This window comes from Zoogloea sp. GW822-FHT05C07 (assembly GCF_058800215.1).
Genome location: NZ_CM179510.1, coordinates 1,519,649 through 1,576,147, shown reverse-complemented (window position 1 = coordinate 1,576,147; position 56,499 = coordinate 1,519,649). Strand labels below are relative to the sequence as shown.

General features: G+C 65.9%; 52 protein-coding genes and 1 tRNA gene (2 of these 53 only partly in view). 42 read left to right on the top strand and 11 right to left on the bottom strand.

Features of this window, described 5'->3' with window-relative positions; translation table 11 throughout:
* Positions 1-1,081: the 5' portion of an ABC transporter permease gene (locus tag AC3QL2_RS07490; RefSeq protein ID WP_493235310.1), read on the bottom strand. Its footprint begins 134 nt before the window's first position; only the first 1,081 of its 1,215 coding nucleotides appear in the window; the start codon lies at positions 1,079-1,081; the stop codon falls past the left edge of the window.
* A 15-nt stretch (positions 1,082-1,096) separates the two neighbouring features.
* Positions 1,097-2,332, bottom strand: a complete 1,236-nt coding sequence (locus AC3QL2_RS07485) for an ABC transporter permease (RefSeq protein WP_493235309.1) — start codon at positions 2,330-2,332, stop codon at positions 1,097-1,099.
* A 288-nt stretch (positions 2,333-2,620) separates the two neighbouring features.
* Between AC3QL2_RS07485 and AC3QL2_RS07480 the strand changes: the two genes are divergently transcribed.
* A complete protein-coding gene (locus AC3QL2_RS07480) occupies positions 2,621-3,571 on the top strand; it encodes a PEP-CTERM sorting domain-containing protein (RefSeq protein WP_493235308.1) in 951 nt (316 codons plus the stop codon).
* A gap of 140 nt (positions 3,572-3,711) precedes the next feature.
* On the opposite strand, the gene AC3QL2_RS07475 is transcribed toward AC3QL2_RS07480, so the two are convergent.
* The 7 genes from AC3QL2_RS07475 to AC3QL2_RS07445 all read right to left on the bottom strand — a co-directional run bounded on the left by AC3QL2_RS07475 (position 3,712) and on the right by AC3QL2_RS07445 (position 12,929).
* Complete coding sequence (locus AC3QL2_RS07475; protein WP_493235307.1) at positions 3,712-4,845, bottom strand: NAD-dependent epimerase/dehydratase family protein; 1,134 nt, start codon at positions 4,843-4,845, stop codon at positions 3,712-3,714.
* A 75-nt stretch (positions 4,846-4,920) separates the two neighbouring features.
* Positions 4,921-6,135, bottom strand: a complete 1,215-nt coding sequence (locus tag AC3QL2_RS07470; RefSeq protein ID WP_493235306.1) for a glycosyltransferase — start codon at positions 6,133-6,135, stop codon at positions 4,921-4,923.
* 55 nt (positions 6,136-6,190) lie between these two features.
* Complete coding sequence (locus AC3QL2_RS07465) at positions 6,191-6,793, bottom strand: hypothetical protein (protein ID WP_493235305.1); 603 nt, start codon at positions 6,791-6,793, stop codon at positions 6,191-6,193.
* The gene (locus AC3QL2_RS07460; RefSeq protein WP_493235304.1) at positions 6,790-8,295 is read right to left on the bottom strand and encodes a hypothetical protein; all 1,506 of its coding nucleotides are present in this window, start codon (positions 8,293-8,295) and stop codon (positions 6,790-6,792) included. Before AC3QL2_RS07460 ends, AC3QL2_RS07465 begins: the two co-directional genes overlap by 4 nt.
* 2 nt (positions 8,296-8,297) lie before the next feature.
* Positions 8,298-9,503, bottom strand: coding sequence for a type II secretion system F family protein (locus AC3QL2_RS07455; protein WP_493235303.1), 1,206 nt, complete (start codon positions 9,501-9,503; stop codon positions 8,298-8,300).
* Complete coding sequence (locus AC3QL2_RS07450; protein ID WP_493235302.1) at positions 9,500-11,209, bottom strand: GspE/PulE family protein; 1,710 nt, start codon at positions 11,207-11,209, stop codon at positions 9,500-9,502. Before AC3QL2_RS07450 ends, AC3QL2_RS07455 begins: the two co-directional genes overlap by 4 nt.
* A gap of 10 nt (positions 11,210-11,219) precedes the next feature.
* Positions 11,220-12,929 (bottom strand): type II secretion system protein GspD, encoded by a 1,710-nt coding sequence (locus AC3QL2_RS07445; protein WP_493235301.1) that lies wholly within the window; start codon positions 12,927-12,929, stop codon positions 11,220-11,222.
* 424 nt (positions 12,930-13,353) lie between these two features.
* Between AC3QL2_RS07445 and acs the strand changes: the two genes are divergently transcribed.
* The 10 genes from acs (at position 13,354) to AC3QL2_RS07395 (ending at position 25,801) form a co-directional block, all read left to right on the top strand.
* Complete coding sequence (gene acs / locus AC3QL2_RS07440; RefSeq protein ID WP_493235300.1) at positions 13,354-15,312, top strand: acetate--CoA ligase; 1,959 nt, start codon at positions 13,354-13,356, stop codon at positions 15,310-15,312.
* Positions 15,313-15,656: 344 nt separating this feature from the next.
* A complete protein-coding gene (locus AC3QL2_RS07435) occupies positions 15,657-15,848 on the top strand; it encodes a hypothetical protein (protein WP_493235299.1) in 192 nt (63 codons plus the stop codon).
* Positions 15,849-15,900: 52 nt separating this feature from the next.
* Positions 15,901-18,654, top strand: coding sequence for an ATP-binding protein (locus tag AC3QL2_RS07430; RefSeq protein ID WP_493235298.1), 2,754 nt, complete (start codon positions 15,901-15,903; stop codon positions 18,652-18,654).
* A gap of 74 nt (positions 18,655-18,728) precedes the next feature.
* Positions 18,729-19,103 carry a response regulator transcription factor gene (locus tag AC3QL2_RS07425; protein WP_493235297.1) on the top strand — a complete coding sequence of 125 codons (375 nt, stop codon included), beginning with the start codon at positions 18,729-18,731 and terminating at the stop codon, positions 19,101-19,103.
* Positions 19,104-19,147: 44 nt separating this feature from the next.
* Positions 19,148-21,313 (top strand): 3'-5' exonuclease, encoded by a 2,166-nt coding sequence (locus tag AC3QL2_RS07420; protein ID WP_493235296.1) that lies wholly within the window; start codon positions 19,148-19,150, stop codon positions 21,311-21,313.
* Positions 21,314-21,344: 31 nt separating this feature from the next.
* A complete protein-coding gene (locus AC3QL2_RS07415; protein ID WP_493235295.1) occupies positions 21,345-22,745 on the top strand; it encodes a DUF294 nucleotidyltransferase-like domain-containing protein in 1,401 nt (466 codons plus the stop codon).
* Between the two features lie 78 nt (positions 22,746-22,823).
* On the top strand, positions 22,824-23,087 hold the full coding sequence (locus tag AC3QL2_RS07410; RefSeq protein WP_493235294.1) for a DUF4212 domain-containing protein: 264 nt from the start codon (positions 22,824-22,826) through the stop codon (positions 23,085-23,087).
* Between the two features lie 12 nt (positions 23,088-23,099).
* Positions 23,100-25,127: a sodium:solute symporter family protein gene (locus AC3QL2_RS07405; protein WP_493235293.1), complete on the top strand. Its 2,028-nt coding sequence runs from the start codon at positions 23,100-23,102 to the stop codon at positions 25,125-25,127.
* A 65-nt stretch (positions 25,128-25,192) separates the two neighbouring features.
* Positions 25,193-25,283: transfer RNA gene (locus tag AC3QL2_RS07400), tRNA-Ser, on the top strand.
* A gap of 65 nt (positions 25,284-25,348) precedes the next feature.
* The gene (locus tag AC3QL2_RS07395) at positions 25,349-25,801 is read left to right on the top strand and encodes a flagellar basal body-associated FliL family protein (protein ID WP_493235292.1); all 453 of its coding nucleotides are present in this window, start codon (positions 25,349-25,351) and stop codon (positions 25,799-25,801) included.
* 6 nt (positions 25,802-25,807) lie between these two features.
* Here the strand turns inward: AC3QL2_RS07395 and AC3QL2_RS07390 are convergent, their stop codons facing one another.
* Positions 25,808-26,704, bottom strand: coding sequence for a LysR family transcriptional regulator (locus AC3QL2_RS07390; protein WP_493235291.1), 897 nt, complete (start codon positions 26,702-26,704; stop codon positions 25,808-25,810).
* Positions 26,705-26,906: 202 nt separating this feature from the next.
* Between AC3QL2_RS07390 and AC3QL2_RS07385 the strand changes: the two genes are divergently transcribed.
* The 7 genes from AC3QL2_RS07385 (at position 26,907) to AC3QL2_RS07355 (ending at position 37,954) form a co-directional block, all read left to right on the top strand.
* Positions 26,907-28,595: a DUF1302 domain-containing protein gene (locus tag AC3QL2_RS07385; RefSeq protein ID WP_493235290.1), complete on the top strand. Its 1,689-nt coding sequence runs from the start codon at positions 26,907-26,909 to the stop codon at positions 28,593-28,595.
* Positions 28,596-28,622: 27 nt separating this feature from the next.
* On the top strand, positions 28,623-29,975 hold the full coding sequence (locus tag AC3QL2_RS07380; RefSeq protein ID WP_493235289.1) for a DUF1329 domain-containing protein: 1,353 nt from the start codon (positions 28,623-28,625) through the stop codon (positions 29,973-29,975).
* 148 nt (positions 29,976-30,123) lie between these two features.
* Entirely contained in the window at positions 30,124-31,236 is a 1,113-nt protein-coding gene (locus tag AC3QL2_RS07375) for a WD40/YVTN/BNR-like repeat-containing protein (RefSeq protein WP_493235288.1), read from the top strand.
* Positions 31,233-33,632 (top strand): efflux RND transporter permease subunit, encoded by a 2,400-nt coding sequence (locus AC3QL2_RS07370; protein ID WP_493235287.1) that lies wholly within the window; start codon positions 31,233-31,235, stop codon positions 33,630-33,632. Before AC3QL2_RS07375 ends, AC3QL2_RS07370 begins: the two co-directional genes overlap by 4 nt.
* A 10-nt stretch (positions 33,633-33,642) precedes the next feature.
* Positions 33,643-34,674 carry a universal stress protein gene (locus AC3QL2_RS07365; protein ID WP_493235286.1) on the top strand — a complete coding sequence of 344 codons (1,032 nt, stop codon included), beginning with the start codon at positions 33,643-33,645 and terminating at the stop codon, positions 34,672-34,674.
* Between the two features lie 113 nt (positions 34,675-34,787).
* On the top strand, positions 34,788-36,212 hold the full coding sequence (locus AC3QL2_RS07360; protein WP_493235285.1) for a methyl-accepting chemotaxis protein: 1,425 nt from the start codon (positions 34,788-34,790) through the stop codon (positions 36,210-36,212).
* A gap of 62 nt (positions 36,213-36,274) precedes the next feature.
* Positions 36,275-37,954 carry a sigma 54-interacting transcriptional regulator gene (locus tag AC3QL2_RS07355; RefSeq protein ID WP_493235284.1) on the top strand — a complete coding sequence of 560 codons (1,680 nt, stop codon included), beginning with the start codon at positions 36,275-36,277 and terminating at the stop codon, positions 37,952-37,954.
* 16 nt (positions 37,955-37,970) lie between these two features.
* Here AC3QL2_RS07355 and AC3QL2_RS07350 read toward each other — a convergent pair whose 3' ends face one another.
* Complete coding sequence (locus tag AC3QL2_RS07350; RefSeq protein WP_493235283.1) at positions 37,971-39,092, bottom strand: sensor domain-containing diguanylate cyclase; 1,122 nt, start codon at positions 39,090-39,092, stop codon at positions 37,971-37,973.
* Between AC3QL2_RS07350 and AC3QL2_RS07345 the strand changes: the two genes are divergently transcribed.
* From AC3QL2_RS07345 to dnaB, 24 genes are all read left to right on the top strand, one after another.
* Entirely contained in the window at positions 39,091-39,429 is a 339-nt protein-coding gene (locus AC3QL2_RS07345; protein ID WP_493235282.1) for a hypothetical protein, read from the top strand. The genes AC3QL2_RS07350 and AC3QL2_RS07345 overlap by 2 nt on opposite strands.
* Before the next feature lie 77 nt (positions 39,430-39,506).
* Positions 39,507-39,833: a 2Fe-2S iron-sulfur cluster binding domain-containing protein gene (locus AC3QL2_RS07340; protein ID WP_493235281.1), complete on the top strand. Its 327-nt coding sequence runs from the start codon at positions 39,507-39,509 to the stop codon at positions 39,831-39,833.
* A gap of 40 nt (positions 39,834-39,873) precedes the next feature.
* Entirely contained in the window at positions 39,874-40,803 is a 930-nt protein-coding gene (locus AC3QL2_RS07335) for a catechol 2,3-dioxygenase (RefSeq protein WP_493235280.1), read from the top strand.
* A 9-nt stretch (positions 40,804-40,812) separates the two neighbouring features.
* The gene (locus AC3QL2_RS07330) at positions 40,813-41,070 is read left to right on the top strand and encodes a phenol hydroxylase subunit (RefSeq protein ID WP_493235279.1); all 258 of its coding nucleotides are present in this window, start codon (positions 40,813-40,815) and stop codon (positions 41,068-41,070) included.
* A gap of 24 nt (positions 41,071-41,094) precedes the next feature.
* Entirely contained in the window at positions 41,095-42,087 is a 993-nt protein-coding gene (locus AC3QL2_RS07325) for an aromatic/alkene monooxygenase hydroxylase subunit beta (RefSeq protein ID WP_493235278.1), read from the top strand.
* Between the two features lie 9 nt (positions 42,088-42,096).
* A complete protein-coding gene (locus AC3QL2_RS07320; protein WP_374482627.1) occupies positions 42,097-42,366 on the top strand; it encodes an MmoB/DmpM family protein in 270 nt (89 codons plus the stop codon).
* Positions 42,367-42,380: 14 nt separating this feature from the next.
* Complete coding sequence (locus AC3QL2_RS07315; protein ID WP_493235277.1) at positions 42,381-43,901, top strand: aromatic/alkene/methane monooxygenase hydroxylase/oxygenase subunit alpha; 1,521 nt, start codon at positions 42,381-42,383, stop codon at positions 43,899-43,901.
* 55 nt (positions 43,902-43,956) lie between these two features.
* Complete coding sequence (locus AC3QL2_RS07310) at positions 43,957-44,313, top strand: phenol hydroxylase subunit P4 (protein ID WP_493235276.1); 357 nt, start codon at positions 43,957-43,959, stop codon at positions 44,311-44,313.
* Between the two features lie 10 nt (positions 44,314-44,323).
* Positions 44,324-45,379 (top strand): NADH:ubiquinone reductase (Na(+)-transporting) subunit F, encoded by a 1,056-nt coding sequence (locus AC3QL2_RS07305; protein ID WP_493235275.1) that lies wholly within the window; start codon positions 44,324-44,326, stop codon positions 45,377-45,379.
* 162 nt (positions 45,380-45,541) lie between these two features.
* Positions 45,542-47,002, top strand: a complete 1,461-nt coding sequence (locus tag AC3QL2_RS07300) for a 2-hydroxymuconic semialdehyde dehydrogenase (RefSeq protein WP_493235274.1) — start codon at positions 45,542-45,544, stop codon at positions 47,000-47,002.
* Positions 47,003-47,025: 23 nt separating this feature from the next.
* Entirely contained in the window at positions 47,026-47,823 is a 798-nt protein-coding gene (gene dmpE, locus AC3QL2_RS07295; RefSeq protein WP_493235273.1) for a 2-oxopent-4-enoate hydratase, read from the top strand.
* The gene (gene dmpH, locus AC3QL2_RS07290; protein ID WP_493235272.1) at positions 47,820-48,623 is read left to right on the top strand and encodes a 2-oxo-3-hexenedioate decarboxylase; all 804 of its coding nucleotides are present in this window, start codon (positions 47,820-47,822) and stop codon (positions 48,621-48,623) included. The genes dmpE and dmpH overlap by 4 nt, the downstream gene beginning before the upstream one ends.
* Positions 48,624-48,639: 16 nt before the next feature.
* Positions 48,640-48,858 (top strand): tautomerase family protein, encoded by a 219-nt coding sequence (locus AC3QL2_RS07285; RefSeq protein ID WP_481119668.1) that lies wholly within the window; start codon positions 48,640-48,642, stop codon positions 48,856-48,858.
* Complete coding sequence (locus tag AC3QL2_RS07280; protein WP_493235271.1) at positions 48,855-49,781, top strand: acetaldehyde dehydrogenase (acetylating); 927 nt, start codon at positions 48,855-48,857, stop codon at positions 49,779-49,781. The genes AC3QL2_RS07285 and AC3QL2_RS07280 overlap by 4 nt, the downstream gene beginning before the upstream one ends.
* Complete coding sequence (dmpG, locus tag AC3QL2_RS07275; protein ID WP_493235270.1) at positions 49,781-50,833, top strand: 4-hydroxy-2-oxovalerate aldolase; 1,053 nt, start codon at positions 49,781-49,783, stop codon at positions 50,831-50,833. The genes AC3QL2_RS07280 and dmpG overlap by 1 nt, the downstream gene beginning before the upstream one ends.
* Positions 50,834-50,900: 67 nt before the next feature.
* A complete protein-coding gene (locus AC3QL2_RS07270; RefSeq protein ID WP_481115808.1) occupies positions 50,901-51,836 on the top strand; it encodes a catechol 2,3-dioxygenase in 936 nt (311 codons plus the stop codon).
* A 14-nt stretch (positions 51,837-51,850) separates the two neighbouring features.
* Positions 51,851-52,606: an SDR family oxidoreductase gene (locus AC3QL2_RS07265; protein ID WP_493235269.1), complete on the top strand. Its 756-nt coding sequence runs from the start codon at positions 51,851-51,853 to the stop codon at positions 52,604-52,606.
* 10 nt (positions 52,607-52,616) lie between these two features.
* Complete coding sequence (locus AC3QL2_RS07260) at positions 52,617-53,048, top strand: tautomerase family protein (protein WP_493235268.1); 432 nt, start codon at positions 52,617-52,619, stop codon at positions 53,046-53,048.
* A gap of 253 nt (positions 53,049-53,301) precedes the next feature.
* Positions 53,302-54,099 carry an aldolase/citrate lyase family protein gene (locus AC3QL2_RS07255; RefSeq protein ID WP_493235267.1) on the top strand — a complete coding sequence of 266 codons (798 nt, stop codon included), beginning with the start codon at positions 53,302-53,304 and terminating at the stop codon, positions 54,097-54,099.
* Between the two features lie 156 nt (positions 54,100-54,255).
* The gene (gene rpsF / locus AC3QL2_RS07250; RefSeq protein WP_481115804.1) at positions 54,256-54,639 is read left to right on the top strand and encodes a 30S ribosomal protein S6; all 384 of its coding nucleotides are present in this window, start codon (positions 54,256-54,258) and stop codon (positions 54,637-54,639) included.
* 1 nt (position 54,640) lies between these two features.
* A complete protein-coding gene (gene priB, locus AC3QL2_RS07245; protein WP_493235266.1) occupies positions 54,641-54,985 on the top strand; it encodes a primosomal replication protein N in 345 nt (114 codons plus the stop codon).
* Positions 54,957-55,226 (top strand): 30S ribosomal protein S18, encoded by a 270-nt coding sequence (gene rpsR, locus AC3QL2_RS07240; protein ID WP_153162030.1) that lies wholly within the window; start codon positions 54,957-54,959, stop codon positions 55,224-55,226. Before priB ends, rpsR begins: the two co-directional genes overlap by 29 nt.
* Positions 55,227-55,241: 15 nt before the next feature.
* A complete protein-coding gene (gene rplI / locus AC3QL2_RS07235; protein ID WP_493235265.1) occupies positions 55,242-55,691 on the top strand; it encodes a 50S ribosomal protein L9 in 450 nt (149 codons plus the stop codon).
* 99 nt (positions 55,692-55,790) lie between these two features.
* Positions 55,791-56,499, top strand: partial view of a replicative DNA helicase gene (gene dnaB, locus AC3QL2_RS07230; RefSeq protein ID WP_493235264.1) — the 5' portion only. It continues 695 nt past the right edge of the window; only the first 709 of its 1,404 coding nucleotides appear in the window; the start codon lies at positions 55,791-55,793; its stop codon lies off the right edge, out of view.

The following is a 56,499-nucleotide window of genomic DNA, read 5'->3' as shown; positions in this document are numbered from 1 at the left end:
AGGCGGTGTAGCCGACGTTGGCATTGGGCGGCGGCGGCATTGGGATGCCAATGGCCGAAATGGCGAGGGCGGCCGCCACCCCGAGCAGCACGCCGATCACGGCGCCGGCGACGCCCAGGATCGCTCCTTCGACGATGATCAGCTTCACGATGTCCCGCGAGCGGTTGCCGAGCGCCTGCATCGTGCCGAACTCACCCTGGCGTTCGAAGACGCTCATATTGACGCTGTTGGTGACCGACAGCAGCACCATCAGCAGGATGATCAGCTGCAGTACGCCGAACTGGCGGTCGTAGAGCTGCACGGTCTTGTCGTAGAAGTCGGACAGGCTCTTCCAGCTGCGCACGTCGTAAGGGCTGCCCTGCAGTTCGGTGCCCAGTTCCGCCAGCACCCGGTCGGTGTCCTCGGTCTTGTGCAGGGACACCACGAGCATGTTGGCGCCCTTCGTGAACATCAGTTCCTGGGCTGCTGCCAGCGGGATGCGGACGGCGCGGGCGTCAAAGTCCTTCGAGAAGCTCTGGAACACGCCGATGACCTCGAAGTCCTGGGTGTTCATCGCCCCCTCCGCCGCCGACAGCACCAGGGTCACCCGGTCGCCGGGCTTGAGGCCGAGGGTCTTGGCAACGCCCTGTCCGATCAGGATCCCCTCCCGGTCGGTATCCTTCAGGTGGCGGCCCTCGGCGATCATGATGAAGCTGCCGAGCTTGGTTTCCTTGTCCGGCTCGACGCCCTCGCCAATGATGGAAAGGTCGCGCTTGCCGTTGTTCAGGAGGCCGGAGAAATAGATGCGCCCCATCACCTGGTCGACGCCGGCGTGTTTCTGGACCGTGGCCGCCAGCGTGCCTGGCGAGTCGATGAGATAGCGTTCCGGCGAGCGGGTGCCCTTCTCCATGAAGTCCTTCTTGAAGATCTGCAGATGGCCGGTCTGCGAGTGGATGATCACCTCGCCGAGCTGGATGAAGGTGTCCTGGACGAAGCCCCCGGCCAGGATGAGGCCGATGACGCCGAAGATGATGGCCGCGAGCGTCATCCCGCTGCGGATCTTCTGGCGCAGGACGTTGCGGAGTGCGAGCTTGAACAGCATGGGTGTGGGATCCCTTCAGCGCTGGTGACGCAGGGCGTCGACAATGACCATCCGCGAGGCCTTCCAGGCGGGGAAGATGCTTGCCAGCACCGTGGTGGTTATCGCCAGGGCCAGGGCCTCCAGGGCCAGTCCGGCGGTGATGTTGATCTGTCCGGTGAAGCCGTGGGCCATGCCCGGGGGCGGCGGCATCGGAATGCCGATATAGGAAATGATGGACGCGAGGACGCTGCCGGTGATCACGCCGAGGGTGCCGCCAATGATGCCCAGCATCAGTCCTTCAAGGATGAACATGCGCAGCACGCCCTTGGCCGGCAGGCCGATCGCCATGACAGTACCGATCTCGCCGGTGCGCTCGATGACCGACATCGACAGCGTGTTGCTGATCGACAGCACGATGATGAAGGCGATCAGCAGTTCCACACCGCCGATCTGTCGGGACATCAGCACGACGGTTTTCTTGTAGAAATCTGCCAGTTCATGCCAGGGCACGAACTGGATGTCCTGCCGGCCGGCCTGGCTGCGCATGGTGGCCACGAAGCGGTCCGTGTCGGCCGTGCTGTCGAGCAGGGTCACCCAGCTGGTGGCGCCGGTGGTACGCGTCAATTGATGGGCGACCGACAGGGGCGCGCGCAGGAAGGCATCGTCATAGGCCTTGGTGGCGGTCATGAACAGCCCGCGGACCCGGCATTCCACCGCGTTGAGGCTGCCTTTGCGGGTCGCGCTGAGCAGGACGATCTTGTCGTTGGTCTTGATGCCGAGGTTGGCGGCCAGACCTTCGCCGACCACGATGCCGTTGGGCTCGTCGGGCGACAGGGGCTGGCCGTCCACGATATGCAGATCCCGGCTCAGTTCCGCTTCCCGGGCCGGATCCACGCCTTCTCCCGAGAACGCGATGCTCGACTCGTCATGGCTGATGAGGCCGGTGAAGACGAGACGCGGGGTGATCGTCCTGACGCCGGGCGCCTGGGCGATGGTCTGGATCAGGGGATCATCCTTGGGCAGCAGGTAGGAGTAAGGATCGGCCAGGCCCTTGTCGAAAAAACCGGGCCGCACGATCTGCACATGGCCGAGCTGGGCGTGGATGGTCGACTCCCGCATGTTGTCGAAGATCCACTGCGTGAAGCCGCCGGCAAGCATCATCGCGATCACACCTCCGACGATGATCGCCAGTGCGAAAAGGGAGCGCCGCCGCTGGCGTACCACGTTACGAAGGGCGATCGTGATATCGCGTCGGTATGAATCTAGATACATAAGCGGACGTCCATTGCGTGCGTGCAGTTAGGATACAGCAAGGCCCTGGTGTAGGAACGGATGGGCCGGAGGGCGCGGCGCAACGGCAGCTCGGGTAAAGAGCGATGGCGTGGCTGTCGGTTTTTTTTACAAAACAGGCATTGGCTCCGGGCGGGGAACGTCCTGCGATTCTTAGATTGTTGAAATAAAGCGTTTTTTTATTGCTGGCACAGGGGTTGCTTATAAGAGTGCGTAATAGAAAGCTTACACACAATAAGTGTTCTGCAACTAGTTTTAGGAGAATTCCAAATGTTCAAGAAAACTCTTGTCGCCGCCTCCCTGGCTCTGGCCGCCCTCAGCGCGCAAGCTAGCGTTGCGATCAACATCGACTTCGACGGCGCCGGTGGCCTGGAAAGCTCGACCGCCATCCGCTCCCTGGACTGGGCTCCCAACTCCATCCTGATCACCAGCACCGTGGTGGGCCAGAACGCCGCTGCGCCGAATATTGGCGACGTCGTTCAAACCTACGCGCAGGCTACCCTGGGTTCCGCCATCGACGGCGCCGGCAACCTGTACAGCCCGCTGGGCCTGAACTCCAGCAGCGCTGCAGGTTACGAATGGACCTTCGTGGCCGGCTTCCGTGAAGTCATCACCGGCTTCCAGGGCGTTCCGGGCAACGGTACCGTCACCCTGCAGACCGCGTCTGGCGGCATCAACTTCTTCGAAGTCTATGTCAGCAAGAAGGACTCCAACGCCTTGGCCGGTACCGGTTACAGCAACGGCACCAAGATCCTGAGCGGCACCATCGATGCCTACAATGCATCGACCGACGTGGGCAAGAGCTCCTTCACCACGACCTCCGGCACCACGGTGCTGCCGCTGGACGGCTCCAACGGCGACAACTACCCGACCATCAAGTCCGTTACCGGTAGCGGCACGGGTGACCTGAGCGCCACCGTTGGCTACGTCGACAAGAACTACTTCACCGACCTCAACGTGAATGACCTGGTGAACCTGTTCCTGCAGACCAACCTGGGCCTGCCGTTCGGCCAGGTCGATCCGTCCGCTCTCGTGGCTGGCGTCCCGGGTGCGACCCTGGGCTCCATCGGCCCGGTGAACGGCATCACCGGCCCGAACCTGCTGCTGCAGAGCGATGCTGCCAGCAACTTCACCCGCAAGGTTCCGGAGCCCGCCACCCTGGTGCTGGCTGGTGCGGCCCTGTTCGGTTTGAATCTGAGCCGCCGCCGTTCTTCCAAGTAAGCCTCTAAGCTACTTGTAAGCACTGCAAGCAATTGAAAAAGCCGTCCAGTTCAGACTGGACGGCTTTTTCTTTTGTTACGGCCTGTTGTTGCGATTGCCGGGCAAGCGTCGGGGCGGGTGATATCTCCGGTGGAAGTAGTTCAGCGCATCAGTCCGCGCGCTCTCAGTTCCTGGTTGGCTTGGTCGAGCTTGTCTTCGGGTAGTGGCTCGGACAGCACCCATGCCGCAAAACGGGATAGACCTTCGTCCAGCGTAACCTGCGGGACGAAGCCGAGCGACTGCTCGATTTGCCGTGTGTCGGCGTAGCAGTGCCGGATGTCGCCGACGCGGAATTCGCCGGTGACATGGGGGGCGACCGTGCCCTTGAATTTCTCCACCAGCAGGGTTGCGAGTTCCATGACCGAGGTGGGTATTCCGGATCCCACGTTGAAGATGCTGCCGCTGCTGACCTCGGCTTCGAGGGCGCGCTGCAGCGCCCCAGCCACGTCGGAGACGTGGACGAAATCCCGCGATTCCCGGCCGTCCTCAAAGATCGGCAGGCTCAGGCCGCGCCGGATTCGTGTCGAGAAGATGGACAGGATGCCGGTGTAGGGATTGTTCAGCGACTGCCCTTCACCGTAGACATTCTGGAACCGGAGGATCACCGATTCCAGGCCGAGGGCCTCGCATCCAATGCGGACCAGATCCTCCTGGGCATACTTGGTGGCAGCGTAGATCGAGGCCGGGCGGACCAGTGCGCTTTCCGGTGTGGGGGCGATCCGGCCCGCCTGTCCGCACAACGGGCAGCGAGGCTCCCAGAACTGGGCCTGCAGATCGGCGAGCGTTCTCGCGGGCGGATAGACCAGCCCATTGTGGCTGGGGGCGCAGTCGCACGCATAGGCGCCTTCCCCATAAACGCTGCGGCTCGAGCCGAGCACGACCCGTTTCACCTGGCCCTTGCCGCGGGAGAGGGCTTCGAACAATAGCGCCGTACCCTGGGAATTGACCGCGTTGTAGTGGGCGATCTGGTACATCGATTGTGCGGTGCCGGTTTCGGCGGCCAGGTGGACGACCGCATCCATGCCCGCGAGGGCCCGGAGCCAGTCGTCCAGTCGCGTGACGTCGCCGCGCATGAATTCGGCGTCGCTCAGGCTGGCGGGGTAGTGTGTCGGCAGCGGGCCGTGAATCTGGGCGCTGAGGTTGTCGAGCACGCGGACTTCATGTCCGGAGCGGGCGAGCAATCCGGCAAGCGTGGAGCCGATGAAGCCGGCGCCACCGGTGACGAGTACTTTCATGGGGGTCTCCTGACGGGGCGGGTGTCCTGCTGATCAAGGAACAAGTCCGGATGGTACAGGGCAGGATGGGTAGGTTCAGGCCGATGCTGCGAGCGCCGCCGTCAAAGCGGCGGGAAACAGCGTGCGCGGGTGGTGGATCTGGAAGTCCGCCTGCAAGGCTTGGGCACGTGCTGCATAGGCGGGGGTATTGAGGATCCGGTGCAGGGCTTGCTGCAGGCGCTGGGGGGACGCTTCGCTGGCGCGCATGAATTCGCCGGCGCCCGCCTCGGCGACGGTTTCCATCGTCAGCACCTGATCGAGGTTGGAGCAGATGCCGAGCACGGGCCGCCCTTCCGACAAGGCCTGGTGGATCGTGGCGCTGCCGCCGTTGCCGATGACCAGCCTGGATGCGCGGGCGGCGAGGTCGCCGGGCAGGAAGGGGACCGCGTACACCGCTGGCGGCGTGGCGGGAAAGTTGCCGCGCGCCGCTGTCGCCACGACGGCGCAGGCGTTCTCCGCCTGGCAGGCGGCGACGATGGTGGGCAGCAGGTCCACTTTGCCGGTGGAGCCGAAGGTGATGTACACCGGGCGCGGTTCCTGGGGAAGGTCTTTCCACCAGTCGGGTACATCGAGTGCCGGAGACCACACGATGGGGCCGATGTAACGATGGCTGGCGGGCGCACCGGGGGTCGGGATCAGCGTCGGGCTGTCCGCGTAGAGCGTGATATCGGCATCGCAATACAAGTCGCCGATAGTGGCGTAGGCGGGCAGACCATATTCCTTGCGCACCGTGTTGGCCGCGCGGATATGGAACTTCGACGCAAGAGGCCAGATGGCATTGAACAGCGGATCGATGATGCGGTGGCTGGCGAACGCAGATATCGGCAGGTCCGGCGCGGGCATCGGACGGGGCTGCCGGTAGGGGCTCCAGTGTGCGTTGCAGACAGCCAGGTAGCGGATGTCCAGCTTGCGCGCGGAGATGCCGAGGGACAGGCGGAAGTCGCCGATCACCACGTCGGGTTTCACGGCTTCGAGCAGGGCCAGGTCGTTGCGCACATACGTCCGCCATTCATCGGTCGAATAGACGGGTTTGCCGGAGGCCAGCCGCCCAAGAAACAGGGCCGGGGAAATGCTCTCCAGCGTGTGCCGGGTCCACGTGCGTTCCCGCTGGCAGAAGTCGAATTGCCCGCTGCTTGCGAAATGGATGTCGAAGGATTCTGCATCGAGCGTGCTGGCCAGCACGCTCAGGCGCGCGACGTGTGCAAGGGAAACCGCTTCGGAGACAAACAGGATTCGTGGTCTTATGCCCATGACTGGCGGCCTGCGATAAGTTGATTGCAGCTTAGCACGCATCCGGCAGGCGGCTTCATGGTGGCATGTCGATATGCAGGACGGTCAAGTCGCAACGCATGAGAAGGCCCGGCGGCGGTGGCGCGCCGTCATGGCTTTCATCCGTTGCGCGCTTGAGGCTGCAGTGCTGCAGGGTATTGAGCCCGATCTGTTGCACGCGGGAGAGCAGGCTGAGGAAATGCCCTTCGTGGGCCACCCGGGCGGTGACATGCAGTGCTGTTTCCCGCAGCCCCGCCAGCCTTTCGGGCTGTGCGGGTGAGGTGACCGGGCGTTCGGGTTCGAGGCCGAAATCCAGCTCGCTGACATGCAGGCCGGGATCGGCACGCATGCGCTCCAGGGCTTCGATCCAGACCGCACGGGCGGGCGCATTCGACAAGCCGCCGGCCTGCAATTGCTGCCACGCCGAGAGGGTGGCGCGAGTGCGCTGCAGGGCCGCTTCGGCTTGCTGGAGCGTGGCTTCGACCTGCCTGAGTTGCGTGTATGCGTCGCGCTCGGCCTGCTGTGCTTCGCCGAGTTGGTAGTGGCTCAGGCCGGCTGCCGTGGCGCCGGCGATGGCCAGGGCTGCGGCGATCAGCAGAGGGCGGGCGAGGGGATGAGTCCTGCTGGAACGACGCTTCATGGTTGCATGGGGAACTGGACACGGATGCCGAGCACGGCGGCTTCGCGCGCCGCATGCAGTTCGGTGGCGCGCAGGGTAAGGCTGGGATCCAGCTCGGCGGGCAGGCGTTCGATGACGACCTGGGCGCCTGGCATTCCGTGCAAGGCGGCGGGAATGTGCGTGCTGAGGGCGGCCCTGTCGTGCAGATGCGCCGCGCCGTCGGGAAGGCTGAATTCGACGCGCAATGTCTGGACGTTGCTGTCGGTCGGGGATGGCGTACCTGCCGCGGGGCTGGCGCTCCAGTCGATGCGCTGGATGTCGAATGCCGGCAGTGGTGCGAGGGCGCGGGTCAGCGACTGCAGGGCGGGCTCGGGGCCGGCGGTCGGCTGCCGCGTGGAAAGGTGTTCGACGAGCGCCTGAAGGCTGTCCGGTGGTTGCGGCTGGTCCTTTAGCGCGGCCTGCCGCAGGGCGAGTTCTGCGGCCGTTCGCTGCTGCCGGGTGACGTTCTGCAGGCTGCGGAGCTGGGCTTCTTCAATCTCGCCGAACTCGAAGAGCGCGATTGTGAGGCCCGCGCACAGGCATGCGACGCCCAGGCCGAGGACGGCGTTGCCGATGCTGCGCAGGCGGTAGCGACGGAAGGTGCTGGCCGGACCGCAGCGTGGCAGGCGGCGGAGCGGTTTGGCGGCCACGGACAGGAGGAGCGGAAGGCTGTCGTGATCGCCCTGCGAGAGGTGGATTCCGCTCTGACGGGCGAGTTGGCGGATATCGATGTGGGTGATCTTCAGGCCGTCGTTTTCGCCGGATGCCGGGGCTGGCGGTGGTGCCTCGGCCGCTTCACCGATGATGAAGGACGGGCAGGGCGAGCCGTGTGCCAGCGTCCGCTGGCCGAGCAGGTATTGGTGGACGCGGGATAACTCCGCTGCGGCGGACGTGTCGGGCCCCGTCGATGGACCAGGCGACAGGCGGCTGAACAGCAGCCGTGGGCCGTCGATGCACGAAACCCGTAGTCCGGCCGGCGTTTGCAGTGCGACGAGAGCCGGGCCGGCGGGAAGGGGGAGTCGTTGCGCCGGCACAGCCGACAGTGTCGAGACAGGCAGCAGTCGTCTGACAGCGTGTCCCGCCGCGTCGATGGCATCGAGCCAGGGGCTGATGGCCGCCGGCCGCGTCAAGGCCATGAGCAGGACGCGCTCGTCCTGCCGCCCTGAGCGCTCCCGCTCCAGGTACTGGTGCGTGATGAACGGGGTGTCGGGAAAGACCTGCGCCTGTCTGCGTTCCCGCACGTGTTTGCGGTCGGGGCCGCGGACGTGGGGAAGGGGCTCGATCCGGAAGCGCTCGTCGGGCAGGTCGATCAGGATCGTGAAGGTGGTGTGGCGCGCCAGCCCCGCCAGCCACTGGGCGAAGGCCTGTTGGCCGGCCGGCTCGGGGGCGAAATGTTCCCTGAGCACGGTCGTGCGGCTGCGCTTGTCCCTGCTGTAGCTGTGCAGGCCGTCCGGCGCGAGGTAGAGGAAGACGTGGCGGCCCATGGTCAGAGCGGCATGTGGGTGATGATGTCGTACACCGGCATCAGGATTGCGCTCATCACGCCCAGCAGGAGCGTCCCGAGGATCAGCGTCAGCACCGGCTCGATACTGGCCTGCAGGCGTTCGATCGCCTCGCGGACGTCCCGATCGTAGAAATAGCTGACATTGGCGAGGGCGGTGTCGAGCGCGCCGGTGCTTTCGCCAACCCGCAGCATGCGGGTGACCAGTGGGGGAAACAGGTCGACGGCGAGGAAGGCCTCGGAGACCTGCCGGCCGTCCTGGATAGCTTGCCCGACCTGCTGCAGGCCGCGCTGCAGCGCGCTGTTGCCGACCACGTCTTCGGCTGTTTTCAGGGCGTCGATGATCGTGATGCCGGAGGCGTACATCATCGCAAACAGACCGGTGAAGCGGGCCAGGATGATCTTGGTGAGGATTGCACCGATGATGGGCAGGCGGAGCAGGGCGGCATCGAAGCGCAGGCGCAGCCCGGCGTGGCCGAGCAGCGCCAGACGGGCGCCGAAGGCGCTGGTGAACACGGTTGCGGCGAGCAGCCAGCCGTGATCGGCCAGTAGTCCGGACAGGACGATCAGCTGGCGGGTCTGCCAGGGCAGCGGCCGGCCGGTGCTGTGGAACAGGCGGGCGAGTTCGGGTACCACGTGGAGCAGCGCAACGCCGAGCGCGGCGAGGATGACGGTGATGACGATGGCGGGATAAATCGCAAGGCGGCGCGAATGGGAGGCGAGTTCGTCCTCGCGCTTGAGGGCGTCGGAGAGGGTGCAGAGGATTTCCGGCAGGCGGCCTGACAGTTCGCCGGCGCGGATCAGGTTGCAGAACACCGGATCGAAGACCCGCGGGTGGCGCGCCAGCGCTTCGGACAGGGTGAGGCCGCCTTCGATGCCCTGGACGGTGTCGGCGATGACCTGCCTGAAGGGCGGATGGTGGATCGCGTCGCGCAGGTCGCACAGGCTCTCGATGATCGGCACGCCGGCGCGCAGGAACTGCTCCAGGTGAAAGCACAGCTTGATCAGCTCCCGCCGGGAGACGGGGCGTTGCCAGCGGGCCCAGGGTGAGGCCGTGACGGGCTGGCCATGCAGCAGGTCGAGATCGAGCCGGCGCAGGCGTAGTTCGAGGTCGGCGAGGTCGATGGCTTGCAGGCGCCCGCGCACCCGGCGGCCGTTGGCGTCCATGGCCCGGTAGGCAAAATCGGTCATTGCCGCGCGTAGTCGCTCAGGTCGATCACCCGGGCCAGTTCATCGAGCGTCGTGCTGCCTTCGAGGACCCGGCGGGCACCGTCCTCGGCGAGGCTGGCGAAGCCGTGCTCCCGCGCCACGTGGAGGATTTCGCGGGCGGAGGCGCGACGGGCGATCAGCTCGTCCAGGCTGGTGTTCAGGCGCAGCAGTTCGATGATCGCCAGCCGCCCGCGATAGCCCTGGAAGTCACATCGGGCGCAACCCGTGGCGCGGTACAGGAGCGCTTGTGGCTGGCTGGCGCCGAGGCCGAGCAGCTGCAGTTCGTGGGCGCTGGCCGGATAGGCTTCGCGGCACGCCGGGCACAGGCCCCGCACCAGCCGCTGGGCGACGATGCCGATCAGGTTGCCGGCCAGGATGTCCGGCTGGATGCCGATGTCCAGCAGGCGCGGGATCGCGCCGATGGCCGAGTTGGTGTGCAGCGTCGAATAGACCTGGTGGCCGGTCATCGCCGCCTGCAGGGCCATGCGGGCGGTGTCGGTGTCGCGGATCTCGCCGACCAGGATCACGTCCGGATCCTGACGCAGCATCGAGCGCACGCCATTGGCGAAGTCGAGCCGAGCGGCGTCGGCAACGGCGGTCTGGCGGATCATCGCCAGCGGGTACTCGACCGGATCCTCGAGCGTCATGATGTTGACGTGCTCGGTGTTGAGGTGATTGAGGATCGAGTACAGCGTGGTCGTCTTGCCGCTCCCCGTCGGCCCGGTAACGAGGATGAGCCCCTCGGGGCGCGATATCATCTGTTTCAGGTGCTCGAACGTGGCGGGAGCGAGGCCCAGTTCGCCCAGGCTGACGATGCCCTTGTGGCGGTCGAGTACCCGCAGCACGATGTTCTCGCCGTGAATCGTCGGCTGGGTGGCGACCCGGAAATCCACCGGCCGTCCGCTGACCTGCAGGGAAATGCGCCCGTCCTGGGGCGCGCGGATCTCGGCGATGTTGAGACCCGCCATCACCTTCAGGCGGACGGTCATCGCCGGCCAGTGGGACTTGTGCAGCACGCGGATCTGCCGCAGCAGGCCGTCCAGGCGGTAGCGGATGCGCAGGAAGCCGGCTTCGGGTTCGAAATGGATGTCCGAGGCGCCGCGTTTGACGGCGTCGGCCAGCAGGGAGTCGATCAGCCGGACCACCGGCTGCGCGTATTCCCCCCGCGGCGTGCCCCGGCTGCCGCCGTCCCGGGTACCGGTTTCGATCTCGTGCAGGATGCCGTCGATGGACAGGGTGTGGCCGTAGAACTGGTCGATGGCGCGGGCCACTTCCGATTCGCCGGCGAGGCGCGTCTCGATGTGGGTGCCGGCCGGGAGGATGCCGAGCAGCTGGTCGCTGGCGTCGATGTCGTGGCTGTTGCCGGTGGCGATAATCAGGTGGTGACGGGCCGAGTCGTAGCTGAGGGGGATCAGCTTGAGGCGGCTGGCCAGCTCAAGGGGGATCAGGGCCAGGGCCTCGCCGTCCGGGATCTGCGTGCCCAGGTCCACACTGGTCTGTTCGAGCGCATGGGCCAGCGCGTCGCGCAGCACCGCCTCGGACAGGAAGCCGAGGCGCACCAGCTGCTGGCCGAGCAGGCCGCCGCCACGGCGCTGCTCGTGCAGCGCGATGTCGAGCTGATCCTTGCTGATCAGGCCGAGCTGCAGGAACGTGGCACCGATGGGGCGCGGGACAGCGTCCATTTTCATGACGGAATGCTCACGGTTGGGCCGGCGTGTCGGCCGGTGCGGCGGGAAAGTTGCGCTCGCCGGGGTGGGGGGACTCCCTGAAGAAGCTCTCACCGGGGAGCAGGCGCCGCAGGTGGGTGGTATCGGCCAGCGTCATACCGCCGTGCAGCACGATGGGGCGCAGGAAGATCACCAGTTCGGTTTTCTGGATGCCGTTGTCGCGGTTGGTGAACAACTCGCCCAGCAGCGGAACGCCGCTGGCCAGCGGGACCCGGCCGGTCTTGTAGTCGATGCGGTCCTCCATCAGGCCGCCAAGAATGGCCGTTTCGCCATTGGCGATGCGCAGGACGGACTCGATCTCCCGGGTGCGGATCTGCGGGACCAGGTTGGCGATGCCAGCCGGGATGTTGGGGTTCGGGTCGCGGCGGAAGTCGGAGATGCTGGAAATGGTCGGCCTTACGTTGAGGATGACCTCGCCGGTTTCGCCGACCTGGGCCGTGACCGTCATCACGAGGCCCACGGAGACCGCCTGGGGCGTCGTGCTGACGGTGGTCAGCGCGCCGGCGTTGGCCGTCTGCATGGTGTCGGCCTTGACGTTGAAATAGACGTATTCCTCGACGACCTTCAGCGCCGCGGTCTGGTTGTTCAGCACCGACAACTTGGGGCTGGACAGCACCTTGACGGTCCCGAAGCCTTCGAGGAGCTTGACCGTCGCGTCGACGCCGCCGGCACTCGCGAAAGTGGCGCTGAAGGGCGTCACCGCATTGCCGGCGCCGCTGCCCAGGCTGGGGCCGGTGAGGCCGAAGCGGGTGCCGCTGGCCAGCACCCGGCTCCATTCGATGCCCTGCCGGAAGGTGTCCGACAGGCTCACTTCGAGGATGGTGGCCTCGATCAGGACCTGCCGGCGTGCGGCGGCCGTCACCTGGTCGATGAACTCGCGGACCTTCTCGTGCTGGCGTCCGGTGGCCCGCACGCTGAGGACGCCGCTTTCCCGGTGGGCAACCACCGAGGCGGCCTCGCGGAAGGTGGATTTATGGACCAGGGTTGTGCTGCTGTTCTGCGTGGCGGCGGGCACGATGGCGTTGCCGCTGCGGGCGTTGTTGCGTGACGACGCCTGCTGGGGGGTCCGGTTGCGGTTGCCGGCCGTGCTGGCGGTTGGGATCGATGAGCCGCCGCTGGAACTGCTCGTTTCGGTGCTCTCGATCAGCGTGTCGCTCGAACCTTGCGGCAGAATCTTGTCGGTCTCGTGCAGGAGGTCGCGGATGTTCTTTTCGACCGACTCCCAGAACTGGTTGCGGGAAGTGTTCTCGATGCGCGTTGTGGAGATGTTGCCGCCGCTGACGGGGACCGCGCCGGCCGCCGCGCCGCCGCCGGCCTGGGATATGCCGGTGGCGCTGGTGGCGATCTGGGTGTTGGTGGACACCGTGCCGGATACCGTACGGCTGAGGTTGACGTAGTCGAGGCGGTAGTGATGCAGGTAAGGGGTGTCGGGCATCACCAGCAGGGTCTGGTCGTCGAGTTCGAACCGCATGTCCACCTGTTTGGCGATGCGGGCCAGGAGTTGCGGCAGGGTCTGGTCGATGGCGTTGAGGGTGACCGTGCCGCTCAATCCTGGGTGGATGTCGATGTTGATGCGGGCGTCCCGGGCGAGGGCGAACAGCAGGTCCTGCACGCGCACGTTGGTGACGACGATCGAATACGTTGCCAGTGGCCCCTGTCGCGGCGGCTGCGTGGGCGGCATCGTCTCCCGTGGTGGTGCCGTTCTGGGGGGAGGTGCCGTGATGCTTGCACTGCCAAGGTGCGTGCCCGTGTCCAGCGCCGGTGGCACGGAGGTGCAGGCTGCGAGGAGCAGGGCGAACACCAGGAGCGGGCTGGAACGAGGCTGCATGACAGGGATGGCAGTAGGGTTATGTCATCCGAGTTTATGACAAAAGTATTTCGTTGGAAATGGGCATGTATCGGAGGCGCCCAACCCCGTCGGGCGGGCAGTTCCGGGTGTAAGTCATGTGTAAGATTGATAACTTCTAATGGCGCCCGGAACAAGGATCGGCCCGCCAGAAAAAGCCACTAGAAGCAGGCGCGCCCCAAAGGTCTTGCTCCCCACCCAGCCAAGGTTTTATCGCAAGCTAAGTTGCACACTCAATAACACGAGGAGAGGTGAAAAAATGACGAGCGAAACCACCCAGAAGTTCTACTATCCGTCCGAAGAGGTGGTCAAGAACGCTGCCGTGTCGGGCATGGAAGCGTACAAGGCGCTGTGCGCCGAGGCCGAGCAGGACTACGAGGGTTTCTGGGGCAAGCGCGCCAAGGAGCTGATCGACTGGCAGACTCCCTTCACCCAGGTTCTCGACGAGAGCCAGGCTCCGTTCTTCAAGTGGTTTGCCGATGGCAAGCTGAACGTCTCCTACAACTGCCTGGACCGCCAGGTCAAGAACGGTCTCGGCGACAAGGTCGCGCTGATTTTCGAAGGCGACAAGGGCGACATCACCAAGGTCACCTACTCCGACCTGCTGGGCCGCGTCAGCAAGTTCGCCAATGCGCTGAAGAGCCAGGGCGTCAAGAAGGGTGACCGCGTCGTCATCTACCTGCCGATGTCCATCGAGGGCGTTGTCGCGATGCAGGCTTGTGCCCGTATCGGCGCCACCCACTCCATCGTCTTCGGCGGCTTCTCCGCCCAGTCGCTGGCCGACCGCATCAACGATGCTGGCGCCGTGCTGCTGATCACCTCCGACGGCCAGAACCGCGGTGGCAAGGCCCTCCCGCTCAAGTCCATCGCCGACGAAGCGCTGGCCAGCGGCTGCCCGACCATCAAGAGCGTTCTCGTCGTGAAGCGAACCGGCGGCGAAACCGCCATGGTCGCCGGTCGCGACATCTGGGCCGATGACCTGCTCGCCCAGCAGTCCGACGTTTGCGAACCGGAATGGGTCGAAGCCGAACACCCGCTGTTCCTGCTCTACACCTCCGGCTCCACCGGCAAGCCGAAGGGCGTCCAGCACTCCACCGGCGGCTACCTGCTGCACGCCATCCTGACCATGAAGTACACCTTCGACATCAAGCCTGATGATGTCTTCTGGTGCACGGCGGATATCGGCTGGGTCACCGGCCACACCTACATCACCTACGGCCCGCTGGCCTGCGGCGCGACCGAAGTCGTCTTCGAAGGCGTGCCCACCTATCCGGACGCCGGCCGCTTCTGGAAGATGATCCAGGACCACAAGGTCAACATCTTCTACACCGCGCCGACCGCCATCCGCTCCCTGATCAAGGCTGCGGACAACACCCCGGCCGTGCATCCCAAGAACTACGACCTGTCCAGCCTGCGCCTCCTGGGTTCCGTTGGCGAGCCGATCAACCCCGCCGCCTGGGAGTGGTACTACGAGAACGTCGGCGGTAGCCGCTGCCCGATCGTCGATACCTTCTGGCAGACCGAAACCGGTGGTCACATGATCACCCCGCTGCCCGGCGCCACCCCGCTGATCCCCGGTTCCTGCACTCTGCCCTTCCCGGGCATCCAGGCCGCGGTGGTCGACGAGACCGGTACCGAAGTGCCCTGGGGCCAGGGCGGCATCCTGGTCGTCAAGCGTCCGTGGCCGTCCATGATCCGCACCATCTGGGGCGATCCGGACCGTTTCGTGAAGTCCTACTACCCGGCCGACTTCCAGGGCAAGCTGTACCTGGCGGGCGACGGTGCGATCCGTGACAAGGATACCGGCTACTTCACCATCACCGGCCGTATCGACGACGTGCTGAACGTCTCCGGTCACCGCATGGGCACGATGGAAATCGAATCCGCCCTGGTGGCCCACGAAAAGGTTGCCGAAGCTGCGGTGGTCGGCCGTCCGGACGATCTGACCGGCGAAGCCATCGTGGCCTTCGTTGTGCTCAAGGGTGCCCGCCCGACCGGCGACGAAGCCGCCAAGGTGGTCAAGGAGCTGCAGAACTGGGTTGGCCAGGAAATCGGCCCGATCGCCAAGCCGAAGGACATCCGCTTCGGTGAGAACCTGCCGAAGACCCGCTCCGGCAAGATCATGCGCCGTCTGCTCCGTCAGCTGGCCAAGGGCGAGGAAATCACCCAGGACACCTCGACGCTGGAAAACCCGGCGATCCTCGAGCAACTCAAGTAATTTCAGGCCCGGCAAATTGCCGGGCGCGACATCCCCGGCCGAGAGGCCGGGCAGTCCGCAGCAGGTGGCCCACGGGCTGCCACAAAACTAAATACATAGAGACCGCGGACTGGTCGAGGAAAAACAGGGGAGGAACCCGGTGCTGTTCGACCGGGGGTTGAGGGGGAGAAAAAGGCGCGTTCATCGCGCCTTTTTTTCGTCCAGCGTTTCCGTGCGCAAGGGGCTGTGCGGGCATCTGCCGGCGCGCTTGCGTCCGCTGCCGAGGTGGCCCGAAACGCTCGCCAAGCCTGGTGTTTCGGTTTATAAAACAACCACAAACACAACAGCGGCATCGGGGAGGGAAGATGATCAAGGCGACGTTGACCGGGCAGCGCCTGGTGGCGCTATTCCTGTTCGGCTGCGTGGTGGTGAATTACCCGGTGCTGGCCATTTTCGATGTGCAGGCCAGTGTGGCGGGCATTCCCGTGCTTTACCTCTACGTGTTCGGGGTCTGGGCCGTGCTCATCGCGCTGATGGCCTGGATCATCGAGCGCTAGGCGGTCGTGCGTCGATGAACGCGCCGCGCTCGTCCACCACAGGGAATGCGCCATGACCGGCACCATCGTTGTCGTCGTCTCCTTCCTGTACCTGCTGCTGCTGTTCGCGGTGGCCTACGCGGGCGACAAGCGCGCCGACGCAGGGCGCTCGATCATCGCCAATCCGTCCATCTACGCCTTGTCCCTGGCGGTGTACTGCACGACCTGGACCTATTACGGCAGCGTCGGGCGGGCCGCCTCGTCGGGGCTCGGCTTCGTGCCGATCTTCCTCGGGCCGACGCTGGTCGTCGGACTGTGGTGGTTCGTGATGCTGAAGATGGTGCGGATCAGCAAGACATTGCGGATCACGTCCATCGCGGACTTCGTCGCGTCCCGCTACGGCAAGAGCCCGCTGCTCGGCGGGCTGGTGACGATCATCGCGGTGCTCGGTGTGATTCCCTACATCGCGCTGCAGTTGAAGGCGGTGTCGACCAGCTTTGCGATCCTCATCCAGTATCCGGCGATCGTCATGCCGGCGAAGGTGGCCAACCTGCCGTGGCTGACCGACACGACGCTGTACATTGCGCTGATCATGGCCGCCTTCACGATCCTCTTCGGCACCCGTCACCTGGACGCCACCGAGCGTCACGAGGGGATGGTGGCCGCTGTGGCCTTCGAGTCCCTGGTCAAGCTGCTGATCTTCCTGGCCGTCGGGGCCTACGTCACCTTCGGGGTGTTCGACGGTTTCGGGGATCTGTTCTCCCGTGCAGCCGAACGTCCCGAGCTGCGGCGGCTGATGGTGCTGGAGGCCGGCGGCAACAGCTACGGCAACTGGTTTGCGATGACGCTGCTGTCCATGCTGGCGCTGATGTTCCTGCCGCGGCAGTTTCAGGTGGGGGTGGTGGAGAACGTCAACGAGAACCACCTGCGCCGGGCCATCTGGCAGTTTCCGCTGTACCTGCTGCTGATCAACATCTTCGTGTTGCCCATCGCCTTGGGCGGATTGATGCATTTTGCGGGGCAGGATGTCGATGCCGACACCTTCGTGCTGACCCTGCCGATGTCCTTCGGCGACGGCTGGCTGGCGCTGCTGGTCTTCATCGGTGGCCTGTCGGCGGCGACCGGCATGGTGATCGTCGAAACCATCGCCTTGTCGACGATGGTCTGCAACGACCTGGTGATGCCCTTCTTGCTGCGCTACCGCTGGCTGGCGATGCACGGCGAGGAGGATCTGTCCGGCTTTCTGCTGGGCATCCGGCGCCTGGCGATCGTGCTGATCCTGCTGCTTGGCTACCTGTATTTCCGCTTTGCCGGCGAGGCCCATGCGCTGGTCAGCATCGGCCTGATCAGCTTTGCCGCGGTGGCCCAGTTCGCGCCGCCGATGCTGGGCGGCATGTACTGGCGCGGGGCGACCCGGGACGGGGCGCTGGCGGGGCTGTCCTGCGGTTTCGCGGTGTGGCTGTACACGCTGCTGCTGCCGTCCTTTGCCAAATCGGGCTGGCTGCCGGCCGATTTCCTGCACACCGGACTGTTCGGCATCGAGAGCCTGCGCCCGCAGGAACTGTTCGGCTTGCAGGGCATCGATCCGATCGCCCACAGCCTGTACTGGAGCCTGCTCGCGAATATCGGTGCCTATGTCGGGGTCTCCCTGTGGCGGCTTCCGAATGCGGTGGAGGCTGGGCAGGCCACGCTGTTCGTCGATGTCTTCAAGCAGACGCGGCCCGCCGGCGATGCCTTCTGGCGCGGTAGCGCCCGGATGGGCGACCTGCTGCCGCTGATCGGTCGTTTCATCGGGCGGGAACGGGCCTACAAGGTCTTTGCGGAGTATGCGCAGAGCCGTGGCGTGGCGGGTGTGGAGGCGCTGCAGGCCGATGCGGGGCTGGTGCACTTTGCCGAAACCACGCTGGCGGGGGCCATTGGCAGCGCATCGGCTCGGGTCATGGTGGCGTCGGTCGTGCAGGAGGAGCCCCTGGGGATCGATGAGGTGCTGGACATCCTCGACGAAGCATCCCAGGTACGGGCCTACTCCCATCGCCTGGAGCAGAAGTCGCAGGAGCTCGAGGCGGCCACCCGCGGATTGAGTGCCGCCAACGAGCGCCTCAAGGAGCTAGACCGCCTGAAGGACGACTTCATGTCGTCGGTGACCCACGAGTTGCGCACGCCGCTGACCTCGATCCGGGCCTTTTCCGAGATGCTGCTCGAGGATCCGGAGATCGGCGTGGCCGACCGCAGTCGCTTCCTGGGCATCATCGTCAGCGAGGCGGAGCGCCTGACCCGCCTGGTGAACGAAGTCCTCGACATGGCCAAGCTGGAGTCGGGCCATGCCGAATGGCACAACATGGAGGTCAATCTGGCCGAAGTCGTCGAGCAGGCCGTGGCGGCCACCAGCCAGCTGTTCAAGGACAAGAAGGTCGAACTCGACGTACAGTTGCCCGCCCAGGTGCCGCTCCTGCTGGCGGACCGGGATCGTCTCGTGCAGGTCGTGCTCAACCTGCTGTCCAACGCGGTGAAGTTCGTGGCGCGGGGCAAAGGGAGGGTGGCGGTCGTACTGCTCGAAACGGGGGCGGGCCTGCGGGTCGATGTGCGCGACAATGGGCCGGGTCTGAGCATCGCCGAGCAATCCATCGTCTTCGAGAAGTTCCGCCAGGGCGGCGACGGGATGACCGACAAACCCCAGGGCACTGGTCTTGGTCTGCCGATCAGCCGTGAGATCGTCGAACATTACGGTGGCCGGCTGTGGGTGGAGAGCGCGGCGGGAGCGGGGGCGTGTTTCTCGTTTGTGTTGCCTTGCGGCAAATCAACAGAAACGAAAGATGAGGCAAGATAAACTATAAATTCTCGCGTCTGGCCGGAGCAGCGCGTCTGCGCTTCCGTCCGGGATGACGAAGGGGGAGGGGATAGATGACTAAAAAAATACTGATTGCGGATGACGAGCAAAACATCGTCATTTCCTTGGAGTTCCTGATGAAGCGTGAGGGCTTCACGGTGTGCATCGCCAGCGACGGGCAGGAGGCCCTCGATCTGGTGCGCCGCGAAGCACCCGACCTGGTGCTGCTCGACGTGATGATGCCGCGCAAGAACGGCTATGAGGTGTGCCAGGAAATCCGCGCCGAGCCTGCACTGCAAGGCACGCGCATCCTGATGCTGACCGCCAAGGGGCGCGAAACCGAGGTGGCCAAGGGGGTGGCGATGGGCGCCGATGCCTATATGACCAAGCCCTTCTCGACGCGGGAACTGGTGGCCAAGGTCAAAGCGCTGCTGGAGCTCCCGGCTTGAACCCCGTCGATGGGGACAAGGCGCGCCGTTCGGGAGGTTTCCTCGTGAGTGTCAAATCCAGGCAGGGGCTGGTGATCCTGGCCGCCTGCGCCTTGGTCGTGGGCGTTCTCGCGCTGGCCTGCGTCGCCCTGTGGCGCGATCTGGCGCCCGCCGAGCGCGAGGTGTTGGAGCCCATCCTCAACCCCCGCATCGGCCTGCTGATCATGATCGGCCTGGTGGGGGCCGGGGCGGCTGCGGCGCTGATGAAGCCCTTCGCCGAGGCGGCCTTTGCGGCGCCGGCCCAGCTGGCCGACGAGGTCGGGCTGATCGTCGGTACCGATCCGGCCCGCCGCCTCAAGTCGATGGGTTCGCTGGAGCTGCAGCGCATTGCCGAGTCGGTCAATCAGCTGGCGGACCAGCGGCGCAGCCTGCAGGAGGACGTGGAAGCGCGCATCGTCGAGGCCCGCCGCTCGGTGGAGGAGGAGCGCAACCGGCTGGCGGCGCTGATGTCCGAGCTCAATCAGAGCGTCGTCGTCTGCAATCTCGACGGCCGCATCCTGCTCTACAACAACCGTGCCCGCCTGCAGTTCAAGGCCATGTCGGACACCCCGACGGCGGCGGGCGGCGGGGAGATCATCGGGCTCGGCCGCTCGATCTACATGGTCTTCGAGCGCAGCCTCATCGCCCATGCCCTTGAAAGCGTGCAGGAGCGCATCCGCCAGCGCAGCGCCCAGCCGGTGGCGAATTTCGTGACCACCACCCGCGCCGGCCAGCTGCTGCGCGTGCAGATGGCACCGGTGCTGAGTAGCGGGGAGGCGGAGGGCGAGCCGACCGTTTCGGGCTTCGTGCTGATGCTCGACAACATCACGCGCAACTTCGAGGTGGAAACCCGCCGCGACCAGATGCTGCATACCCTCACCGAGGGCAGTCGCTCGGCGCTGGCCAACCTGCGGGCAGCGGCGGAGATGCTGGAATACCCGGACCTCGATGCCGAACTGAAGGACCGCTTCCTGAAGGTGATCCGCGACGAGGTGCAGGGCATGAGCACGCGCCTCGACGACACGGCCAACGCCTTCGCCGATTCCCTCAAGACCCGCTGGCCCCTCGACGAGATGCTGGGGGCCGATCTGATTGCCGCGGCCCAGCGGCGCATCGAGAAGAAGTTGGGCTTGCCCACCAAGCTGGAGGATGTGGACCCGCAGGTATGGGTGAAGGTGGACAGCTTTTCGCTGCTGCAGGCCATCGGCTACCTGGCCAGCCGCCTGTCTGACGAGTTCGAGGTGCGCGAGGTGCGTTTCCGCCTGAGTGCCGCCGGGCGCCTGGCCCACCTGGACCTGATCTGGTCCGGCCAGGCCATGAGCACAGAGACGGTAATGGCCTGGGAACTGGAGCCCATGACCTTCGCCGGCGAGAACTCGCCGTTGACGGTACGCGACGTGATTGAGCGCCACGACGGCGAGATCTGGCTGCAGCGGGAGAAGACCCAGCATCGCGCGTTCTTCCGCCTGCTGCTGCCATCGGCGATCCCGCAGGAGCAGCTCGAGGCAGCGGCCTACCTGAAGGGCGACAGCCGGCCCGAATACTACGATTTCGACCTGTTCAAGCAGACACCGGCGAGCCACGAACTGGATGACTGCCCGCTGTCTGAGCTGACCTTCACGGTCTTCGACACGGAGACCACCGGGCTCAATCCGTCGGAAGGCGACGAGATCATCCAGATCGGCGCGACCCGCATCGTCAATGGCAAGCTGCGCAAGTCCGAGTCCTTCGACCAGTTGGTGGATCCGCAGCGTATGTTGCCGGAGGCGTCGACCCGGATCCACGGCATCACGCCGGATATGCTTGCCGGCCAGCCGACGATGGGCAAGGTGCTGCCGGCCTTCCATGCCTTTGCGGAAGACACGGTGCTGGTGGCCCACAACGCGGCCTTCGACATGCGTTTCCTGCAGCTGAAGGAGGCCAGCACCGGCATCCGCTTTGCGCAGCCGGTGCTCGATACGCTGCTGTTGTCGGCGGTGCTGCACCCGTCCCAGGAGTCCCACCGCCTCGAGGCGATCAGTGAGCGCATGGGGGTCAGCGTGCTGGGGCGGCATACCGCGCTGGGCGACGCGATCGTCACCGGCGAGGTGTTCCTGCGCATGATCCCGCTGCTGGCGGAAATGGGCATCCGGACCCTCGGCGAAGCCCGCCGCGCATCAGAGAAGACCTATTACGCACGAGTCAGGTACTGAGGCCATGGAAATGTCGGGGGCTGTGACGGGAATGCGTACCGACAGCCTGGCGGCCCTTCTGCGCCGTGTGCCGGTGGCGGTATCGCCCGAGACCAGCGTCCGCGACGCCCTTGGCCGCATGTGCGTGGAGCGCGTCGGCACGGTGGTGGTGACCGATCCGCTGCGCGGCCTGCCGCTGGGCATCCTGACCCAGCGCGACGCGCTGCAGCGGGTGGCGCTGCCTGCCGGCAACCTCGATGAAGCGGTGGCCGGCGTCATGACCGGCGGTGTGGTGGCGCTGCCGCTCGACGCCAGCGTGCATCAGGCCCGGCTGACCCTCGCGCGCCATGGCCTGCGGCACCTGGTGGTGGTGGATGACGAGGGACGTTTTGCCGGCGTGCTGTGCAGTGGCGACCTCTACGCGCGCGGACGCCTGGTAACCGATGACCTGATCGAGACGATCCATGCCGTTGACGGCCCCGAGGCCCTCGCGGCGGTGGCCCAGCGCCTGCGCGCGGAGGCCGCCGGGCGCATCGATGGGGGCGAGGGTGCGCAACAGTTGGGAGAATGGATTTCCATCCTCAACGACCTGATCGTGCAAAAGGCCATCGAGCTGACCGAGGGCGAGTTCGAGCTACCGCTCGTGCGCTGGTGCTGGCTGGGTTTCGGTTCGGAAGGGCGCCTCGAGCAGACCCTGGCCACGGACCAGGACAACGGCCTGGTCTTCCTGCCGGAACGGTGTGATGACACCGATGCGCTGCGTTCCCGCTTCCTGCCTTTCGCGCAACGGGTCAATGCGCTGCTCGATGCCTGTGGTTATCCTTTGTGCCGTGGCGAGGTCATGGCCGGCAACCCGCGCTGGTGCTTGTCCATGGACGAATGGCGGGGACAGTTCGCCGAGTGGATGCGTGCGGCCAGTCCGGACAACCTGCTTAACGGAACGATCTTCTTCGATCTGCGCGCGCTGGCCGGCGACGCCGCGCTGGCGTCCGGCCTGATGCACTGGCTGCTTGAGGCCACCGCCGACAATGGACTGTTCCTGCGCTTCATGGCCACCAACGCCTTGAATGGCGGGCTACCTCTCGGCCGTTTCCGGGATTTTGTCGTCGATCGCCGCAGCGGCCTGCTCGACCTGAAGCGCGACGGCAGCCGGCCCTTCGTCGATGCGGCGCGCATTCTTGCGCTGTCCATGCGGATCGGCGACACCTCGACGGTCGGGCGTCTACGCGCCACGGGGGGCGCACTCGGCTGGGCGCCGCGGGACGTGGAGGCCTTCGTGGAAGCCTTCGATTTCATCCAACTGTTGCGCCTGCGCCGCCAGCGGGCGGCAACCCGTCCGCCGAACCAGGTGGCGCCGGCCGAGCTCAACGAGATGGAACGGGCCCGCCTGAAGGAATCCTTCCGCCAGGGGCGCCGCCTGCAGCAGCTACTTGCGCTGCGCTACCAACTATAAGTCATATGGCCGGACGCTATACTCGGGCCTTGTCCGGGCCCGCCAGTCAGACGCCGTCGCCGTACAGGGGAGTGATGCATGAGTGATACCGACACGAGAAGGCAGGTCTACTGGAGGGCCACGCTGCGCCTCACCGGCGCCTTGCTGCTGCTGTGGGCCGTGGTCAGTTTCCTGCCGGCCTGGTTCGCCGGTGAGCTGAATACCGTCGATTTCATGGGCTGGCCGCTTGGTTTCTACATGGCTGCCCAGGGGGCGTTGCTGGTGTTCCTGGCGATCGTCTGGTTCTATGCGCAGTGGATGGACCGGCTCGACCGCCGGTTTGGCGTGCGCGGCGATCGCTGAGGCCTCTGCCGGATGACTTCCATTGCCGCGTTCTCCCGCCGTCTGCGCCGTTATTACCTGCTCTATTCCATCGGTTTCGTGGCCTTCGTCGGCCTGCTCGCGGTCGGGGAGCGCTTCGGGCTGACACCCCACTGGATCGGGCAGATCTTCCTGTTTGCGACGATCGCCATCTACGCGTCGATCGGCGTGATGAGCCGCACCTCCGACGTGTCCGAATACTACGTGGCAGGCCGCCGCGTCCCGGCGGTCTTCAACGGCATGGCCACCGCGGCGGACTGGATGAGCGCCGCGTCTTTCATCGGCCTGGCGGGCACCCTGTACTACGCCGGCTTCGAGGGCCTGGCCTTCGTGATCGGATGGACCGGCGGCTATGTGCTGGTGGCGATCCTGCTGGCGCCATACCTGCGCAAGTTCGGCCAGTTCACCATCCCTGACTTCCTCGGTGCACGCTACGAAGGGCATTTCGCGCGGGTCGTCGGGGTGTTCGCCGGCGTGCTGGCCAGCTTCGTGTATGTCGTCGCGCAGATCTACGGCGTCGGCCTGATCACCAGCCGCTTCATCGGCATCGAGTTCGAAATCGGCGTGTTCGTCGGCCTGGCTGGCGTGCTGGTGTGCTCCTTCCTCGGCGGCATGAGGGCGGTGACCTGGACTCAGGTTGCCCAGTACGTGATCCTGATCGTCGCCTACCTGGTGCCGGTGACCATCCTGTCCTACAAGATCACTGGCGTGCCGGTGCCTCAGGCGGTGTACGGCCGGGTGCTGCAGGAGCTGGGCGTCAAGGAGCTCGAGTTGTTCTCCGAGCCGCGGGAGAACGCCGTGCATGCCCAGTACCGGGCACGGGCCGATGAGTACGCACGCAAGATCGCCGACTTGCCGGAGTCGCTGGCGACCGAGCGCATCGCCCAGGTCCACCGCGTGAATGAGCTGCGCACCACCGGCGGGTCGGCGCGGGAAATCGCCGTCGCCGAGAGGGCCCTGCGCGATCTGCCGCACTCGCCCGACGAGGCGCGCCTGAAGTGGGAAAAGGTCCGCCAGGACAGCCTCGCGAGATCGGTCAATCCGGCGGCCCATGCGGAGGCCTTTCCCGGCAACGATGCACAAAGCAAGGCCAGCGCGCGCAACAACTTCCTGGCGCTGAGTTTCGTGCTGATGGTGGGTACCGCGGCGCTGCCGCACATCCTGACCCGCTACTACACCACGCCGACGGTCCGCGAGGCGCGCCACTCGGTGTTCTGGTCGTTGTTCTTCATCTCTCTGCTGTACCTGACGGCTCCGGCCTACGCGGTCCTGGCGAAGTGGGAGGTGTACAGCAATCTGGTCGGCTCCAGCATTGCGACGCTGCCCCATTGGGTGGCGTCGTGGGCACGCACGGGCCTGGTGCGGGTGGAGGACATCAACGGCGACGGCATCCTGCAACTGGCCGAGCTATCGATCAACAGCGACGCGATCCTGCTGTTGGTGCCCGAAATCGCCGGCCTGCCCTATGTAGTGTCGGGCCTGGTGGCGGCCGGCGGGCTTGCCGCGGCGCTGTCCACGGCGGACGGGTTGCTGCTGACAATCTCCCATGCCCTGTCCCACGATCTGTACTACCAGATGGTCAATCCCCATGCGTCCACCCAGCGCCGCCTGGTGATCACCAAGTCACAGCTGCTGGTGGTGGCGGTGGTGGCCGCGTGGGTGGCGTCGATGCGGCCGGACAGCATCCTGTTCATGGTCGGCCTGGCCTTCTCGATTGCCGCGTCGGCCTTCTTTCCGGCGCTGGTGCTGGGCATCTTCTGGAAGCGCGCCAACAAGTGGGGCGCGGTTGCCGGCATGGTGGCCGGTCTTGGTATCACGCTGTTCTACATCGCGCGGACCCATACCTTCTTCGGCGGCAGCATGGAGGCGGCCTGGTTCGACATCAATCCGATCTCCTGCGGCGTCTTCGGCGTACCGGTGGGCTTCATCGTCATTGCTGTCGTCAGCCTGCTGACACCACCGCCGTCGGCCGAAGTACAGGCCCTGGTGGACTTCGTGCGGCTGCCGGACGGGGAGGGCTGATAAAGATCATTTCAAAAAAGGCTTTGACTTTTTTGAAATCTAGTATATAGTGCTGCCTCCACTTAGGAGAGGTGGATGAGCGGTTTAAGTCGCACGCCTGGAAAGCGTGTTCAGGGTAATACCCTGACGCGGGTTCGAATCCCGCCCTCTCCGCCAAATTCAGAAAACGCCCCGGAAGGGGCGTTTTTGCTATGCACCCGTCGAAGAGGAGGCTCCCGTCCATGCTGAGCGCCCGTGTAATCCTTCGAGTTGTTTTCCTCTGCCTGTGCCTGCTGGGATCAGCCGTGCCGGCGCTTGCCAACGATCACGGCGGCGGCGGGGGCGGGGGCGAGTTCGTTGCGTTGGAGGTGATCACCACCAATCTGGCGCAGGACCCGGGTGGGGAAAACCACTTCATCCAGATCGCGATCACCCTTCGCCTCAGTGATCCGGCGCAGGGGGCAGTCATCACCGCCTACATGCCGATCATCCGCCACAAGATCCTGCTGCTGCTGGGTTCCCACTCGGGGGCGGAGCTGAAGACGACCGAGGCCCGTGAGGATCTCGTCGAAGAGGTCAAGGATGCCGTCAACTCCACCGTCGGCACGCCGGGCAGAACCGACAAGCAGGGGCGCCGCAAACCGGCCGAAGGCCCTGTCAAGCACGCGCTGTTCACATCCTTCATCATCCAGTAAGTCTTTTCAGGCTGCGTCTTCCCCGTAGCTGTCCACGGTGGCGAGGAAGGCAGCCAGGATCGGCGACTGGTCGTCCTTGCGGTAGATGCAGCTGAGGTCCACGTAGAAGTTCGGCGGCGTGTCGGCCAGCTGGCGATAGACCACGCCGGGAAACTGCAGCGTGGTCGCCGAGTCCGGCACCAGGCACACGCCGAAGCCGCCGGCCACCAGCGCGACGCCGGTGACCGCATCGCCCACCTCCTGGGAGATCAGTGGCTGGAAGCCACTGTCGGTGCACAGGCCGATCACCTTGTCGATGAAGCTCGGCCGCGCGCCGGTCGGGAACAGCACCATCGGGTGCTCCTGCAGCTCGGCGAAATGGATCACCGGCTGGGCAGCCAGCGGATGCCTGGCCGGCACGGCCAGCAGCAGGGTTTCGGTGGTGACCTGCTTGATCTCCAGGTCGGCCAGCGGGGCCAGCATGCGGTTGAAGCCCACCGAGATGCGACGCTGGCGCAGGGCCTCGATCTGCTCGGCCTTGGTCATCGTGTGCAGCACCACCTTCACGTCCGGATAGCGGTTGCGGAAAGCCAGCAGCAGCTTCGGAATCGCATCCAGGATCGCTGATCCGAAAATCCCCACATCCAGCCGCCCGAGCTTGCCCTGGCCGGCGCGCTGGGCGCGTTCGGTGGCTTGTTCCACCAGCGCGCGGATGTTGCGTGCCTCCTCCAGGAACAGCTCCCCCGCCTGGGTCAGCTCCATGCCGCGCGGCGTGCGGGTGAACAGCGTGACCCCCAGTTCCTCCTCCAGCTGCTGGATCTGGCGCGTCAGTGGCGGTTGCGAGATGTGCAGCCGCGCCGCCGCGCGCCCGATGTTCTCCTCTTCGGCAACGGCGACGAAGTAGCGCAGGTGACGTAGATCCACGTTTCGATTCCCCCTTGTCATGTGCCGGCCGGCAAGTCCTGTCGATGATACCTGTAGGGTATTGAGAAGGGGGAATAATGGTATTGGACGGTAATCCTCCCGCTCGATAACTTGCGCATCAACCCGCTGCGATCCAGGCCCGCGGCCTTCGCCACCAGACGGGCAAGCAGACGCAAGACACATCACGCATGAGGAGGAAGACATGAACAAGCGTCCTTTCCGGACCGCCGACGCGGCCCCGTTTCGCCTGCGCCAAGCCAGGCTGTATCTCGCCACGGCACTGGCCGTCACCTTGCTGGGCAGCGGCGGGGCGGGGGCGGTGGCCTTCGACACCGGCAACCCGGACGTGGCCCTGAGCTGGGACAACACCGTCAAGTACAGCACCGCCTTCCGCGTGCGCAACGCCAATCCGTCGGTGGCCGACAACTCCATCGGCCCGCAGGCCAACACCAACGACGGCGACCTCAATTTCGGCAAGGGGCTGATCTCCAACCGCCTCGACCTGCTGTCCGAGCTGGAGATGCGCTACAAGAAGGACTTCGGCTTCCGCGTCAGCGGCGCGGCGTGGTACGACGACGTCTACAACCGCGGTAACGACAACCCCGGTGCGCTCGGCGGGGCGTTGGTCAATTCCCGTTCCGTCCGCTACGACGAATTCACCCGTGGCACCGAGCAGCTGCACGGCCGCAAGGCCGAGCTGATGGACGCCTTCGGCTACATCAACTTCGCGCCCGGCGACATGAGCGTCAATGTGAAGGGCGGCCGCTTCACGCAGCTCTACGGTGAGAGCCTGTTCTTCGGCAACAACGGCATCGCCGGCGCGCAGACGCCCCTCGACCTGATCAAGGCCCTGTCGGTCCCCAACTCCCAGTTCAAGGAAATTGCCCGTCCGGTCGGCCAGCTGTCCACCCAGGTCCAGCTCAGCCCGACCGTGTCGATCGGTGCCTACTACCAGCTCGAATGGCGCAAGACGCGCCTGCCGGCAGCGGGCAGCTACTTCAGCTTCGCCGACTTCGTGGATGTCGGCGGCGAATCCCTGATCCTCGGCCCCGGCGCGGTGCTCTACCGCAGCCAGGACATCGAGCCGCGCAACTCCGGCCAGGGCGGCTTCCAGATCAAGTTCAAGTCGGGCGACGCCGAGTACGGTTTCTACGCCGCCCAGTTCCACGACAAGCTGCCCCAGTTCTACGCGCGTCCCGGCGTCAATGTGCGCTCCGGTAGCATCGGCGACTACGTGATGGTCTTCGGCGAGAACATCCGCACCGTCGGCGCCAGCGTCAGTACGCTGGTCGGCGAGACCAACGTGGCGGCCGAGCTGTCCTTCCGCGACAACATGCCGCTGGTGGCCTCCGGCAACGCCGTCATCACCGGCGCGGATTCCAACGGCAAGAGCCGCGCGGCTTATCCGGTCGGCAAGACGATGCACCTCAACATGTCGGCGATCAGCGTGTTCGGCGCCAGCGCCCTGTGGGAAGGCGCGTCCTTCATCGGCGAAGTGGCCTACAACCGCCGTCTGTCGATCAGCGACAACGCCGACCAGCTCGACCCCCTGGCCACCAAGGACGCCAGCGCGCTGCAGTTCATCTTCCAGCCCGAGTACTTCCAGGTGGTGCCGGGCGTCGACCTGCAGGTGCCGATCGGCATGAGCTACGGCATCAGCGGCCGCTCGTCGGTGAATGGCGCGCTGTTCCCGTCCGAGCACGGCGGCAACGTCAGCATCGGCGTGAAGGCCGACTACCAGAAGACCTGGCAGGGCAGCCTCAACTACACCCACTACATCGGATCGGCCGGCTCGGTGGTGCGCTACGGCACCGCGGTGCCCGAGCTGTCCTACCAGAACTTCCATGGCGACCGCGACTTCGTGTCCCTGTCGATCCAGCGCAGCTTCTGATTCGCATCAAGCAACGAGGAGACAAACATGAACCAGACCCAGATTCTCGCCACCGCGCTGGTGGCCCTGCTGGCCGGCGGCCAGGCCGCCGACGCCGCGGTGACTGCCGACGAGGCCGCCAAGCTGAAGACCACGCTAACCCCGCTGGGCGGCGAGAAGGCCGCCAACAAGGACGGCAGCATCCCGGCGTGGAACGGCGGCATCACCAAGCCGCTGCCGGGCAAGAAGGTCGGTGTGATCCCGACCCAGATCTTCGCCGACGAAAAGCCGGTCTTCCAGGTCACCGCCAAGAACGCCGCCCAGTACGCCGACCTGTTGTCTGACGGCACCAAGGCGCTGCTCGCCAAGTACCCGGACAGTTTCCGCGTCGACGTCTATCCGTCCCACCGCACCGCCGCCGCGCCGCAGGAGGTGTACGACAACGTCTTCAAGAACGCCACCCGCTGCAAGACCAAGGACGGTGGCTACTCCCTCGAAGGCTGCATCGGCGGCACGCCCTTCCCGATCCCGAAGGAAGGCGTCGAGGTGATGTGGAACTACCTGATGCGCCTCGAAGCCGAGTCCATCGAGTACCGCTTCAAGAACATCGTCGGCAACGCGGACGGCAGCAAGACCCTGGCGACCCGCAACGAGATCGCCTTCCAGTACCCGCAGTACTACAAGGACGCCACGCCCGAAAGCTGGTCCGGCGAGTACGCGATGTTCCGCTTCAACACGCTGGAGCCGCCGTTCAAGGCCGGTGAGTCGCTGGTCATCCGCGACAGCATCGACATGAAGCAGTCCCGCCAGGCCTGGCAGTACCTGGTCGGCCAGCGCCGCGTGCGCCGCGCGCCGACGGTGTCCTACGACACGCCGGACTTCGTGGCTTCCGGTGCCAATTACTTCGACGAGGTGCAGGGCTTCTTCGGCGCCCTCGACCGCTTCCAGTGGAAGCTGATCGGCAAGAAGGAGCTGCTGATTCCGTACAACAACAACGGCTTCATCGGAGCCAAGCTGGACGACGCGATCGGCAAGCACCACCTCAATCCGGACCACGTGCGTTGGGAAAAGCACCGGGTGTGGGTCGTCGAGGCCACGGTGGCAGCGGGCAAGCGCCATGCGGTGCCCAAGCGTCGCTACTACCTGGACGAGGACACCTGGCTGATCGGCCTGGCTGACGGCTTCGATGCCGAGGGCAAGCTGTGGCGCACCACCCAGGTCACCCCCTTCGTGGTGCCGGCGCTGCCGGGCACGATGATGAAGACCGCAACCGTCTTCAACCTGCAGGCGGGCACGATGAGCGTGATCCAGGCGCTCAACGACGAAGACTTCAAGATCGTGCCGCGCAAGAAGGAAACCTACTTCACCGGCGACGCGGTGGCGGCCGAAGCGGCCCGCTGAGTTCTCCCTCCCCAGGAAGGCCGGCCCGGCGCGCAACCCGCGCCGGGCCCGGCCGACCCCGGTTCTTCCCTTGTTTTTCTGCGGCCTGCCGTGGCCGGTGTCGCGAACACCGGTAGCGCGCAGCGGTGCTGCGGAACAGGTGTTCAAGATGCGATCCTCTCTCTCCGGTCGTCGGTCGCTGCGCCTCGCCGCGACCTTCTCCTTGCTCGCGTTACTGACTCCGGCCGCTGATGCGGCCGACAGCCGCGCGGTGCCGGACCTGCTGGCGCAGCCGGCCCAGCTCAACGCGCGTGCAGCCCATTCCCTGCAACTCTCCGTCGGCCGGGCCGGCAAGCGCCTGGTGTCGGTCGGCGAACGCGGCCTGGTGCTGCTGTCCGACGACGACGGCCGCAGCTGGCGGCAGGCCAAGGGCGTGCCGGTCAGCGTGGCGCTGACGGCGGTGTACTTCGTGTCCGACAAGCTCGGCTGGGCGGTTGGCCATAGCGGCGCGGTGCTCAACAGCACGGACGGCGGCGAAACCTGGCAACGCCAGCTCGACGGCCGCCAGGCGGCGCAGATCGTCCTGGACAACGCCCGTGCGCAGCTCGCCGCAGGCGGCGACGCGGCAGCCCGCCATCTGCGCGAAGCCGAAGGTCTCCTGCAGGACGGGCCGGACAAGCCCTTCCTCGGCGTGTTCTTCGCCGATGCCCAGCACGGTTGGATCGTCGGTGCCTACGGTCTGGCACTGGCCACTGCCGACGGCGGCAAAAGCTGGCAGTCCCTGATGACGCGCATTCCCAATCCGGGTGGCAAGCACCTCTACGCTGTCGGCCAGGACTCTGGCGGCCTGCTGGTCGCCGGCGAGCAGGGCGTGCTGTTCCGCTCGACCGACGGCGGCGCCAGCTTCCTGCGTCTGCAGACGCCTTATGCCGGCACCTTCTTCGGCGCGCTGGGCATCGGTGGCCAGGGCCTGCTGGCCTACGGCCTGCGCGGCAATGTGTGGCGCGGCGACGGCGCCAGCTGGGCGCAGGTCGAACTGGCCCAGCCCGTCACGCTGACCGCCGGCCTGAAACTGGCCGATGGCGCGGTGCTGCTGGCCGACGAAAGCGGCCGGCTGCTGCGCGGCGATGCGGCAGGCAGCCGCTTCACCCCGCTGGCCGCGTCCTTGCCCACCGGCCTCACCGGCATGGTCCAGGCCGCCGACGGCGCCCTGGTCGTTTCCGGCACCCGCGGTCTGAGCCGCGTGGAGCCCGCCACCCTCACTGCGGAAGTAAAGAAATGAGTCACGCCCACGATATCCCGGACGGCGTGGTGATCCGCGACCTCACGGCCTTCGATCCCCGCTCCGGCTCTCTGCCCGAACGCCTGCTGTTCAACAACCGCCTCGTCATCGTCGTCCTCTGCGCGCTGGTCAGCGTCTTCCTCGGCTACAAGGCCTTCGGCCTGTCGCTGAACGCGGCCTTCGAGAAGATGATCCCGACGAAGCACCCCTACATCGTCAACTTCCTGGAAAACCGCAGCCAGCTGGCCGGCATGGGCAACAGCCTGCGCATCGCGGTGGAGGCCAAGGACGGTACGATCTTCGACGCCGACTACCTCGACACGGTGAAGAAGATCTCCGACGAGCTGTTCCTGCTGCCCGGCGTGGACCGTCCCTACATGAAGTCCCTGTGGGCGCCGTCGGTGCGGTGGACCGGCGTCACCGAGGACGGCCTCGACGGCGGCCCGGTGGTGCCTGACGACTACGACGGCTCCGCCGAGAGCCTGGCCCAGGTGCGCCTCAACGTCGAGCGCTCCGGCGAGGTCGGCCAGCTGGTGTCGGCCAACTACAAGTCGAGCATCGTGCTGGTGCCGCTGCAGGACAAGGTCGCCGAGACCGGCGCGCGCATCGACTACCACGAGCTGTCCCAGCGCATCGAAGCGCTGCGCGCCAAGTACGAGTCGGACAAGATCGCCATCCACGTGACCGGCTTCGCCAAGGTCGTCGGCGATCTCATCGATGGCCTGCAGCAGGTGCTGCTGTTCTTCGCCGCCGCCATCGCCATCTGTACCGCCGTGCTGTACTGGTACACCCGCTGCCTGCGCAGCACGCTGCTGGTGGTGCTGTGCTCGATGATCGCGGTGGTGTGGCTGCTCGGCCTGCTGCCGACCCTCGGCTACGAGCTGGACCCGTACTCGGTGCTGGTGCCCTTCCTGGTCTTCGCCATCGGCATGAGCCACGGCGCCCAGAAGATGAACGGCATCATGCAGGACGTCGGGCGCGGCACCCACAAGCTGGTCGCCGCCCGCTACACCTTCCGCCGCCTGTTCCTGGCCGGCATGACGGCGCTGCTCGCCGATGCGGTGGGTTTTGCGGTGCTGATGGTGATCGACATCCAGGTCATCCAGGATCTGGCCATCACCGCCAGCATCGGCGTGGCGGTGCTGATCTTCACCAACCTGGTGCTGCTGCCGATCCTGCTGTCCTACACCGGGGTCAGCCCCGAAGCGGCCCGCCGCAGCCTGCAGGCGGAGATCGCCGAAGCCGGCGACACGGCGCACCGCAAGCACCCGTTCTGGGCCTTCCTCGACCTGTTCACCCAGCGCAAGTGGGCCACCATCGCCGTGCTGGTCGGCACCGCGATGGGCCTCGCCGGCCTTGTGGTGAGCTTCCAGCTGAAGATCGGCGATACCGACCCCGGTGCACCGGAGCTGCGCGCGGACTCCCGCTACAACCGGGATAACGCCTACATGGTGGCCAACTACGCGGCCAGCAGCGATGTGTACATCGTGATGGTGAAGACGCCCCAGTACGCCTGCGCCCACTACGACACGCTGACCGCCGTCGATGCGCTGGAGCGCGAGCTGCAGCAGCTGCCCGGCGTCGAGGCCACCAGCTCGCTGGCCGGCCTGGCCAAGGTCGCCAACGCCGGCATGAACGAGGGCAGCCTGAAGTGGTTCGAGATTCCCCGCTCCCAGGACAACCTCAACGCCATCATCACCCGCGCCCCGCGCGAGATGTTCAACCAGAACTGCGACCTGCTGACGGTGTACGCCTACCTCAAGGACCACAAGGCCGACACCCTCGCCAGCGTCGTGAAGGTGGTCGAGGACTTCGCCGGGCGGCACGCCACCGACGACCTGCGCATCCTCAACGCGGCCGGCAACGCCGGTATCGAGGCGGCCACCAACATCGTCGTCAAGAAAGCCAACGTGGAGATGCTCGGCCTGGTCTACCTGGCCGTGGTGGTGCTGGCCTTCATCACCTTCCGCTCCTGGCGGGCGGTGATCTGCGCTGTGCTGCCGCTGATGCTCACCTCGGTGCTGTGCGAGGCGCTGATGGTCGCGCTCAACATCGGTGTGAAGGTCGCCACCTTGCCGGTAATCGCCCTCGGCGTGGGTATCGGCGTGGATTACGCGCTGTACATCATGACCGTCACGCTGGCCCGCCTGAAGGGGGGCATGAGCCTGTCGGAAGCCTATTACAAGGCGCTCACCTTCACCGGCAAGGTGGTGGTGCTGACCGGCATCACGCTGGGCATTGCGGTGGCCACCTGGGCCTGGTCGCCGATCAAGTTCCAGGCCGACATGGGCATCCTGCTGGCCTTCATGTTCATCTGGAACATGCTCGGCGCGCTGATCCTGCTGCCGGCGCTGGGGCACTTCCTGCTGCGCCAGAAGAAGGTCGTGGTCGTCTAGGAGAACAGTCATGTATACGCATCTACTCGTACCCCTGGACGGTTCGGAGCTGTCCACCCGCCTGGTGACCCAGGCTGTCGAATTCGCCCGTGCGCTGAACGCGCGGATCACTTTCTTCACCGCCCGCGAGGACATGGGCGGCAGCGGTGACGGCGCGCTGCTGCGCACCCTGTCGCCGGAGGACTTTGCCGCCGCGGCGGCGGGCGAGGCCAACGCGATCCTCGCCAAGGCCCTGGTGGCGGCGCGGGCCGTCGGGCTGGACTGCGAGGCGCTGGCCCGCACCGGCGCACGGCCTTATGAACTGATCCTGTCCGTGGCCGCGGAGCGCGGCTGCGACCTGATCTTCATGGCCTCCCATGGTCATCGCGGCCTGCGTGGCCTGGTGCTCGGCTCCCAGACCCAGAAGGTGCTGGCCCACAGCAGCCTGCCGGTGCTGGTGGCCAGCGTCGAAAGCAATGCGGTCAACGACGCTGCCCGCGCGGCTATCGACATCATCAAGGACGAACACCGCGCCATCGCCGCCGTCGTCAATGGCCTGCGCCGCCAGGCCTGGCGGTTGAAAGGGGACGCCGCCGAAGCGCCGGACCTGGATTTCGTCGCGGGGCTGCTCCATTACATCCGCGCTTTTCCCGACGTGCTGCATCACCCCAAGGAGGAGCGTCACCTGTTCAGCCGGCTGGCCCGCCGTGACGACGAGCTGGATGCGCTGATCGCCACGCTGGAGCACGAGCACCGGGACGGCGGCGCCCAACTGGCGGCCATCGACGCGCTGCTGGTGGAGGTTCGCCAGGATGCGGCACGGGGAGGCGAGCTGGCTGCGGCGATCGAGCGCTTTGCCGACGCCCAGTGGCAGCACATCAGCACCGAAGAGAAGCTGATCCTGCCGGCCGCGCGCCGCCTCCTCGGCGACGAGGACTGGCGCGTCATCGAAGACGCCTTCCGCCAGAACGGCGACTGCCGCGTCGGCAGCGAGCAGGACCTCGCCTTCCGGCAGCTGTTCGTGCGCTTGATGAACGACGAGGCGGGTAGCACGACGGCCTGAAGAGCCATGAGGCAGCATTGCTGCTGAGTGAGTGCCGGTGACTCTGCGGGGGCTGCCTGTGCGTCGGCCCCCGCAGCTGTCATTCCCGGCCGCCGTCCCAAGGAAGGTATTCCATGAGCACTGAAATTCTCGTTTCCGGGATCGGCCTGATCCTGCTGCTTGCCGTTGGCGCACTGGTGTTCGTGCTTGCACGTCGTCCGCTGCGCCAGGTGCAGCGGCAACTGGACGACATCCGTGGCCTGCTCGACGACCCGAGCGCGTCGGCCAGCGCTGCCGACTCGGTGCACCGCCTCGAAGGGCTGCTGCAGCAGAAGGTCGCCGCCGCGCGCCGCATGGGCGAGCTGGCCCGCGACCTGATGGTGTCATCCGGCACGCTGGTGTCGTCCTTCACCGACGTGGTGCAGACCGCCGACCAGCAGTCGGAGCTGGCGATTGCCGCCTCGGCGGCGGTGGATGGCATGGCGGCCGGCATCGGCGCGGTGTCGACGGAGGCCGGGCAACTGCTCGGCATCGCCGCCGACGCCCATTCCCGGGCTTCGTCCGGCGGCGGCCGGGTGGCTGAGATGTCGGACAGCGTGCGCGAGCTGGCCGGCGTGGTTGGCGCGGTGGGGCAGGAGTTTGCCGGTGTGCACGCCCACATCGAGCAGATCGGCAAGATCGTGCAGATCATCCAGGGCATTGCCAGCCAGACCAATCTGCTGGCCCTCAATGCGGCCATCGAGGCGGCACGGGCCGGCGAGCAGGGGCGGGGCTTCGCGGTGGTGGCCGACGAGGTGCGCAAGCTCGCCGAGCGGACCAGCGAGGCGACGGTCAGCGTCGGCGAGATCATCGCCGCCATCGAGAGCGGCAGCGACGGGCTCAACGTGCTGCTCGGCCGCGTCAAGGCGCAGGCCGGTGCCAGCGCCGACAGCACCGGCGAGGCGGCCCAGACCCTGGCGGCGATCGCCGACGGGGCCAGCCAGACGATGGCGGCGGTGGAGAACATCGTCAGCCGTGCCAATGGCGAAGCCGCCTCGGGCGGCCGGCTGGTGGACGAGATGGGTGGCGTGGCCGGCCTGGCGCGTGCGCTCGACGAGCGGGTCAATGGCTGCGATGCCGGTTTGCGCCAGCTGATGACCGGGCTGGTGGAGCTCAACGGCCTCAGCGTGGCCATCGACGTGCGCCGCGACGCGCTGGTGGCGCTGCTCGACGCGATCGAGGAGACGCGCACCAACAGCATCCTGGTGGTCAATTCGCGCAACCGCGAGCAGGCGCTGCCGCACGTGGAGCGCATCGAGGCGCTGGATGGCGTCGTCGATGCGCAGCTCACGCAGATCGACCGGGCCATGCAGGATGCGGCCGGGCGGCAGGCGGTGCAGGGCTTCAAGAGCTGTCTGCAGGATTACCGTCGCGCCCGCAGCGGTATGCTGGAGCGGGCCCGGGCCGGTGACTTGGCGTGGATTCGCACCCAGGGCATCGAGCGCGTGCGCCCGGCCTACCGGGCGCTGAAGGAAGCCTACGGGGTGCTGGCCGCGGGCCGCCGCGCTGGCATCGCCTAGCCGGGGAAGGGGCGGAGTACAGTACACCCACGAACGGCACGTCCGATGCCGCGGAGAGGGGAATGACAAAAACCAGACTGATCGAGCAGTTCAACCTGCGCTCGCGCCTGCGCTTCAATCTCGAGCAAGGAGAAATCTGGCTCGACGAGAACCGTATGCTGCTGTTCCACGCCCGTGCGATGGGTGCGCTGCGCCGGGAGTTGTTCGACTCCCTCGGCGTCGAGCGGGCCCGCGGCCTGCTGATCCGCATGGGCTTCGCATCCGGCCAGCAGGACGCCGAACTGGCCAAGAAACTGTTCGGCAGCGGCGACCCCGATGACGTCTTCCGCATCGGGCCCGAACTGCACGCCTTCGAAGGGCTGGTGCGCGCCAACATCGTGCAGTCCGATCTCGACTGGGAGCGTGGCAGCTTCGCCGGCGAGGTGGACTGGGAGAACTCCTGGGAGGCCGACTCCCACCTGCAGCAGTTCGGCATCGGTGAGGATCCGGCCTGCTGGACGCTGGTCGGCTATGCGTCCGGCTACGTCACGCAGTTCTTCAACCGCCTGATCGTTTTCCGCGAAACCACCTGCACCGCCTGTGGCGACGCCCATTGCCACATCGTCGGCAAGCCGGCGGAAGAATGGGGCGATGACGGCTACCTGGACTACTTCAAGCCTGACAACCTGCAGGGTCAGCTGGAAGAGATGCGCGAGGAGATCAGCCGCCTGCGCAAGACGCTCTGTGCGTCCCGCCCGGCCGGCAACCTGATCGGCGCATCGCCGGGCTTCAAGGCGGCCTTCGACCTGGTCGGCAAGGCGGCGGCCAGCCCGATCACCGTGCTGCTGCTCGGCGAGACAGGCGTCGGCAAGGAGATGTTCGCGCGCTGGATCCACGACCACGGCAGCCGCTCCGACAAGCCCTTCGTGGCCGTCAATTGCGCGGCGATTCCCCACGACCTGCTGGAGTCCGAGCTGTTCGGCGTGCAGAAGGGTGCCTATACCGGCGCGCAGGCCTCGCGGCCGGGGCGCTTCGAGCGGGCCCACGGCGGCACGCTGTTCCTCGACGAGGTTGGTGACCTGCCGCTGGCTGCCCAGGTCAAGCTGCTGCGGGTGTTGCAGACCGGCGAGGTGGAGCGCCTCGGCGACGACCAGGTGCGCAAGGTGGACGTGCGCCTGGTGACGGCCACCAACGTGGATCTGCAGCAGGCGATTGCCGCCGGGCGTTTCCGCGCCGACCTGTATTACCGGTTGGCGACCTACCCGGTGCTGATCCCGCCGCTGCGCGAACGGCGCAGCGACATCCCGCTGCTGGCGGCGGCGCTGATCGAGAAGTACGAGGTGTCGTACCACAAGAAGCTGCAGGGCATCAGCGACCGGGCCATGCAGGCACTGATGGGCTACCAGTGGCCGGGCAATGTGCGCGAGCTGCAGAACCTCATCGAGCGCGGCGTGCTGCTGGCGCCCAGCGGCGGACTCATCGAGATCGAGCACCTGTTTGCCGGCGGCGCGCCGGTGACGGCGCCGGGGGCGGAGGTGGACCGGGCCGGCGTGGTCGGCAACGAACGGGACGACAGCCGCAACCGTCTGTACGAGGCGATCCTCAACGACGGCTTCGACCTGGAGCGGCACGAGGCCAGGTTGCTGGAGCTGGCGGTGCAGCGCGCCAACGGCAATCTCACCCACGCCGCACGCCTGCTCGGCATCACGCGGCGCCAACTGGCCTACCGGCTGCGCCAGGGAACGGTGGCGGCGGAAGGCTGATGCGCCCGGGGGCGCGTCAACCCGCGGCGGGCTGCGGGGCTGGTGTCGCTGTTTCAGCCTCGGCCGGGTCGTGGATCACCACCCGGTTACGGCCGCCACTCTTGGCCTTGTAGAGCGCCTGGTCGGCGGCGCGGAGCAGGCTGTCCTGGCTGATGCCGTGGGTCGGGAATAGCGCGACACCGATCGACAGGCTCAGCGTGTCCGGCAGATCGTCGCGGTGCTGGCCGAAGCTGGCGAAGCGCTGCCGCCAATGCTCGGCCCGCTCGTGGGCGGCCGATTGTGGCAGGCCGGGCAGCAGCATCACGAACTCCTCGCCACCGAAGCGGCAGGCCACATCCTGCTGGCGCGCCTCGCCGGCCAGCAACTGGCCGAGTTCCTGCAGCACCAGGTCGCCGACCTGGTGTCCATGTCCGTCATTCACCAGCTTGAAATGGTCCACGTCGATCAGCATCAGGCACAGGGGCTGGCCCTCGCGGGTGCAGCGGGCCAGCTCGCGCTCGAAGGTGTCGATCAGGTAGCGCCGGTTGAACAGGCCGGTGAGGGCGTCCCGGTTGGCCTGTTCGTGCAGGCTGCGCTGCAGCGTGAGGTTCTCGGCCAGTTGCTGCTGCAGCGTGTCGTTGGCCTGGCGCAGTTCCTGTTCCCGCTGCTTGAGGTGCTCGCGCACGGTCCGCAGCAGCAGCGCCCGGGTGTGGGCGATCCGGCCGATGCCGAGCAGATACCAGCTGAGGCCGAACACGCACAGGCCGGTGATCCACGGGTTGTCTTCGGGAATGAGCTGGAGACCGCCGATGCCGACGCCGAGCAGGGTGCCCAGGCCGAAGGCCCCGAGGGCCAGGAAGATGCCCCGGTAGCCCTGGCTGATGGCGTTGTTGATCGCGCTGCTGATTAGCACCGTGAAGGTGATCCACAGCGGGAAGCCGGTGGCCGAAGCCCAGATCGCCATCAGGAAACAGTCCAGGACCAGGTTCTGCAATTCCGCCCGCTGGGAGTTCTCCGCGCGGCAGGCGCGCCGGTAGATCAGGTGCGGATAGACCAGGAACTGCAGCGCCAGCAGCAGCCATACCCACGTTGCGTACCCCCTGCCGGCCAGGTGGAGGGAGAAGAACGCGAAGGCATTGACGAAGGAAACCGAGCGCATGACCCAGTGCGCCCGGACGATCCAGTGGGGGGAGCGAGGGGCGGTCGGGGTTGGTGGCATCGCGGGATTATCCTCGCTGCCATATGCCAATGTGCGTGTTCGCCATGCCAATTTGCATGCGGGTGTGACAAAGCACCGGAATGGACTGCAATGGGGGCTTGCTGTTTGTGCCGAAATTTTCATTTTTTCACTTGTTGCACCGCAGCTTGACGCTTTTGTCACGCAAGAAATCCCCATCGACAAAAGCGTCAGGCGCCCAAAAAGGGCAATTCCTCGCCTCTTGAGGCGAAGTCTTAATAATCAGTTATTTACGGGAATGGCACGGCGCCTGCATTAGATATATTAAGCGCGGCATAAATGAAGCTGATCAAGGCCGCCGATTGACGAAAACGTCGATACACATCTGGAGGCGCCATGACCCACACCGTAAGCATCGAAGACGCAGATGTCCGCTATGCCTGTGCACCGCAGGAATCCCTGCTTTCCGGCCTGCACCGGCTGGGCCTGCGCGGCATCCCGGTGGGGTGCCGTGGCGGTGGTTGTGGCGTCTGCAAGGTCGAGATCACTGAAGGCGAATACAGCACCCGTGCGATGAGCCGGGACCACGTCTCTGACGACGACCTGGCGCACCGCCGGCTGCTGGCCTGCCGGGTGTACCCCTCCAGCGATCTTTCCGTGAAGGTGATCGGCAAGCTGCAGAAGAAAGTCTGCACGCCCGCTGCCGATCGCCCGCTTCCCTGAACAAAACCGTTCGATACATCCATATAAAAGGAGACGAGATATGGCGCTTACCGGTGTTCTTCGTCCTGGCCATGCCCAGGTTCGCGTGCTGGATCTGGAAGAAAGCGTGCGCTTCTACCGTGAGGTGCTGGGTCTGGTGGAAACCGGCCGCGACGCCCAGGGGCGGGTCTATTTCAAGTGCTGGGACGAGCGCGATCACCACAGCTACGTGATCCGCGAGGCGGACCGGGCCGGCATCGATTTCTTCGGCTTCCGCGTGCTCGACAAGGCGACCCTCGACAGGCTCGACGCCGACCTGCGTGCCTACGGCCTCGCCACCGAGCGCATCCCGGCTGGCGAGATGCTGGAGACCGGCGAGCGGGTGCGCTTCACGCTGCCGTCTGGCCACGCGATCGAGTTGTATGCGGACAAGGCCAAGGTCGGCAACGGCATTCCGCTGATCAATCCGGGGCCGTGGAACAAGGCCCGCGACAACGGCATCGCGCCGGTGCGCTTCGACCACGCACTGCTCTACGGGCCGAACGTGGCTGAAGTGCAGAAGATCTTCACCGAGGTGCTCGGCTTCTACCTCGTCGAGCGGGTGCTGACGCCCGACGGCCAGGGCAACGCGGCGATCTGGCTGTCCTGCGGGCAGAAGGTGCATGACATTGCCTTCGCCGAGTACCCGGAGCCCGGCAAGCTGCACCACTGTTCCTTCCTGATGGAGAGTTGGGAGCAGGTGCTGCGCGCCGGCGACATCATGTCCATGAACGAGGTGGCGGTGGACATCGGCCCGACCCGCCACGGTGTGACCCGCGGCTGCACGATCTACGCCTGGGATCCGTCCGGCAACCGTTTCGAGACCTTCATGGGCGGCCACCTGCCGTACCCGGACTACGAAACGCTGACCTGGACCTTCGACAACTTCGGCCAGGGCCTCGATTACCCGCAGCGCAAGCTGCACGAGACCTTCCTGTCCGTCGTCAGCTGAGCGCCGGCCATGACGAGCAGCCCCCCGCCGCTGGACACCGCACGGCGCTTCGTGCGCCTCAGCGGCGAGCGTCCCAACGGTTTCGTCGAGTTCGAGTTCGCCATCGGCGAGCCGGAGATCTTCGTCGAGATGATCCTCGGCCGCGAGGCCTTCGCCGAATTCTGCACCGCCAACCGGGTGGAGATGCTGCCGCCGCGCGACCCCGACGCCCCGGCGGACGACTGGGACTGGCGCCTCGCCGACGCCACCCACACCCGCTTCAAATAATCCCGATACGAGGAGACACACAACATGCAGATCGACCTCCGCACGGTCGCCATCCAGCCCCAGCGCCAGGCCTTCGACCACCTGGTACGCCGCTTCGGTGACAAGCCGGCCTCCCGCTACCAGGAAGGCAGCTACGACATCCAGGCCGCCGAGAACCTGCACTACAAGCCCACCTGGGCGCCCGAGAACGAGCTGTACGACGCCAGCCTGACCCGCATCGTGATGCAGGACTGGTACGCGTTGAAGGACCCGCGCCAGTTCTACTACAGCACCTACACGCTGACCCGCGCCCGCCAGCAGGAGACGACCGAAGCCAACTTCGCCTTCGTCGAATCCCGCGGCCTCGCCGACATGCTGCCCGACGAGCTGCGCGCCATCGCCCTCAAGGTGCTGGTACCGCTGCGTCACGCCGCCTGGGGAGCCAACCAGCACAACACCTTCATCTGCGGCTACGGCTACGGCACCACCTTCACCCAGCCGTGCATGTACCACGCGATGGACAACCTGGGCATCGCCCAGTACCTGTCACGTCTGGGTTTGCTGCTCGGCGACACCGAGGCGCTGGAGGCCGGCAAGCAGGCCTGGCTGGACGAAGCCGCGTGGCAGCCGCTGCGCCGTTACGTGGAGGACTGCCTGGTGCTGCGCGACCCCTTCGAGCTGTTCGTCGCCCAGAACGTGGCCCTCGATGGCCTGCTGTATCCGCTGGTGTACGAGCGCATCGTCGATGAGCACCTGTCGGTGCGCGGCGCCTCGGCGGTGGCGATGCTGACCCAGTTCATGAGCGACTGGTTCGACGAGACCCGCAAGTGGGTCGATGCGGTGCTCAAGGTGGCGGCCGCCGAGTCGGAGCACAACCGTGACGTGCTGCAGGACTGGACCCGCCGCTGGAGCGCCCGCGCCGCGTCGGCGATGGTGCCCATCGTCGAGCTGGCCCTTGGCGCCGAAGCCGATGAGGCGGTCGGCCAGCAACTCGCCGCGCTGACCGCGCGCATCCAGAAAACCGGCATTCCGCTCTGAGAGGTCCCCATGTCCACCGTATTCATTGCCCTCCAGGCCAACGAGGAAACCCGCCCGATCATCGAGGCGATCGAGATCGACAACCCGCAGGCGGTCGTCAATCGCCAGCCGGCGATGGTCAAGATCGACGCCCAGGGCCAGCTAGTGATCCGCAAATCGACCATCGAGGAACAGCTCGGCCGCGACTTCGACCTGCAGGAGCTGCACATCAACCTGATCTCCCTCACCGGCAACGTGAGCGAGGACGACGAAACCCTGACCCTGAGCTGGAACAGCTGAGCGAGGAGACCGCCATGGACATGAAAGTAGCCAAGAAGAAACTCGGCCTGAAGGAAAAGTACCGCGCGCTGACCCGCGACCTGGGCTGGGACACCACCTATCAGACGAAGGACGCCGTCTTCCCCTACGTCGGTTACGAAGGCATCAAGATCCACGACTGGGACAAGTGGGAAGACCCCTTCCGCCTGACGATGGACGCCTACTGGAAATACCAGGCCGAGAAAGAGCGCAAGTTCTACGCGATCATCGACGCCCACGCCCAGAACAACGGCCACCTGAATCTGACCGACGCGCGCTACCTGTCGGCACTGAAGATCTTCCTGCAGGCCATCAGCCCCGGCGAATACGCCGCCCACAAGGGTTTCGCCCGCGTCGGTCGCGAGTTTCCCGGCGTCGGCACCCAGGTTGCTTGCCAGATGCAGGCCATCGACGAGATCCGCCACGCGCAGACGCAGATCCACGCGATGTCCAACTACAACCGGTACTACAACGGTTTCCATGCCTTCGCGGACACCCGCGACCGCATCTGGTACACCTCGGTGGCACGCTCCTTCTTCGACGACGCGATGTCGGCCGGGCCCTTCGAGTTCATGATCGCCATCGGTTTCAGCTTCGAATACGTGCTGACCAACCTGCTGTTCGTGCCCTTCATGTCGGGCGCGGCCTACAACGGCGACATGGCGACGGTGACCTTCGGCTTCTCGGCCCAGTCCGACGAAGCGCGCCACATGACGCTGGGCCTCGAGTGCATCAAGTTCATGCTCGAACAGGACCCGGACAACCTGCCCATCGTCCAGAACTGGATCGACAAGTGGTTCTGGCGCGGCTTCCGCGTGCTCGGGCTGGTCAGCACGATGATGGACTACATGCTACCCAAGCGCGTGATGTCCTGGCGCGAAGCCTGGGACATCTACGGCGTGGAGAACGGCGGCGCGCTGTTCAAGGACCTGGCCCGCTACGGCATCAAGCCGCCGAAGGGCTGGGACGACGCCGAGAAGGCCATCGACCACATGTCCCACCAGTTCATGCTGGGCCTCTACCAGTGGAGCTTCGGCACCGCCTTCCACAGCTGGATTCCGTCCGAGGACGACATGAACTGGCTGTCCGCCAAGTATCCGGACACCTTCGACAAGTACTACCGCCCGCGCTGGAAGCACATCAAGAAGCTGGCCGACGCCGGCACGCCGTTCAAGAACTACGGCCTCGCCAAGCTGTGCCAGTGCTGCCAGCTGCCGACCGTATTCACCGAGCCGGACGACCCGACCCTGACCTGCCACCGGGAGAGCGTCTACAACGGCCAGAAATACCACTTCTGCTCCGACGGCTGCCAGCACGTCTTCGACAACGAGCCGGAGAAATACGTGCAGGCCTGGCTGCCGATGCCGCAGCTGTTCCAGGCACCGATCAACGGCGACCTGGGCGCGTGGATGGAGTGGGTCAGCCTGCGCGACGGCAAGGACAACGGCGACTACGCCGGCTCCGAGGATCAGCAGAACTTCGAAGCCTGGCGCGGCCTGGCCACCACCAACCAATAAGACAGACCGCTCGGGGCGGCCGGCCCCGGCCCCCCGACGAGACGAGGAGACTCAAATGACCGTAGCTGCAATCCGTGAATACATCGGCGTGCCGCGTGACAGCGTGGAAAACTTCGGCGGCAAGCAGATCGTGTACGCCAGCTGGGACCGCCACCTGCTGTTTGCCGCGCCCTTCCTGCTGTGCCTGCCGCCCGAGACGCGCTTCCGCGATCTCGTCGAAGGCCCGCTGACGGCCCTGGTGCAGGCCGACCCGGATGCCGCCGCCCTCGACTGGACGAAGGTCGAATGGCTGAAGGACAACCGTCCGTGGACGCCGGATTTCGACGCCAGTCTGGCTGCCAACGGCATCGGCCACAAGGATCAGCTGCGCTTCCGCACGGCCGGCCTCAACAGCCTGTCGGCGGCGGCCTGAGGAGGGTGCTATGAGCTATGAGCTGACCATCGAACCCCTCGGTCAGACCATCGAGATCGAGGAGGGTCAGACCATCCTCGATGCCGCGCTGCGCGCCGGCATCTACCTGCCCCACGCCTGCTGCCACGGCCTGTGCGCCACCTGCAAGGTGCAGGTGAGCGACGGGGAGGTGGAGCACGGCGAAGCCTCCAGCTTCGCGCTGATGGACTTCGAGCGGGACGAGGGCAAGTGCCTGGCCTGCTGCGCCACGGCCCAGAGCGACCTGGTGATCGAAGCCGAGATCGAGGAGGACCCGGACGCCGAGAACCTGCCGGTGCGGGATTTCGACGGCACCGTGACGCGCATCGAATCCCTCACGCCGACCATCAAGGGCGTGTGGATCAAGCTCGACGAGCCGATGCGCTTCCAGGCTGGCCAATATGTGAACCTGGAGCTGCCCGGCGGTATCGGCAGCCGCGCCTTCTCCGTCGCCGGCGTGCCCTCCGAGGACGGCGAGGTGGAGCTCAACATCCGCATCGTGCCGGGCGGGCAGGGCACCACCTATGTTCACGAGAAGATGCAGGCCGGCGAGAAGGTGCGCATCAGCGGGCCTTACGGGCGCTTCTTCGTGAAGAAGTCGGCCCAGGTGCCGGTGCTCTTCATGGCTGGCGGTTCCGGCCTGTCGAGCCCGCGCTCGATGATCCTCGACCTGCTGGAAGAAGGCTTCGAGCTGCCGATCACACTGGTGTACGGCCAGCGCACGCGGGACGAGCTGTACTACCACGACGACTTCCTGGCGCTGGCCGAGCAGCACCCCAACTTCCGCTACGTGCCTGCCCTGTCGGGCGAGCCGGAAGGCTCCGGCTGGAGCGGCTTCCGCGGCTTCGTGCATGACGCCGCCAAGGCCGCCTTCGACAACGACTTCCGCGGCAACAAGGCCTACCTGTGCGGCCCGCCGCTGATGATCGAGGCCTGCATCACCACGCTGATGCAGGGGCGTTTGTTCGAGCGCGACATCTACACCGAGAAGTTCATCTCCGCGGCCGACGCCCAGCAGGTGCGCAGCCCGCTGTTCAAGGCGATCTGAGCGGATCGGCGCGCGAGGCGCCGATTTCGCACGCTGATTTTGATACCTAAAAGGTATTCGATACTCGGAACTAAAGTATTGGACGGTATAGGGGCCGATTCTTAGACTGGCTTCCATACCGGCCCAGCCCGGATGGCATCCAGACAACATACCGAGGTAAGCATGCGTCTCATCGAGAATTTCATCGGCGGCGAATACACCGCCGGCCTCAGCGGCAAGACCTTCGAGAAGCGCTCGCCGGTGGACAACCGGGTCATCGCGCGGATCAGCGAGGCCGGCCGCGGCGAGGTGGATGCGGCCGTGCAGGCCGCGCGGGCGGCCCTCCACGGGGAATGGGGCGGGCTGACGCTGGAGCAGCGTGTTGACCTGCTGTACGGCGTGGCCGACGAGATCACCCGCCGCTTCGAGGACTTCGTCGCCGCCGAGATGGCCGACACCGGCCAGCCGTCCCACGTCATGCGGCAGGTGTTCATTCCGCGCGGCGCGGCCAACTTCAAGGTCTTCGCCGACATGGTCAAGAACGTGCCGGCGGAGTCCTTCCAGATGTCCACGCTGGACGGCCGTGGCGCGCTGAACTACGCGATCCGCGTGCCGAAGGGCGTGATCGGCGTGATCAGCCCGTGGAACGCGCCCTTCCTGCTGATGACCTGGAAGGTCGGTCCGGCGCTGGCCTGCGGCAACACGGTGATCGTCAAGCCGTCCGAAGAGTCGCCGCACACCGCGGCGCTGCTCGGCGAGGTGATGAACGCGGTGGGCATCCCGAAGGGCGTCTACAACGTGATCCACGGTTTCGGGCCGGATTCCGCTGGTGAATTCCTGACCCAGCATCCGGGCGTCGACGCGATCACCTTTACCGGCGAGACGCGCACTGGCTCGGCGATCATGAAGGCCGCCTCGAACGGCATGCGCGACGTCTCCTTCGAACTCGGCGGCAAGAACGCCGGCATCGTCTTCGCCGACGCGGATTTCGACGCGGCGGTGGATGGCATCTTCCGCTCGGCCTTCCTCAACACCGGGCAGGTCTGCCTGGGCACCGAGCGGGTGTATGTGGAACGGCCGATCTTCGACAAGTTCGTCGCGGCGCTGAAGACCAAGGTCGAGGCGGTCAAGTTCGGCCGCCCGGAAAACCACGACGCCAACTACGGCCCGCTGATCAGCCAGGAGCACCGCCAGAAGGTCCTGTCCTACTACCGCAAGGCGGTGGAGGAGGGGGCCACCGTGGTGACCGGCGGCGGCGTGCCCGACGTGCCGGCCGAACTGGCCGAAGGCGCCTGGGTGCAGCCGACGATCTGGACCGGCCTGCCGGAAAGCGCGGCGGTCGTGCAGGAGGAGATCTTCGGCCCGTGCTGCCATATCCGCCCGTTCGACAGCGAGAACGAGGTCGTGCAGCTTGCCAATGACACCGACTACGGGCTGTCCACGACGATCTGGACCACCAACCTGGCCCGCGCCCACCGCGTGGCGGCGCGCGTCGAGGTGGGTATCACCTGGATCAACAGCTGGTTCCTGCGCGACCTGCGAACGCCCTTCGGCGGCTCCAAGCAGTCCGGCATCGGCCGCGAGGGCGGTGTGCATTCGCTGGAGTTCTACACCGAGACCAGAAACATCTGCGTGAAGCTCTGACGCACTCCCCACAGGACAGAGAGATGAACGAAGAACAGATCCAACACTACGGCGACGCGCTGTACGACGCGTGGCGCGAGCGCCGCACGATTGCGCCGCTGCTCGAACAAGAGCCGGACATCACCCTCGCCGACGCCTACCGCATCCAGCTGCGCTACATCGAGCGTCGCGTGGCGGGCGGCGAGACCATCGTCGGCAAGAAGATCGGTGTGACCAGCAAGCCGGTGCAGGACTTCCTCGGTGTGTTCCAGCCGGATTTCGGCCAGCTCACGTCGGGCATGGTCTACCAGGAAGGCGACGTGATTGACCTGGGTACGCTGATCCAGCCCAAGGCCGAGGCCGAGCTGGCCTTCGTGTTGAAGGAAGACCTGCGGGGGCCGGGTGTCACCGCGATGGACGTGATCCGCGCCACCGACTACGTGGTGCCGTGTTTCGAGATCGTCGATTCGCGCATCCGCGACTGGAAGATCAAGATCCAGGACACCGTGGCAGACAACGCCTCCTGCGGCGTGTACGTGCTCGGCAAGACCAAGGGCGACCCGCGCAAGCTCGACATCACGCTGGCCGGCATGGTGCTGGAGAAGAACGGCGAGCTGCACTCCACCGGCGTCGGCGCGGCGGTGCAGGGCTCGCCGGCCAACGCGGTGGCCTGGCTGGCCAACACCCTCGGCGAGCTGGGCATTCCCTTCAAGGCCGGCGAGGTGATCCTGTCCGGTTCCCAGTCGGCGCTGGTGCCGGTCGCCGATGGTGACGAGCTGGTGTGCACGGTCGGCGGCCTTGGCAGCTGCCGCGTCAAATTTTCCGGTAGGAGCGCCGCATGAGCATGGAAATCACCCTTAACCGCGAGGACATCGTCCGCCTGTGCGAGCGCGTCGAAGGTGCGCAGATCCGCGCCTACGCCATCCCCAAGCTGACCGACGAATATCCCGGCATGACCATCGGCGACGGTTACGCCGTGCAACTGGAGCTGCGCCGGCGCTTCCTCGCCCGTGGCCACAAGCAGGTCGGCTGGAAGGCCGGCCTCACCTCCAAGGCCAAGATGAAGCAGATGGGTGTCGATGTGCCGTCCATCGGCTTCCTCACCGACCGCATGGCGCGGCCGGAGAACGCCGCCATTTCCACCGCCGACCTGGTCCATCCGCGCGTCGAGTGCGAGGTCGCCTTCGTGATGAAGGACGAGCTGACGGGGCCGGGCTGCACCGCAGCCGCCGTGCTGGCGGCGACGGACTATGTGTTGCCGGCGGTCGAGATCATCGATTCGCGTTTCTCCGGCTTCAAGTTCGACCTGCCCAGCGTGGTGGCGGACAACGGCTCGTCGGCCCGCTTCGTCGGCGGCGGCCGCGCCCGCTATGCGAAGGACCTGGATCTGCGGACCCTCGGCGTGGTGCTCGAGAAGAACGGCGAGATCGTCGCCATGGGCGCCTCGGCGGCGGTGCTCGGCCATCCGGCCGAGGCCATCGCGATGCTGGTGAACATCCTCGCCGAGCTCGGCGAGAGCCTGCCCGCCGGCAGTTTCGTGATGAGCGGCGGCATCACCGAGGCCATCGCGGTCAAGCCGGGCGACAGCGTGATCGCCCGTTTCCAGGAACTGGGCAGCGTGTCGATGCGTTTCGTCGAATAAGCCCGAGGAGAACCCCATGCCAATTATCGAAATGCACATGATGGTGGGCCGCACCACCGAGCAGAAGCACAAGGTCGCCGCGGCGGTGACCGAGGCGGTGGCGAAGAGCCTCGACTGCAGCGCCGACACCGTCCGCATCCTGATCACCGAACACGCCACCGACGGTTTCTACGTCGCCGGACAGACCATGGCCCAGCGCGCCGCCGCGCGGGCCGCCCAGGAGCAGAACGCATGAAGAAGATCCGCTGTGCCTTGATCGGCTCCGGCAACATCGGCACCGACCTGATCTACAAGATCCAGCGCAGCCCGGTGCTGGAGCCGGTGTGGATGGTCGGCATCGACCCCGAATCCGAAGGCCTCGCCCGCGCCCGCAGCATGGGCCTGAAGACCACCGCCGACGGCGTGGACGGCCTGTTGCCCCACGTGCTGGAAGACAACATCCAGATCGCCTTCGACGCCACCAGCGCCTATGTGCATGCGGAGAACAGCCGCAAGCTCAACGAGCTGGGCGTGCTGATGATCGACCTGACGCCGGCCGCCATCGGCCCCCTGTGCGTGCCGCCGGTGAACCTGCGCCAGCATGCCGACAAGCTGGAGATGAACGTCAACATGATCTCCTGCGCCGGCCAGGCGACGATTCCCATCGTCAATGCGGTGTCGCGCATCCAGAGCGTGGGCTACGCGGAGATCATCGCCAGCCTGGCCTCCAAGTCGGTCGGCCCGGGCACCCGCGCCAACCTGGACGAATTCACCTACACCACCTCCAACGCCATCGAGGTCGTCGGCGGTGCGCGCAAGGGCAAGGCGCTGGCCATCATCAACCCGGCCGAGCCGCCGCTGATCATGCGCAACACCATCTACTGCCTCACCGACGAGGCGCCGGACGAGGCGCGCATCACCGCCTCGGTGCTGGAGATGATCAAGGAGGTGCAGAAGTACGTGCCGGGCTACCGGCTGGTGAACGGCCCGGTGTTCGACGAGACGCCGAAGGGGCACCGCGTGTCGGTGTTCATGGAAGTGGCCGGCCTCGGCGACTACCTGCCCAAGTACGCCGGCAACCTGGACATCATGACCGCGGCGGCGACCCGCACCGCCGAGATGTTCGCCGAGGAGATCCTCGCCGGAAAGATCAAGCTGCAATCCATGGAGGTGGCGTGATGAGCGCATCCAGCCTGAAGGGCCGCAAGGTCATCCTGCACGACATGTGCCTGCGTGACGGCATGCATGCCAAGCGCGAACAGATCAGCGTCGACCAGATGGTCAGGGTCGCCACTGCCCTCGACGGCGCCGGCGTGCCCTACCTGCAGGTCACCCACGGGGCGGGGATGGGCGGCAACTCCCTGCAGCACGGCTTCGCACCCCACAGCAATGAGGAATACATCTCGGCGGTGGCCTCGCGGATGAAGCAGGCCAAGGTGTCGGTACTGCTGATCCCCGGCCTCGGCACGATGCGCGAGCTGCAGTCCGCCTACGACTGCGGCGCCCGCAGCGTGCATGTGGCAACCCACTGCACCGAGGCCGACACCTCGCCGCAGCACATCGCCTTTGCGCGCAAGCTGGGCATGGACACCACCGGCTTCCTGATGATGGCCCACCTCAACGACCCGGCCGGTATCGCCAAGCAGGGCAAGCTGATGGAGGACTACGGCGCCCACACGGTGTACGTCACCGACTCGGCCGGCTACATGCTGCCGGAGGACGTGAAGGCCCGCGTGCAGGCCCTGCGCGACGTGCTCAAGCCGGAGACCGAGATCGGCTTCCACGGCCATCACAACCTGGGCATGGGCATCGCCAACTCCATCGCCGCCATTGAGGCCGGCGCGATCCGCATCGACGGTTCGGTGGCTGGCCTGGGCGCCGGCGCCGGCAACACGCCGCTGGAGGTGTTCGCCGCGGTCTGCGAGCGCATGGGCATCGACACCGGCGTGGATCTGTTCAAGCTGATGGATGCCGCCGAGGACATCATCGTGCCGATGATGGACCACATGGTGCGCGTTGACCGCGAATCCCTGACTCTCGGCTTCGCCGGCGTCTACTCGACCTTCCTGCTCCATTCCAAGCGGGCCGCCGAGCGTTTTGGCGTGCCGGCGCGGGACATCCTGGTGGAACTGGGCCGCAAGAAGATGATCGGCGGCCAGGAGGACATGATCATGGACACCGCGATGACCATGGCCAAGGAACGCGGCCTGCTGAAGGAAGTGGCCGCCTGATACCCGCCACGACGGGGCGCCCACGCAGGCGCCCCGCAATCCACACCTTTCAACGGAGACAAAAAACATGGCACTCAGAGGACTGCTGCGCATGGGCGAGGTCGCATTGCGCGTGCTCGACATGGGCGAAGCGCGCGAGCACTACGGCAAGCGCATGGGGCTGCACGAGGTGATGACCGACGCCGCCGGCCAGGTGTACTACAAGGCCTGGGACGAGCACGACCACCATTGCCTGGTGCTGCGCGAGGCGGACTCGGCCGGCATCGACTACTTCGCCTTCAAGGTCTTCGACGATGCGACGCTCGACACGCTGGAACCAAAGATCCGCGCTTTCGGCCTGCAGGTGGAGCACATCGAGGCCGGTGTCTACCCGAAGAGTGGTCGGCGCCTGCAATTTACGCTGCCCAGCGGCCACGTGATGCAGCTCTACGCCCACAAGGAGCAGACCGGCAACAGCATGCCGCTGCTCAATCCGGGGGTCTTGCCGGACGAGGGGGTGATCCGCGGCTTCCGTATCAACCGCCTCGACCATGCGCTGCTCGGTGGCGTGAACATCGACGAATCGGCGCGGCTGTTCACCGAGGTCTTCGATTTCGACCTCAGCGAGCGCCTGATCGACGCCGAGAGCGGCCAGTCCCTGGCGCTGTTCCTGAGCTGCACCACCACGCCCCACGATATCGCCTTTGTGCTGCAGCCGACGCCGGGGCGCTTCCACCATGTGTCCTTCCTGCTCGAATCGGTGACCGACGTGATCCACGCGGCGGACCTGATCGGTAAGTACCGTATTCCGGTGGACGTGGGGCCGAATCGCCACGGGGTGACCCGCGGCGCAACGATCTATTTCTTCGACCCGTCGGGCAACCGCAACGAAGTGTTCTCCGGCGGCTACGTGCATTACCCGGATACGCCGACTCTCACCTGGGATACCACCGAACTGGGCCATGCGACCTTCGCCCAGGACAACGTGGTGCGCGAGAGTTTCCTGACGGTGCTGACGGGTTGAAAGGACCCCTGAACATGAATACGGCAGAAGAACTGGCCATCGTGGTCGGCGCCACCGGCGCCTTCGGCAATGCAATCGTGGACCGCCTGACGGCTGCCGGCCTCGGCGTGGTGGCGGTCGCCCGCAGCGCCGGGTCGCTGGCAGCCCTGCAGGACCGGGTGCCCGGCCTGACGGCCTGCGTGGCCGACATCGGCGACGACTCGGCGATCTCCGCCATTGCCGCGGCCGTCAACCGGCCGGTGCGGATGGTGGTGCACGGCCCCGGTGTCGCAGTGGCGGGCGGCATCCTCAGCGCGCCGACGGCGAGCATGGTGGATGCGGTGAACATCAAGGTCGGCGGCCTGCTGCGCCTGACACGGGCGGTTGATGGCTTGCTGTCGGTCGGTTCGCGGATCGTCGCCATCGGCGGCCATTACGGCTTCGAGCCGACGGCCTACGCGGCAGCGGCCGGTGTGGCCAATGCGGCGCTGGTGAATGTGGTGCGCCAGCTCAGCCTGGCCTATGGCCCGCGGGGCGTGACGGCGCACCTGATCGCACCGGGGCCAGCCGATACCGAGCGCCTGCGCCGGGTCGCCGCCGACCGTGCCGCGCTGCGCGGCATCACGGTGGACGAGGTGCTGGCCGAGATGCTCGCCGATTCGTCCATCGGCCGTTTCACCACGCCGGAGCAGGTGGCCTGGGCGGTGGCTCTGCTGCTCGCCCCCGAGGCTGACTCCATGACGGGCTCCAGCCTGATGCTCGATTCCGGCCGTCGCCGCGGCCTGCCTTAGGAGACTCCCGATGCCGATCGTCAATTTCCATCTCGTCGAAGGCATGAGCACGCCCGAGCAGGACGAACGCCTGCTCATCGGTGCCTGCCGCTTCTACGCGGAAGTACTCGATGCGCCGGTGGACCGGGTGCGCGCCTTCATCACGCCCCACCGGCCGTTGCAAATGGCGGTGGCCGGCGGTCTGGTGGCGCACAACGGGCTGCATGCGCCATGGTTCGACTGCATCGTGCTCGAAGGGCGTTCGCTGGAGCAGCGCCAGCGCCTGCTGAGGGGCTTCACCGATCTGCTCGTGGATGTGCTCGGCGTGCGCCGGGATCTGGTGCGCGGCTGCTGCCGGCGCGTCCCGCCCGAGGATTGGGCCATCGGCGGCGAGCCCGCCAGTGTGTTGCGCAAGGACGAGGTTGAAGCGCGAGCCCGGGCGGCGGCCTCGGGCGCTGCGTGAGTTTCGGGTCTCGTCCTTGCGTCTCCCGCGACCGACTTTATTCCTCTCCTCCCTGAATTTGTCGGTCGTTGCTTGACCCCCGCGCGGCCCAGTGCTGCGCGGGGGATTTTTTTGTGGCGCCGGACGTGGCCTATGATGTGTGGCGTCAGTCGTGGCGCACATCCTGGGATCTTGCAGGGTTGGCGCTGCGTTTGCCGCAGCCGGAGGAACGGGCTGGATTGAACTACAACAACGTGTGAAGGATGGGGACCGCATGGAATTACAGAACAACCGCTTCAAGCAGCGCCTGCTGGCGGGTGAGCTGCAGTACGGCCTGTGGCTTGGGCTGTCGGAGATCTTCAGTGCCGAGATCTGCGCCGGCGCCGGCTTCGACTGGCTGCTGATCGACGCCGAGCACGGCCCGAATGACCTGCGCTCGATCTTCGCGCAGTTGCAGGCGATCGCGCCCTACGACTCGCAGCCCGTTGTGCGGCCGCCGCAGGGCGACCATGTGCTGATCAAGCAGTTGCTGGAAACCGGCGTGCAGACCTTGCTGATCCCGATGGTCGAGTCGGGCGAGCAGGCCCGGCACCTGGTTGAGGCGATGCGCTATCCGCCGGAAGGCATCCGTGGCGTCGGCAGCTCGATCGCCCGCGCGGCCCGCTGGGGGCGGATCACCGATTACGCGGAACGGGCTAACGACCAGATGTGCCTGCTGGTGCAGGTGGAAACCCGTGCCGGCCTGGAGAATCTCGACGCGATCCTGGCGGTGCCGGGCGTCGACGGGGTGTTCTTCGGTGCGGTGGATCTGGCCGCGTCCTTCGGCCTGCTTGGCCAGCCGAATCACCCGGACATCGTGGCGCGCATCGAGGACGGCCTGCGGCGTACCGCGGCCAGCGGCAAGGCCGGCGGCGTGCTGTGCGGCAACCGGGAGCTGGTGGCCCGCTACCGGGATGCCGGCGCCCGCTTCATCGCCGTCGGTGTCGATGGGATGCTGCTGGCGGCGGCAACCTCCGAGCTCTGCGCATCCTTCAAGGGCGGTGGTTTCGGCGGGGTGGGGGGCTACGGCTGACCCTGCAGCGGCCTGGGCGGGTCTTGCAAAAGGCCCGCGGATGTGCCAGCATTACCGGCTCCCTCGGGATAGGAAAGGGTTTTCTTACTATCCGCCGACGGGCAACCTTGTCCTACCGTTCGCATGACGGAGGGCTTTTATCCACAAGGAGATTCCATGCGGCATTACGAAGTCGTATTCATCGTTCACCCCGATCAGAGCGAGCAGGTTCCCGCCATGATCGAGCGTTATCGTTCCCTCGTGACCTCCCAGAACGGCCAGATCCATCGTCTGGAAGACTGGGGTCGTCGTCAGCTGGCCTACCCGATCCAGAAGATCCACAAGGCTCACTACGTGCTGATGAACATCGAGTGCGATCAGTCCACCATTGCTGAGCTCGAGCACGGCTTCAAGTTCAACGACGCCGTCCTGCGTTACCTGTCCATCCGCACCAAGCGCGCCGTGACCACCCCGTCGCCGATGATGAAGGAAGAAAAGGCTCGTTCCCTGACTTCCGGTGCTGATGAGGCCAAGCCGGCTGCCGAGCAGCCCGCTGCCTGAGTTGCAGGAAGCGCAGCGCAACAGTTTTGAGATTGATGGCGTCCTGACCGAAATCGGCGCCTTGCGTTACTCCCCCGGTGGTGTGCCGGTGCTGGCAGGACGCTTGGAACACCGGTCCCGGCAGGTCGAAGCAGGCGTGGAGCGGGATGTAAGCCTCGAGCTGCAGGTTGTAGCTCTGGGTGACAAGGCGAAATTGCTCGCCAGTGCCCGTCTGGGATGTCCGGCGCATGTCGTCGGATTTCTCGCCGCCAAAGGCCTGCGTAGCCGGACGCCTGTATTGCACATCGATACGATCGAATTTTTTGAAGGAATGAATCATGGCATTCAAGCCAGCAATGAAGCGTAAGGACGACCGTGGCGGTCGCAGCCTTTTCAAGCGTCGCAAGTTCTGCCGTTTCAGCGCAGAGAAGATTGAAGAAATCGATTACAAGGATGTGGACATCCTGAAGGATTTCATCACCGAAAACGCCAAGATCATGCCGGCGCGCATCACCGGCACCAAGTCTGGTTACCAGCGTCAGCTGTCCACCGCGATCAAGCGTGCCCGCTTCCTCGCCCTGCTGCCCTACACCGACCTGCATCAGTAATTCCGGAGAGACAGCATGCAAATCATTCTTTTGGACAAGGTTGTCAATCTGGGTGGCCTCGGTGACGTGGTCAAGGTCAAGGACGGTTACGCTCGTAACTTCCTGATCCCGCAAGGCAAGGCCAAGCGCGCCAACGCTGCTAACCTGGCTGAGTTCGAAGCCCGCCGCGTCGAGCTCGAGCGCATCGCTGCCGAGCAGCTGGCTGCCGCTCAGGCTCGTGGCGAAAAGCTCGAAGGCTCCGTCGTGACTATCTCCCGCAAGGCAGGTGTCGATGGCCGTCTGTTCGGCTCCGTGACCAACGCCGACATCGCTGAAGCGCTGAAGGCTCTGGGTTTCGAAGTCGAGAAGTCCGCCGTCCGCATGCCGGAAGGCCCGCTGAAGGTTGTCGGCGAGTTCCCGCTCGTCGTCTCCCTGCACACCGATGTGACTGCTAACATCGCTGTCACGGTGGTTGGCGAGAACTGATCGTCAGGAGAGCTTTCGCTCCCCATGAAAAAGGCTGCCTCGTGCAGCCTTTTTTGTTTTCTGGCCAGCCTGACTGGTTTCCTGTGTTGCTGAAGACCCATGCGCAAATCCGATAGTCATTCTGAAGATCCCGTCATGTCCTCCCTGCGGCTGCCGCCGCATTCTGTTGAGGCGGAGCAGTCGCTGCTGGGCGGCCTGCTGATCGACAACTCTGTGTGGGAGCGCGTTGGCGACATCGTCAATGAAGCCGACTTCTACCGGGACGATCACCGGCGGATCTTCCGCCATATCGCCAAGCTGGTGGAAATGGGCAAGCCGGCCGACGTGGTGACGGTGTTCGAGAGTCTGGAGAAGAATGGTGAGGCTGAGCATGTCGGCGGCCTTGCCTATCTTGGCGAGATCGCTAACAGTACGCCGTCGGCGGCGAACGTGCGGCGCTACGGCGAGATCATTCGGGAGCGGGCCATCCTGCGCAAGCTGGTTTCCGTGGGGGACGATATCGCTGCCAGCGCGCTGACGCCGTCAGGCAAGGATGCCAAGACCCTGCTTGACGAGGCGGAGGCCAAGGTATTCGAGATTGCAGAGGCAGGTGCGCGGACGGTCAGCGGCTTTCAGGCGATTCAGCCGATCCTGGGGCAGGTGGTCGATCGTATCCAGGAGCTGTACGACCGGGATTCGCCGGCAGGCATTACCGGTGTGCCGACGGGCCTGACCGACCTGGATGAGAAGACCTCGGGCCTGCAGCCGTCAGACATGATCGTGCTGGCTGCGCGTCCTGGTATGGGCAAGACCTCGCTGGCGCTGAACA

What these genes read in the sequence shown, in the direction of transcription:
- AC3QL2_RS07360 (WP_493235285.1), top strand. Translation starts at nt 34,788, where the DNA reads ATGAGCACTGAAATTCTCGTTTCCGGGATCGGCCTGATCCTGCTGCTT.
- AC3QL2_RS07365 (WP_493235286.1), top strand. Translation starts at nt 33,643, where the DNA reads ATGTATACGCATCTACTCGTACCCCTGGACGGTTCGGAGCTGTCCACC.
- dmpE (WP_493235273.1), top strand. Translation starts at nt 47,026, where the DNA reads ATGAACGAAGAACAGATCCAACACTACGGCGACGCGCTGTACGACGCG.
- AC3QL2_RS07385 (WP_493235290.1), top strand. Translation starts at nt 26,907, where the DNA reads ATGAACAAGCGTCCTTTCCGGACCGCCGACGCGGCCCCGTTTCGCCTG.
- AC3QL2_RS07320 (WP_374482627.1), top strand. Translation starts at nt 42,097, where the DNA reads ATGTCCACCGTATTCATTGCCCTCCAGGCCAACGAGGAAACCCGCCCG.
- AC3QL2_RS07445 (WP_493235301.1), bottom strand. Translation starts at nt 12,929, where the DNA reads ATGCCGCCCACGCAGCCGCCGCGACAGGGGCCACTGGCAACGTATTCG.
- AC3QL2_RS07410 (WP_493235294.1), top strand. Translation starts at nt 22,824, where the DNA reads ATGAGTGATACCGACACGAGAAGGCAGGTCTACTGGAGGGCCACGCTG.
- AC3QL2_RS07345 (WP_493235282.1), top strand. Translation starts at nt 39,091, where the DNA reads ATGACCCAGTGCGCCCGGACGATCCAGTGGGGGGAGCGAGGGGCGGTC.
- AC3QL2_RS07265 (WP_493235269.1), top strand. Translation starts at nt 51,851, where the DNA reads ATGAATACGGCAGAAGAACTGGCCATCGTGGTCGGCGCCACCGGCGCC.
- AC3QL2_RS07340 (WP_493235281.1), top strand. Translation starts at nt 39,507, where the DNA reads ATGACCCACACCGTAAGCATCGAAGACGCAGATGTCCGCTATGCCTGT.
- AC3QL2_RS07335 (WP_493235280.1), top strand. Translation starts at nt 39,874, where the DNA reads ATGGCGCTTACCGGTGTTCTTCGTCCTGGCCATGCCCAGGTTCGCGTG.
- AC3QL2_RS07305 (WP_493235275.1), top strand. Translation starts at nt 44,324, where the DNA reads ATGAGCTATGAGCTGACCATCGAACCCCTCGGTCAGACCATCGAGATC.
- rplI (WP_493235265.1), top strand. Translation starts at nt 55,242, where the DNA reads ATGCAAATCATTCTTTTGGACAAGGTTGTCAATCTGGGTGGCCTCGGT.
- AC3QL2_RS07375 (WP_493235288.1), top strand. Translation starts at nt 30,124, where the DNA reads ATGCGATCCTCTCTCTCCGGTCGTCGGTCGCTGCGCCTCGCCGCGACC.
- AC3QL2_RS07415 (WP_493235295.1), top strand. Translation starts at nt 21,345, where the DNA reads ATGCGTACCGACAGCCTGGCGGCCCTTCTGCGCCGTGTGCCGGTGGCG.
- AC3QL2_RS07350 (WP_493235283.1), bottom strand. Translation starts at nt 39,092, where the DNA reads ATGCGCTCGGTTTCCTTCGTCAATGCCTTCGCGTTCTTCTCCCTCCAC.
- AC3QL2_RS07450 (WP_493235302.1), bottom strand. Translation starts at nt 11,209, where the DNA reads ATGAAAATGGACGCTGTCCCGCGCCCCATCGGTGCCACGTTCCTGCAG.
- AC3QL2_RS07475 (WP_493235307.1), bottom strand. Translation starts at nt 4,845, where the DNA reads ATGAAAGTACTCGTCACCGGTGGCGCCGGCTTCATCGGCTCCACGCTT.
- AC3QL2_RS07370 (WP_493235287.1), top strand. Translation starts at nt 31,233, where the DNA reads ATGAGTCACGCCCACGATATCCCGGACGGCGTGGTGATCCGCGACCTC.
- AC3QL2_RS07465 (WP_493235305.1), bottom strand. Translation starts at nt 6,793, where the DNA reads ATGAAGCGTCGTTCCAGCAGGACTCATCCCCTCGCCCGCCCTCTGCTG.
- AC3QL2_RS07270 (WP_481115808.1), top strand. Translation starts at nt 50,901, where the DNA reads ATGGCACTCAGAGGACTGCTGCGCATGGGCGAGGTCGCATTGCGCGTG.
- AC3QL2_RS07260 (WP_493235268.1), top strand. Translation starts at nt 52,617, where the DNA reads ATGCCGATCGTCAATTTCCATCTCGTCGAAGGCATGAGCACGCCCGAG.
- AC3QL2_RS07430 (WP_493235298.1), top strand. Translation starts at nt 15,901, where the DNA reads ATGACCGGCACCATCGTTGTCGTCGTCTCCTTCCTGTACCTGCTGCTG.
- AC3QL2_RS07425 (WP_493235297.1), top strand. Translation starts at nt 18,729, where the DNA reads ATGACTAAAAAAATACTGATTGCGGATGACGAGCAAAACATCGTCATT.
- rpsR (WP_153162030.1), top strand. Translation starts at nt 54,957, where the DNA reads ATGGCATTCAAGCCAGCAATGAAGCGTAAGGACGACCGTGGCGGTCGC.
- AC3QL2_RS07325 (WP_493235278.1), top strand. Translation starts at nt 41,095, where the DNA reads ATGCAGATCGACCTCCGCACGGTCGCCATCCAGCCCCAGCGCCAGGCC.
- AC3QL2_RS07355 (WP_493235284.1), top strand. Translation starts at nt 36,275, where the DNA reads ATGACAAAAACCAGACTGATCGAGCAGTTCAACCTGCGCTCGCGCCTG.
- AC3QL2_RS07485 (WP_493235309.1), bottom strand. Translation starts at nt 2,332, where the DNA reads ATGTATCTAGATTCATACCGACGCGATATCACGATCGCCCTTCGTAAC.
- acs (WP_493235300.1), top strand. Translation starts at nt 13,354, where the DNA reads ATGACGAGCGAAACCACCCAGAAGTTCTACTATCCGTCCGAAGAGGTG.
- AC3QL2_RS07300 (WP_493235274.1), top strand. Translation starts at nt 45,542, where the DNA reads ATGCGTCTCATCGAGAATTTCATCGGCGGCGAATACACCGCCGGCCTC.
- AC3QL2_RS07315 (WP_493235277.1), top strand. Translation starts at nt 42,381, where the DNA reads ATGGACATGAAAGTAGCCAAGAAGAAACTCGGCCTGAAGGAAAAGTAC.
- AC3QL2_RS07330 (WP_493235279.1), top strand. Translation starts at nt 40,813, where the DNA reads ATGACGAGCAGCCCCCCGCCGCTGGACACCGCACGGCGCTTCGTGCGC.
- rpsF (WP_481115804.1), top strand. Translation starts at nt 54,256, where the DNA reads ATGCGGCATTACGAAGTCGTATTCATCGTTCACCCCGATCAGAGCGAG.
- AC3QL2_RS07405 (WP_493235293.1), top strand. Translation starts at nt 23,100, where the DNA reads ATGACTTCCATTGCCGCGTTCTCCCGCCGTCTGCGCCGTTATTACCTG.
- AC3QL2_RS07310 (WP_493235276.1), top strand. Translation starts at nt 43,957, where the DNA reads ATGACCGTAGCTGCAATCCGTGAATACATCGGCGTGCCGCGTGACAGC.
- AC3QL2_RS07470 (WP_493235306.1), bottom strand. Translation starts at nt 6,135, where the DNA reads ATGGGCATAAGACCACGAATCCTGTTTGTCTCCGAAGCGGTTTCCCTT.
- dmpH (WP_493235272.1), top strand. Translation starts at nt 47,820, where the DNA reads ATGAGCATGGAAATCACCCTTAACCGCGAGGACATCGTCCGCCTGTGC.
- AC3QL2_RS07255 (WP_493235267.1), top strand. Translation starts at nt 53,302, where the DNA reads ATGGAATTACAGAACAACCGCTTCAAGCAGCGCCTGCTGGCGGGTGAG.
- AC3QL2_RS07455 (WP_493235303.1), bottom strand. Translation starts at nt 9,503, where the DNA reads ATGACCGATTTTGCCTACCGGGCCATGGACGCCAACGGCCGCCGGGTG.
- AC3QL2_RS07435 (WP_493235299.1), top strand. Translation starts at nt 15,657, where the DNA reads ATGATCAAGGCGACGTTGACCGGGCAGCGCCTGGTGGCGCTATTCCTG.
- AC3QL2_RS07380 (WP_493235289.1), top strand. Translation starts at nt 28,623, where the DNA reads ATGAACCAGACCCAGATTCTCGCCACCGCGCTGGTGGCCCTGCTGGCC.
- AC3QL2_RS07285 (WP_481119668.1), top strand. Translation starts at nt 48,640, where the DNA reads ATGCCAATTATCGAAATGCACATGATGGTGGGCCGCACCACCGAGCAG.
- AC3QL2_RS07395 (WP_493235292.1), top strand. Translation starts at nt 25,349, where the DNA reads ATGCTGAGCGCCCGTGTAATCCTTCGAGTTGTTTTCCTCTGCCTGTGC.
- AC3QL2_RS07460 (WP_493235304.1), bottom strand. Translation starts at nt 8,295, where the DNA reads ATGGGCCGCCACGTCTTCCTCTACCTCGCGCCGGACGGCCTGCACAGC.
- dmpG (WP_493235270.1), top strand. Translation starts at nt 49,781, where the DNA reads ATGAGCGCATCCAGCCTGAAGGGCCGCAAGGTCATCCTGCACGACATG.
- AC3QL2_RS07280 (WP_493235271.1), top strand. Translation starts at nt 48,855, where the DNA reads ATGAAGAAGATCCGCTGTGCCTTGATCGGCTCCGGCAACATCGGCACC.
- AC3QL2_RS07480 (WP_493235308.1), top strand. Translation starts at nt 2,621, where the DNA reads ATGTTCAAGAAAACTCTTGTCGCCGCCTCCCTGGCTCTGGCCGCCCTC.